We start from the raw sequence: 57,671 nt of genomic DNA, 5'->3' as shown, positions 1-57,671 counted from the left end.
GTTTCCGGCCTGCCGGTCCCGAGCGGTACGCTGCCGGGACCGGACACGCAGACAACAGGCGAATCAGACGTAGTCCTTGTACTTGTCGAGCAGGCGCACCGGCTTGGCGAGCGCGTCGCGGCGGAATGGGTCGCCGAGTTCGCGGGTGCACATGATCTCGATGATGGTGGTCTTGCCCTGGTTCATCTGCAGGTCGATGGCGCGTTTGAGCGCCGGGCCCACGTCTTCGAGATTGTCCACGACAATGCCCTCGGCTCCCATCGCGCGCGCGATTCCCGCAAAGCTCTGGTTTTCCAGCTCGCCGGCGACGAAGCGGCGGTTGTAGAAATCCACCTGGTTTTTCTTTTCGGCGCCCCACTGGCGGTTATGGAACACGACGGCGGTGACGGGAATGTTGTGACGCACGCAGGTCATGGTCTCCATCAGGCTCATGCCCCATGCACCGTCGCCGGCGTAGGACACGGCCGGCCGGTGCGGCGCCGCGACCTTGGCGCCGATGATGGTCGGGAATGCATATCCGCAGTTGCCCCAGCTCATCGCCGCGAAGAAGCTGCGCGGCTTGTTAAAGCGCAGGTAGCTGTTGGCCACGGAGTTGATGTTGCCGATGTCGGTGGAGACCATCACGTCTTCGGGCATGGCCTTTTCGAGCTCGCGCAGCACCTGGCGAGGGTGCAGATAATGGCCGCCGCCGGGGGTGCGTTCGTGGCTCTGCTCCTCGATCATGTCGAGACTGTACGGGTCGCGTTCGTGCGTCCACTCGTCGAGCTCTTTTTCCCAGGCGGCCTTTTCCGCGGCGATCTGAGCCGCGCGGCCCTCGCGCGAGGCGTCACAGGCCAACGTGCGGCCGGCGAGGCGCTCCGAGATGGCCACGGCGGCGGCCTTCGCGTCGCCGCAAATGCCAACCGAGATTTTCTTCACCAGACCGAGCATCTTGTGATCGGCATCGATCTGGATGATCTTTGCGTTCTGCGGCCAGTAGTCCATGCCGTGCTGGGGCAGCGTGCCGAACGGCCCGAGCCGCGAGCCGAGGGCAACGACCACGTCGGCGCGCGAGATCAGCTTCATGGCGGCCTTCGAGCCCTGGTAGCCGAGCGGGCCACACCACAGCGGATGGTTGGCGGGGAACGAGTCGTTATGCAGGTAGCTGTTCACGACCGGGGCGCCGAGGCGCTCGGCGAGCGCCTTGCATTCCTCGACTGCATCGCCCATGACCACGCCGCCGCCCGAAATGATGACGGGGAATTTCGCCTGCGCGAGCAGTTCGGCAGCTTCGTTCAGACGCTGATCGCCGCCGGGACCGCGGTCCAGACGCTGCGGCTGCGGAATCTCCGCCTTGATCTGGCCGTAGAAGTAGTCGCGCGGAATATTGAGCTGCGTCGGCCCCATTTCGGCCTGAGCACGGTCGAAGCACCGGCCTGTGAACTCGGCCATGCGCGCGGGATGAGTGACGTGGCCCTGATACTTGGTGAACTCCTGGAACATGGGCAGCTGCTTCGCTTCCTGGAACCCGCCGAGGCCGATGCCCATGGTGCCCGCCTCGGGCGTGATGATGACCACGGGACTATGCGCCCAGTAGGCCGCCGCAATGGCGGTCACGCAATTGCTGATGCCCGGGCCGTTCTGGCCGATGACGACGCCATGGCGGCCGGACACGCGAGCGTAGCCGTCGGCCATGTGGCCGGCTCCCTGTTCGTGCACCACGGGGATAAGACGGATGCCCGCCGGGGCGAAGATGTCCATGGCGTCCATGAAGGCCGAGCCCATGATGCCGAACATGTCGGTCACGCCGTTGGCGGCAAGGGTTTCGACGAACGCTTCCGAGGGTGTCATGGCCTGCGGGCCGCTGGTAGGGGTGTAATCGCTCATGAGGGCTGTCTCCGGTTTCTAATGAAAATGGAACAAAACGTTCCGAAGAATGTTAGATGCGTAAAATGTAGAGCAGGCGGTCAGTCCGGGTCAAGCATTAACTCGAAAAACGGGACATGCCGTACAGGAAAGCCTGCCATGACGACGAGGTTTCCGCGATGTGGCTCATGGTGACTCCAGCGATAAACCGACAACTGAAGTATTTCCGACGGACCATGCAAACGCGTAGTGCCAGGTTGTATCAATCGCTGAGTCCACGGTGCGGCAGGGCGCTGAATGGCGGCAAAGCTTGCGGCGAGCTTGAGCGCCGCAGGTCACATAGGGACGAGAATCCCTTCAGCGGATAGGCACCGAACAAGTGTTTCAAATGCGCGTGATTCGGGTGATGCAGGTAGATGCGCCCTGATTGGCTGCCCGGTTTCCCTGCTGGCGTAGGCGAGGAGAGTGCGAGCGATACCGCTGCGGCGATAGGCGGGTTCCACGCGGACATTCAGCAACGTTGCAGCAGCGTTCAAAGGATCGTCGTGAATGTCGATGCGCAGTTCGCCGACAGGGGCATCGTGATGGTAGGCCACCGCGTGTGTGTAATCGTCGTCAAACACCATCTGAATGACGCGGTCACATCGGTCCTTGAACACCACCACCTGCATGGCTTTCTGCTCCCGATGACAGCGGCGATATCGACCGAAGGCTCTCCGCGATTAAACTTTGCCTTTCCATGGGACGAGCACTCGCTCGAGGTGGCGCATCAACAGGTCAAAACATAGAGCAAAGAAGCCGATCACGATAATCCCCATGATCACTACATCGCTTGCAAGGAACTCCGCAGCATTGAGCACCATGAAGCCGAGGCCGCTCGTGGAAGCCACCATTTCCGCAGCCACGAGTGTCGTCCAGCCGACGCCGATCCCGATGCGCATACCAGTGAAAATCTCCGGCAACGCCGACTTCAGGATCACATACAGGACGACCTGCGTACGCGAAGCGCCCATCGAATAAGCCGCATGTATCTGCTCGATCGACACGGAGCGCACACCGGATCGCGCAGCAATGGCCAGTGGTGCGAAGATCGCCAGGTAAATCAGAAATACTTTCGAAAATTCGCCGATGCCGAACCAGATAATGATGAGCGGCAAATAGGCGAGTGGCGGCAGTGGCCGATAGAACTCGATCGGCGGGTCGAACACGCCGCGCGCAAAACGCGACACGCCCATCATGATCCCGACCGGAATCGCAGTCACACAGGCGAGCAGGAAGGCGCCGAACACACGCAGCAAACTGATCCCGGTATGCTGGGCGAGCGTCGAGTTGGCGAAACCGTCGGTGGCGACCAGGATGAACTTCGCATACACCGCTTGTGGCGACGGCAGAAAGAGCGGCTTGATCCAGTGAAGGTTGGTCGCGGCAAACCACAGCGCGAGGAACGCGGCGACTGTGATGAGGCTCGTGACAATGCTGCTGCCCTGGCCGGGCACGCCGAACGTATCGCCTGGCTTGACCGGCTTTTTCGCAAGAACCCGTGGACGGCGGCCCGGAGTTCGCGGTGGGCGAATTGAGGTGTCCGAATCGAGCGGCCCGTGATGGCCATCTGCGAGCGCATGAGCGCGTTTCGAGTTAAACATGTGTCACCTCGGCGTTGGCGGCGCGCATTTTCTCGTCGCCGTAAATGATGCTGAGCACCCGCTCGCGCATTTCGATGAAATCAGGCATCGACTTGATCGCGCGCGCGTCGCGTGTTTCGAGAAACCGTCGATTGAAATCCAGCTCATACGTGTGCGTGATGCGGCCAGGGCGGGGCGACATCACGACCAGGTGGCTGGCGAGGAAAAGCGCTTCCTCTACGCTGTGCGTGATGAAGAAGAACATCTTGTTGGTCTTCGTCCAGACGTCGAGCAGCAATTCCTGAATCGTTTCGCGGGTCAAGGCGTCGAGCGCGGCCATCGGTTCGTCCATCAGCAGCATGGCCGGATTGCAGGTGAGCGCGCGCGCGATGCCTACACGCTGCTGCATTCCACCCGAGAGTTGATAGATCATGTGCTTGTGGAAGTCCTGCAAGCCCACCAGCGCCAGGTTGCGCACCGCTATTTCGCGCCGCTCGGCTTTCGGCACGCCCTGTAGCTTCAGGCCAAACTCGGCGTTGTCGATTACGTTGAGCCACGGCAGCAGCGCGTGCTTCTGGAACACTACGCCACGATCGGCGCCGGGTCCTGCGATCGGCGTGCCGCCCAGCAGCAATTCCCCCGTGGTCGGCGCGATAAAGCCCGCCATGAGCGACAGCAGCGTCGTCTTGCCGCATCCCGATGCCCCCAATGCGACGACGAAGTCCCCCGAATTGATCGTCAGGTTGATGTTATCGAGCGCGTGCACCGTCTGGCCCGCGCTGCGGCCGGGAAAGACCACGCTCACATTCTTCACCCTCATGCTTTCCATACTGCCTCCTGATTCGACGGACTCGCCTGCATCATTTGAGATTCATCGCGGCCTCGGCATAAGCCGGGGTCACAAATTTCGAATAATCCGGCAGCACCGTGTTGATCTGCTTCTGTTCCTTCAGGAACGTGGCCGTGTCCTTCAGCGCGAACGCTGCGCGGCTCGAAGTGCCGCCGCCGAGCCATTGCGCGGAGGCCTGTTCCTGAATCGTCGGGTACGCATAAAGCGACAGAGACTCGGGAACGTCGGCCGCCGAGCCGCCGATCATTTTGGCGATGGCCGCCGCCTGCGGCGACTTCGCGTTCCATTGCGCCGGGTTCTTCCGGTATTGCTCGTCCGCGCCTGAGATGGCTTTCACCAGTTTCGCCATGAAATCCTTATGAGCCTCCCCCCATTTGCGATCGACTGCAATCCCGTCAAACGTGGGCTTGCCGAGCTTCGACAGATCGCCGGACGTAATCAGCACCTTGCCGCTTTTCTTCAACTCCGCGAGTGCCGGGTCCCACACGTAGGCGGCATCGATATCGCCGCGTGCCCACGCTGCGACGACCTGGTTGGGCTGCATGTTCAGGATCTTTACTTCGGACGGATTGATGCCCCAATGCTGCAAGGCGAACATGGTGTGGTAGTGCGTCGTCGAGACGAACGGCACGCCGATCGTCTTGCCCTTCAGGTCCGCTGGCTTGTTGATGCCGGACCCGTTGCGCACGACCATCGCCTCGGCCTGGTTGATGTTGTCGAGAATCCAGAAGAGTTGCAGATCGACGCCCTGGCTCACGGCCGCCGCGAGCGGGCTCGAGCCGATCACGCCGACCTTCACGTCGCCGGACGCCATCGCGGTGGCGACCTTTGCACCGGATTCGAATTGCCGCCAGTTGATCTTGTAGCCGGTCTCTTTTTCGATGGAGCCGTTGGCAATCGCAACGACCCATGGGTCGACAATCTGCTGATAGGCTATCGTGACCTCCTTGTCCTGCGCGTAGCCGGGTGGCGCCGCGAGACATGCAAGCGCGGCGAGCGCAGCGCTCGTGACGCAGCGCGTCACGCGGCTCAACCATTGCGGCAACTTCGGGTATTGAACGCTTTTCATCGTAGGTCTCCGAGATAGCCTTGCGCGATACACGCGAATCTCACGCGCGCCGACGGGGGCTTGTCCCAATCGCAGCGAAAGGGTTGATGCGAGTATCGTCATTAAAAAATATAGCCGGTTAGGGCCAGACGGGGTTGATCGTTGAGTCCACAGCGTCCGGTCTGAAACGTACCGGTCAGATGCATCGCACAATTGTTGTTCCGCTACGGGGAAACCCGCCCAGCCGCGTGTCCGCCATGCGTTGCTGGCGCTGGCACCGTGGGATCCGGCGTCAAAATTCAGGAGAAAGCATGTCCAGTCGTACCTCGGTGGCCTTGTGGACCCAACAGTTCCAGCGTTCGCCCGAGTCGAACATGAGCCTGCAGGGCCAGATTCGCCAGATGCTGGTAGCGGCGATTCTCGACGGCCAGTTGCCGCCGGAACACGCTTTGCCATCCAGCCGGGAACTGTCCGACCAGTTGGGCGTGGCTCGCAACACCGTGGTGCTCGCATATCAGCAACTCGTGGAAGAGGGGTATCTGATCTCGCGGGAGCGCAGCGGACACTTCGTCAACCCGGCCATCCTCGAGGGGCGCCACGGGTTTTCCCCGCTGCAGACGGTCCCGGGCCAGTCGGCCAGCGAAGTGGCTGCGCGGCCGGAATGGACCCAGCGCCTGCACAGACGGCCCTCCGCGCAGCGCAACATCGTCAAGCCTGGCAACTGGCTAAGCTATGAGTATCCGTTCGTCTACGGGCAGTTCGATCAGTCGCTGTTTCCGACCAGCGACTGGCGCGAGTGCTGTATGAAGGCGCTGTCGGTGATGGAGATCCGTAGCTGGGCGCCGGACCTCATCGAGCGTGACGACGATACGTTGATCCAGCAGATCCGCACGCGTGTGCTGCCGCGGCGTGGCGTCTTTGCGATGCCTGATGAGATTGTCGTCACGATTGGCTGCCAGCAGGCGCTGTATCTCATTGCCGACCTGCTGGCAAGCGAGCGGACCACGATCGGCTTCGAAAATCCCGGGTATCCGGATGCCCGCAACATCTTCGAGAACCGCAATGCGCGGCTACAGCCCCTGCCGGTCGATGGCGGCGGTGTTCGTCCAGTCGAGGACGCCGATCTGCTCGCGCGGTGCGACTACGTGTACGTCACGCCGAGCCATCAATGTCCCACCACGGCGACCATGCCCATCGAGCGCCGTCATGCGCTTCTCGAACTCGCGCAGCAACACGACTTCGTCCTGATCGAAGACGACTATGAAAGCGAGAACAACTTCTCAGGCGCGCCACACCCCGCATTGAAGAGCCTCGATACGGCGGATCGTGTGATCTATATAGGCAGCCTCTCGAAGACCTTTGCGCCTGGCTTGCGGCTCGGTTATATCGTCGGACCGCGCGAGCTCGTACGCGAGCTGCGCGCATTGCGGCGCCTGATGGTGCGCCACCCGGCGGCGTACATTCAGCGCGCCTTTGCTACTTTCCTCGCGCTTGGCCATCACGACGCGCTATTGCGGCGGCTCGCCTATGCGTATCGCGAGCGGGCGCAGGCACTGATGAAAGCGCTGGATACTCATCTGCCCGAGGTGCGCTATGTGCCGATTGGCGGTGGCGCATCGTGCTGGGTCGAGGGGCCGCCCTGGCTCGACGCGACCATGCTCGCGGACGAGGCGCAAGCTCATGGCATCCTGATCGAATTGGGCGACGTTTTTTTCATGACCGGAGCCGAACAGAAGCATTGTTTCCGGATGGGCTTTTCGGCCATCAAGCTCGAAAAAATCGACGCCGGTGTGCGCCTGCTCGCCGAACTCGTGCGCGCGCAGCGGCCGAAGACATAAGCGGCTAGAACGTTTTAGCGAGTTCCCGCGCTGCTTCCTGCAGGCGTGGAACGAATTGCAGGGCGCGCGAAAGCGGCGCGCGTGAAACCGGCGCATGAACCGCGATCGCTGCAACGCAGGTGTTGTTCTCGCTCATTACCGGCGCTGCCACGCACGCAATGCCGGCGACAAACTCCTCGTTGTCGATCGCAATGCGCTTGTGCGCGGTGCGGTCAAGCTCTGCTTCGAGCAGTTCGGGATCGGTGATGGTGTTCGGCGTAAAGCGCTCGAGCTTCAGGGTGCGCACGATCGCGCTGCGTTGCTCGCGCGGCAGCATCGCCAGCAGCAGCTTGCCGCTCGCGCTGCAATGCGCGGGGACGTGCGAACCTGGCTTGAGATCGAGCCGCAACGGCCACGGGGCTTCCATCCGGTCGAGATAGAGCACCTCGGTGTTGTGAAGCATCGTGAGATTGCAGGTCTCGCCAAGATCGGCGACGAGATGCGAGAGGATCGCGTGACGCAGCCGGCGGGCACCCGAATGCATCATGACGCCAAGACCGAGCTGCGCAAGGCGCGGCCCGATCGCATAGGCGTTCTTCTGGCCCGGCTCGCGAATCACGAGGCCGCCGGCCTCCAGCGAAGCCAGCATTCGGTGCAGCGAAGCTTTCGGCAGATCGACGTCGTGTGCAATGTCGGCGAGCGACACTGGGCCTTCCGCGTTGACGAGATGCTCGAGCAGCGCGAAAGCTCGCAGGGTAGGGGTATCCGCTCCAGTCATGTCTGGCGTTCCGGAAAATGGATCGCCACCATTGTATCAGCCGGCTTTGTGCGCCCGGCTGTGCGCCGGTTTTTCAGCCTCTGGTGCTGCCCGGCACCGACCGGCCGTTCCGTTTTCCGGAACGGCGCAAACACCGGGCGACGCTCGAAGGCGCGTCGGCGGGTCGAGCAGAATCACATCCGGAAAGTCCTTGCGGTTTCCTCTGCAGCGTGCCGCAAATCGGGCACGAAGGCGAGCAGATCGTCTAGCACGACGCGCCCGACGGGCGCCTGAACGGCAATCGCCGCGCAGGCACGGTTGCGGTCCAGCATGACCGGTACTGCGATCGCAATCAGCCCTTGCAGATGCTCCTGGTTGTTGATCGCGAGCTGGCGTCGCCGCGTCATCACCAGTTCCTTGCGCAGCGCCTCGCGGTCGGTAATGGTCCGATCCGAATAGGCGCGCAGCGGCAACGTTTCAATGAGCCGTTCGCGCCGGTCCTTCGGCAGAAAGCTGAGCAGCAGTTTGCCGCTTGCCGAGCAATGAAGAGGAACGTGCGAGCCCGGTTGAAGGTGCATACGCAGCGGCCACTCGGTTTCCACCCGGTCGACGTAGACCACGTCGTTACCGGAAAGCATGGTCAGGTTGCACGTCTCGCCGATTTTCGCCACCAGTTGTTCGAGCAGGACATGGCGTGCGGCCGCCGGGCCCGCATGCATCAGTACATTGACGGCGAGCATGCGCACGCGCGGCGAGCATTCATACAGCCGGTCGCCCGCGCTGCGCGTAACCAGCCACGCGTCCATCAATTGCACGAGGATGCGATGCACCGTCTGCTTGGGCAACTCCAGTGCATGCACGATTTCCGTCATGGAAAGCGGAGCGCCTGCTTCCGCCAACAGTTCGAGAACGCGAAAGGCGCGCACGGCCGCTGCGTTTGATTGATTCGAAGTCGGCACTTCTCGTCTCCTCCCCGCGGGGTATCTCAGATCCGATTGTGCATCGACATGATCGGTTTTCGGGACTCGGGTAAGTCCCGAAATTTGCAGTTTCCGATTCACGCGAATGTCGCGCCCCGATAGTTCAAAAAAACGGGACTCCGAAGCAGACAACGCTGGCTAGATTGTCCCTACTGCCAACCCTTTCCATCCGGAGTGGACCTTATGAACGTCAGGGCAATGGACGCCGATGCAGCGCGCGAACGCGCGGACAGCAGAGTGGAGCACAGCGTCGGCGCACTCGTCTCGCGTGCGCGCGCCGCGCAGCGCGAATTCGAGTTCGCGGGACAGCACGTGCTCGATACGGCAGCCGATGCCGCCGCGTGGGCCATCATGGAGCCGGCGCGGAACCGGCGGCTTGCCGAACTGGCGGTGCACAGCACCGGCCTCGGTAACGTGGACGACAAGTTTCGCAAGAACTATCGCAAGACGCTCGGGTTGCTGCGCGATCTGCGTGGACAGAAGACTACCGGCGTGATTGCGCGCGACGCGGCCAGCGGCATTGTCGAGATTGCCCGAGCCGTCGGTGTCGTCGCGGCGATCACACCATCCACCAATCCCGCGGCGACGCCGGTCAACAAGATCATCAACGCTCTCAAATGCGGCAACGCCGTGATCGTTGCCCCTTCTCCAAAGGGCTATTCGTCCTGCGCACTACTGATCGAATTCATTCATGCGCAGTTCGCGAAAGCGGGATTGTCCGCGGACCTCGTCCAGATGCTGCCGGCGCCGATCAGCAAGGCAGCCACGGCAGAATTGATGCGCGAGGCGGATCTCGTGGTGGCGACCGGATCGCAGGCGAATGTGCGGATGGCCTATGCAAGCGGGACGCCTGCGTTCGGCGTCGGGGCGGGGAACGTTGCTTCGATCGTGACGGCGTCGGCCGATCTTCGCGACGCGGCGCACAAGATCGCGAGTTCCAAGACCTTCGATAACGCGACGAGCTGTTCGTCCGAGAACAGCATTGTTATCGAGGACGCCGTGTACGTGCCCACGTTGCGCGAACTGGCCGCGTGCGGCGGCGTGCTGCTGAACGACGCGCAAAAGGCGCGGCTGCAGGCCGCCATGTGGGTGGATGGCAAGCTCTCCGGGCAATGCACCGCACGATCCGCTGCGGCAATCGCACGCGTGGCGGGCCTGGATGACATTGCAGCACGGCAGCCCGCCTTCCTGATGGTCGAAGAAACCGGTGCCGGCGCGGACTACCCGTTCTCCGGTGAGAAGCTGGCTCCCGTTCTCACCGTTTATCGCGCTGACACGTTTAACGCCGCTTCCGACATCGTGCGCCGCATTTACGCCTACATGGGCGCGGGACATTCAGTGGGCCTGCATTCAAGCGATCCCGAACAGGCGGTGCTGCTGGGTTCCAGTTTGCCTGTGGCTCGCGTGATCGTGAATCAGGCGCATTGCTTTGCAACCGGCGGCAACTTCGACAACGGCTTGCCATTCTCGCTGTCTATGGGCTGCGGCACGTGGGGCCGCAACAATTTCTCGGAGAACCTTAATTTCCGCCATTACCTGAACATCACGCGCGTCGCCTATCCGATCGAAGAGCGCATACCGGAGACAGAAAATCTGCTCGGTGATTTCTTCAGGAGGTACGGTCGATGAATCAGCCTCTGACGATCCGCGCGCTGATCGACGCACGTGCGGCGCAGTTTCCAGATAAGCCGTTTCTGCTGGCGGCTGCCGAAGGCGAGGAAAGCCGTGCGGCCAACGACGCCACGGCTCTTCGCGCGAGCACACTGACGTTCGGCCAATTGCGCGACGACTGCCGCGCGCTCGAAGCCCATTTTCACGACGCCGGCCTGCGGCCAGGCGATGTCGTCTCACTGTTCATGGGCAATGGGATTCAGACTGCGCGGCTGCTGCTCGCCACGATGTACAGCGGGCTTGTGGCCAATCCGCTCAACCTGCTGTGCCAGCCTTCGCAGCTTCGCTACATCGTCGAGCATTCGGATACGCGCATGATTTTCGCCGGGCGCGAGACTCACGGCGCTATCGCAGGGGCCCTCGCCGGTTTGCACGATCAGGCGCTTGCTGAAAGGATCGTGCTAGTGCAAACGGAACCTGATGCGCAAGAGTTGCCGGCGGCGCTGGAACCCCAAGCGGCTCTCGCGGAGGCAACGGCAGGGGCCGTCGCGCAGCCGCCATCGACACCGCGCGCGATCACGCCCGAGCGGCATGCAATCCGTTCGCGCGGGCCACGGCCGGAAGCCGACGACATAGCGTTGCTCATGTACACGTCCGGCACAACAGGCGCGCCGAAGGGCGTCTTGCTGACGCAGCGAAACCTGCTTGCCAATGCGCAGAACATCACGGCCGAGCACCGCCTCGGCGCCGACGACCGTGTTCTCGCCGCGTTGCCGTTGTATCACATCAATGGCCTTGTCGTGACGCTGATCGCGCCGCTCTTTCATGGCGGCTCGGTGGTCATGACCTCGCGTTTCTCCGCACGCAGCTTCTGGTGCGACGTCGCGCGCTACGGCTGCACCTGGATCAACGTAGTGCCGACGATCGTCGCCTATCTGCTCAACAACGACGAAGCTTGCGCCTTCGACCTCTCTGCGGTGAAGTTTTGCCGCAGTGCGTCGGCGGCCCTGCCGGCCGATCATCACCGTGCGTTCGAGGCGCGCTTTGGCATCGGCATCATCGAAACGATGGGCATGACCGAAACGGCCGCACCGGTATTCAGTAATCCGTATGATGCGGCGCAGCGGAGGATCGGCAGTATCGGCCGGCCTTCGGGCAGCGAAGCCAGGGTGATTGGACGGGACGGACACGAGTGCGCCCCTCGCGAGTGCGGCGAACTCGTGCTGCGCGGCGCGCAGGTCATGGCCGGTTATTACAAGCGGCCCGGGGAAACGCGTGCCGCTTTCACGCACGACGGCTGGCTGCGCACCGGCGATCTGGGTTATCGCGATGAGGACGGCTACTTCTACATCAACGGCCGGGCGAAGGAACTGATCATCAAGGGCGGCGAGAACATCGCCCCCCGCGAGATCGACGAAGCGTTGCTCAGGCACCCTGGCGTGCTGGATGCCGCGGCAGTCGGCGTGCCCGACACCGCGTACGGCCAGGAGATCGTGGCTTTCGTCGTGCCGCGCGCTGGCGAGGGGCAGGGCGCGCTCGATGTCACGGATCTGCAGGCGCACTGTCTACGTGAGCTTGGCCGCTACAAGACGCCCAAGGCGTTCTACTTCGTCGCGGATCTACCGCGCGGGCCATCCGGCAAGGTTCAACGGCTGAAGCTGGTGCCTCCCTGACTGCTACTCGGTGCACGCGGGCGGGCCGCGATTGCGGGCGCGCCTGCTGGCACGACGGGAGCTATTACAGCGAGAGCGGAGACAGTCCGCCGTAACGATCAAACGAGCCGACGCGCCGCAGGTGAACGCCGTCACGTCAACGGCGTCGCGTCCGGCATGGGCATCACATAAGAGAAACAGGAGACAGCATGGAAACGCAGAAGCGGCGTGTAAAAACACGCCACATCATCCTGGCCGTCATGTGCCTGATGTACTTCATCTCGTACATCGACCGGGTGAATATTGCCGTGGCCGGCCCGCTGATTCGCCACGAAATGGGGCTGACGACGGTTCAGCTCGGACTGGTGTTTTCCGCATTTGCCTATCCGTATGCATTCATGCAGATCGTCGGCGGCTGGCTGTCGGACAAGTACGGGCCGAAACTCGTGCTGACGATTCTGTCGTTGATCTGGGGCGTCGCCACGCTCGCCACCGGATTCGCCGGCAGTGTGATGACGCTCGTCGCGCTGAGGTTCGCGCTCGGCGTCGGCGAGGGCGGTGCGTTTCCGAGCGCCACGCGAGCATTTACCTACTGGATGCCGGTTGCGGAACGCGGCTTCGCCCAGGGCATCACACACAGTTTTGCGCGTCTGGGCGGCGCCGTGACGCCGCCGCTCGTGCTCGCGATCGTCGTGGCGGGCGGCTGGCGTGATGCCTTCGTCCTGCTCGGCGTGGCGAGCCTCGCGTGGACGGTGCTGTACCTGTGCGTCTTCACGAACTCCCCGGAGCAGAACCGGCGTATCACGCCTGAGGAAACTGCCGAGATCGGCTATCGCGCCGGCGATTGCGACCGCGCCAAACATGCGCCTACGCCGTGGCGCAAGCTCATCCGCCGGATGTGGCTCGTCACTTTCGTGGACTTCTGTTATGGCTGGCTGCTCTGGGTTTACCTGACCTGGCTGCCTTCGTATCTGAAGGAGTCGCGCGGCTTCGATCTCAAGCACCTCGCGCTTTTCACCGCGCTGCCGCTGCTCGCGGGTGTGATTGGCGACACGCTGGGCGGCGTGGTGTCCGACCGGCTCTACAAGCTGACGGGTCGCTTGCGCTTTGCCCGTTGCGCTGTGCTGGTGACAGGCATGGGTGGTTCGCTGATTTTTCTGCTGCCGATGATATCCGCGACGAATCCGCTGATGGCTGTGCTGTTTCTCTCCGCGTCGTTCTTTTTCCTCGAGATCACGAATCCGGTGTTGTGGACCTTGCCGCTCGACATCGCCGGCAAATATGCGGGTACTGCGGGCGGGATGATGAACACCGGCTTCGGAGTGGCGGGCATGGTCTCGCCGGTCGCATTCGGTTACCTGATTGAGACGACCGGCAGCTACAACGTCCCGTTCACGCTTTCGGCGTGTCTGCTTGCCGTGGGCATCGTGGCGGCGCTTTTCATCGATACGGGCAAGACGGTCGAGGCCGACGAAGAGCGCGAGCGGCGCGAGGGACTCGAACTGGCCGGCATGCCCGCGTTTTTCCACGCGGGCTCCGCAGTGCGGCTTGAGCGGCATCACCTGCGCCGTCCGTTGCGCTGGCGCAAGTGAGAGGCCGGCAGGACGGGTTCGGCAGTTGTAGGAAAAGACGCCTGCCAGTGCTCAGCCCTCGGGCCTGAGCTTGCGCAGGCGCCAAATGAGGCTGGATGTGTCGTAGCGCGTGCCGCCCAATGCCTGCACGTCGCCATAGAACTGGTCGACAAGGGCGGTGACGGGCAGGGACGCGCCGTTCCGTTTCGCTTCGTCGAGGCAGAAACCGAGGTCTTTTCGCATCCAGTCGACTGCGAAGCCATAGTCGAACTTGCCTTCGATCATCGTGAGTCCACGGTTTTCCATCTGCCAGCTGGCGGCCGCGCCCTTGCCGATCACATCGAGCACCAGACGCATGTCGAGGCCAGCGCGCTCGCCGAAATTGATGGCTTCGGACAGGCCCTGCACCATGCCGGCGATACAGATCTGGTTGACCATTTTCGCCAGTTGCCCCGCGCCCACAGGGCCAATAAGCGTGACGGCGGCCGCATAGTGGTCCAGCGTTGCCGAGGCGCGCTCGAAAGCGCGGGCGTCGCCGCCGCACATGATAGTCAGCGTGCCGTTCTGCGCGCCGGCCTGGCCGCCGGAAACCGGGGCGTCGATGAAATGCAGCTCCTGCTTGCCGGCGATCTCCGCGAGTTCGCGCGCGACGTTGGCCGATGCCGTGGTGTGGTCCACGAATACAGTACCCTGGCTCATGCCGGCGAATGCGCCCTCGTCACCGAGCGTGACGCTGCGCAGGTCGTCGTCGTTTCCGACGCACGCGAGTACGAGATCGGCGCCGTCGACGGCTTCGCGGGATGTGCGCGCCGCGCGTCCGCCGTATTCGGAGACCCATTGCTCTGCTTTCGTCCAGGTACGGTTGTACACCGTCACATCGAGGCCGGCTTTCGCCAGATGTCCGGCCATCGGATGGCCCATGACGCCGAGGCCGAGAAAGGCGACGCGACGGATTGGGTCGCCGGGAGAGAGGGCGGCTGGATTGTTCACTCGGGCTCCTTCAGAACGGGGGGGAGAGCGGCCATTATCTCAGCGATGCGGACCACACGCGATTTGCGCAGCACCGGCGCAAGCGAGCGCAGTTCCACCACGCCGCGACAACTACTATCGGCCGAGGCGATGAGTGAGATACGAAATAGCGATTTTTGTTTTGTATCCATCGGTCGTACGCTGACGTCAGCGATTGTCGAAGTCCGACTCCGCGGGGCTGGCGATTTTTGACGGAGGCACACATGCAACATCACGCGCGCACGCAGAATGAAAAGCTCGAGGTGAAAACGACGACGTGTTACATGTGCGCGTGCCGGTGCGGCATTCGCGTGCATCTGCGCGACGGTGAAGTGCGCTATATCGACGGGAACCCCGAGCATCCGCTGAATCAAGGGGTGATCTGCGCGAAGGGTTCGTCCGGCATCATGAAGCAGTATTCGCCGGCGCGCCTGACACAACCGCTGATGCGCAAGGCCGGCGCGGAGCGAGGCAGCGCGCAGTTCGAGCCCGTGTCGTGGGACGTCGCATTCGCCGTGCTCGAAGAGCGCCTCGCCCATCTGCGCGCCACCGATCCGAAGAAATTCGCGCTTTTCACCGGACGCGACCAGATGCAGGCGTTGACAGGGCTGTTCGCCAAGCAGTTCGGTACCCCTAACTATGCGGCGCACGGCGGATTCTGTTCCGCCAACATGGCAGCCGGCATGATCTACACGATGGGCGGTTCGTTCTGGGAGTTCGGCGGCCCGGACCTCGACAACGCAAAGCTGTTCTTCATGATTGGTACAGCTGAAGATCATCATTCGAATCCGCTGAAAATCGCGCTGTCCAAGTTCAAGCGCGCCGGCGGCCGGTTCATTGCGATCAATCCGATCCGCACCGGCTACGCCGCGATCGCCGACGAGTGGGTGCCGATACGCGCCGGCACAGATGGCGCGCTGTTCATGGCGTTGATCCGCGAACTGATCGAGAGCGAGGCTTACGACCATGAGTTCGTCTCGCGCTATACGAATGCTGGCGAACTGCTCGACATGAACGGCGAGGCCGACACCTTTGGCCTGTTCGTACGCGACGCCGACGCGCCCGAAGGCAATCCGCTATTTCCGCAAGATCACCTGTGGTGGGACCTGAACACCCAGCGCGCGGTGCTGCATCACACGCCCGGCGCGGTACCAGCTATGTCGGGAACCTACACGCTCGACGACGGCACGCCGGTCACGCCATCGTTTGCATTGCTGCGCGAGCGCGTGGCCGATTGCACGCCTGAATGGGCCGCAAAAATCACCGGCATTCCCGCCGACACGATTCGGCGGCTGGCACGCGAAATGGCGGAAGTCGCGCGCGATCACAAGATCACGCTGCCGGTGCAATGGACCGATGCATGGGGCCAATCGCACGATACAGTCTCCGGAAGCCCGATTGCTTTTCACGCCATGCGCGGCCTCGCGGCGCATTCCAACGGCTTTCAATCGATCCGCGCACTTGCAGTGCTGATGTCGCTGATGGGCACCATCGACACATCTGGTGGCTTTCGGCACAAGGCGCCGTATCCGCGTGCGGTGCCTCCGTCAGCCAAACCACCAAACAGTTCCGACGCAGTGCAGCCGAATACGCCGCTGGCCACAGGGCCGCTCGGCTGGCCTGCCGCGCCCGAGGATCTGTTCGTCGACGCCGCGGGTGAACCGGCGCGCATCGACAAGGCCTTTTCGTGGGAATATCCGCTCGCCGTGCACGGCCTGATGCACAGCGTGATCACCAACGCGTGGCGAGGCGATCCTTACCCGATCGATACCTTGCTGATTTTCATGGCCAACATGGCGTGGAATTCGTCGATGAACACGATGGAAGTCCGCAAGATGCTGGCGGATAAGCACGAGAACGGCGATTACAAGATTCCGTTTCTGGTGGTCTGCGATGCGTTCCAGTCGGAGATGACCGCGTTCGCCGACCTGATCCTGCCCGACACGACCTACCTCGAGCGGCATGACGCGATGTCGGTGCTCGACCGGCCAATCTCCGAGTTTGACGGCCCGGTGGATTCCGTGCGCGTCCCCGTTGTGCCTCCTACAGGCGAATGCAAGCCGTTTCAGGAAGTGCTGATCGAACTGGCCAGCCGTTTGAAATTGCCCGCCTTCACAACGAAGGACGGGACGCGCAAGTTCCACGACTATCCGGACTTCATCGTCAATTTCCAGACGGCGCCGGATTCGGGCGTGGGCTTCCTGATCGGCTGGCGCGGCAAGGACGGCGACAAGGCGCTGGTGGGCGAGCCGAACCCGAATCAGTGGGAGCAGTACGCGAAGAACAATTGCGTGTTTCATTACACGCTGCCGGAGACGCTGCAGTACATGCGCGGTGTCAACGGGCCTTATCTGAAGTGGGCCGTGGAACATGGCTTTCGCAAGTTCGATACACCGATCCTGATTCAGCTTTACTCGGACGTGATGCAGAAGTTCCGCCTCGCGGCGCAGGGCAAAACCACGGGACGGCAGCCACCCGACCGCCTGCGCTCACGTGTGGAGCGGTACTTCGATCCGCTGCCGTTCTGGTACGAACCGCTCGAACTCGCGGCCACCGATCTGGAGCGCTATCCGCTTGCCGCCGTCACGCAGCGGCCCATGGCCATGTATCACTCGTGGGATTCACAGAATGCGTGGCTGCGGCAGATTCATGGGGAGAACTATCTATTCATGAATCCATTGACGGCCCGCACGAACGGGATCGAGGACGGCGGATGGATTTACGTCGAATCGCAGTGGGGCAAAGTGCGTTGCATGGCCCGCTATAGCGAGGCAGTCGAACCCGGCACGGTATGGACATGGAACGCGATCGGCAAGGCGGCGGGCGCCTGGAATCTTGGCCCCGCCGCGAATGAATCGCAACGTGGCTTCCTGCTGAATCACCTGATTACGGACGAACTGCCTGGCACCGCGCAACACGCGGCATCGACCTCGAATTCCGATCCCATCACGGGCCAGGCAGCCTGGTACGACGTGCGGGTGCGGATCTACCCGGCCGAGCCCGACGCCGATCACACGTTGCCACAATTCGCGCCGATGCAGGCGCTGCCCGGCTCGACCGGCGTGATTCAACGCGTCGTTCAGACGTATTTCGCCGGAAGCGGCGAGTTTGCCGCGCGTCTGCGAGGCACCCTGAAGCGCAACGGATGAGGAGCATCTCATGACCCAGATGGCACTGGTTATCGATCTGAACGTCTGCGTGGGATGCCATGCGTGCGTGACCAGCTGCAAGGAGTGGAATACGTCCGGCGAGGCAGGCAGTCTCGCCGACGTTCGTCCTTATGACGCCGATCCATCAGGCACGTTCTTCAACCGCGTGCAGACTTTCGAGGCCGGCGAGTTTCCGCTCACCGACACTATTCACTTTCCGAAATCGTGTCTGCACTGCGAAGATCCGCCGTGCGTGCCGGTATGTCCGACGGGCGCGAGCTTCAAGCGCAAGGAAGACGGCCTCGTGCTCGTCGATTTCGACAAATGCATTGGCTGTAAATACTGCGCGTGGGCATGTCCGTACGGTGCCCGCGAGCTCGACGAAGAGCGCAAGGAAATGACCAAGTGCACGCTGTGCGCGGACCGCATCCATAACGAAGCGCTGCCCGAACGTGACCGCAAGCCTGCCTGCGTGCTGGCCTGCCCGACCTCCGCGCGGCTCTTCGGCGATATTCATGATCCTGACTCCGAAGTGTCGCAGGCGATTCGCGAGCGCGGCGGATATCAACTGATGCCTGAGTGGGACACGAAGCCGGCCAATCACTATTTGCCGCGTCAGAAGACCGGCTCTTGCGGCGGCGAGTCCTGTTCGTGCAAGGGTGGCAGTGCAGAAACTGTGTCCTTGCTGGAACTGAGCCAGCGGCCTGACGACGCGATGCGCGCCACGGCGACCCTCGACACCGCACCGGAAGATAACCGGGAACGGGAACCAGCCTATGCTGACGAGCGGCATTCAGCGCCGGGGATGGTGGGACGCGTCTTCAATATTCTCGGTCTGCGGAGGCAAGCATGAAGCCTGCATTTTCGGTCGTGTTTCTGACCACGCTGAGTGGCGCAGCGCAGGGCTTGTTGATCGCGCTGTTCGGTGTGGAACTGTTCGGGCGCCTCGGGCTGGTTGCGGCAAATTCGGGGTCGCCACGAATGTTCTTTGTGCTGGGTGCAGCGGTGGCTGTTGTCCTTGGCGGGCTGGGCCTCTTGGCGTCGTTCTTTCATCTGGGGCATCCAGAGCGCGCCTGGCGCGCGATTGCGATGTGGCGCACGTCCTGGCTTTCGCGCGAATGTCTGGCGCTTCCCGCGTTCCTTGCCTGCGCGTTTGCGTACGGCATCGCGCATTGGTTCGGGTCGCCGTGGTCGCTGGCAATCGGAGCATTGGGCGTGCTTGCGAGCGTCGCGCTGTACGTGTGCACCGCGATGATTTACGCGTGTCTGCGCTTTCTGCAGGAATGGGCTACGCCGCTCACAATGGTGAACTTCGTGCTGCTCGGCTGCGCATCGGGTTTTACGCTGGCTGCCACGTGCGCGGCGTGGCTCGCGCCTTCGTTGGTGGCCGCGCTCGCGGTTTGTGCGTGCGTGCTGACGCTTTGCGGGTGTGTGACGCGTGTCGCGTCGCTGGCGCGCAATGCACGGTTGCGGCCGAAATCGACGGTGCAAAGCGCGACCGGCATCAAGTCTGCGAAGCTCGAGCAGAAGTCGAGGGGCTTCACGGCAGGCGCATTCAACCTGCGGGAATTTTTTCACGGACAGACGCAGGCAACGCTGCGGCACGTCAAGTGGGCGTTCCTTGTCGCCGCTTTCGCGGTGCCGTTCGTGCTGCTTGCGTTGAGTGGCGTCACGTCTTCGTTCGCCGCTTCAGTGTGGCTGTTGTGTGCCGCTTGTGCAGTACAGTATGTGGGGCTAGTCGCGGAACGCTGGTTCTTTTTCGCGGAGGCCCGGCACCCGCAGAACCTGTACTACCGGCAGGTTTCCTGAGAGACAAATTGGTACGGACCACGAACAGATTATTTTCCAGGCGCCTGTCATCTGAAATGTCTAACGGCGCTTCCGCTTCAGTGATGCACGACTGCCGCGCCGTCTATTGGGCGATCTGCTGACGTTGATACTCGTCGTGCTTCATTTCTATGTAATCAGCGCGGGTGACCTCGTGCAATTGCCGCGGATACTGCTCCGTTGCGTCGAACCAGTCGGTAAGACGTTTTTCGAGGCGAGCGTTGGGCGGGCTGGAAAGCGAACCCAGATACGCGTCGATGGCGAGGTAGTAGCGCATCGTATTGCGTTCCACCAGGCCGCGCACACCGCCGATGTAATGCGTTTTGCCCGTCGATGGATCGGGCGCTGAGGAAAAGCCAACCTTGTCGCTACCGATCGTCGCCAGGTAGCTCTTCATTGCGAGCCGTCCGGCCATTCCGTAACCGTAGGCGTAGGTCAGATGGATAAAGGTGCGGCTGTCGCCCACGGGAATCGCCTCCAGCACGATACGGTAGTCTTTCGTGCTCAGCGGACCCTCGGCAGCGGAGAGCTCCACGCGAAGATAGTCCGCGCTGCTCACTGCCGGCCGATAGTTGAATTGGACGCGGTAGGAGGAGGAAAGCGATTCCTCGGTTTTCTTGCCGATGTTTACTGCGAGGACCGTACCGCCGTTGCTCGTCGATGCATGACAGTACTTGGTGTTCAGGTGCAGGATGAGTACGTCACACCAGTTTGCCGGGCCCTGAGTCGGGTCATTGAGCGTGCCGTTGACCGCTGCGAACGGATAGTTGAGCACACCGTAGATGTCGCCTTTGAGTGCCGAGGGCAACTCGTGCGATTCAAGGTACAGCGGTCGGTGGAACTGATTGCGCGCAAGCTGCGGCGTCAAACTCTGGTATTTGTCGCGCAGGCTCGCGGCGTTGTCGGCCGCTTGCGCGAACGCGCTCCCGCACAGGCAGCATGACACGGCCAGTATCGTGGCGATCAGCCACTGTCGCACCGTCCTCCGGCCCATTGGCGATCTGGCATGCCTGCCCATGAACGTCCTCCTGCTTGTGGCTCAGGTTGTGGGGCGCGGTGCGTGCATCGGACCACGGCGCGCCGGCCGCTATCGGAAATCTTCTCATAGGGCCGGCCACTTGCTGCCTTCATACCCGCTCGTGAAATTCAACGACAGGGTCGACGGTCAGCTGGCAACTGAAGGGTGTACCGGCCGGCATGAGTGAAGATACCGGCTAATACTGCCCGTACGGCGGTGTTGACGTCAAGCCTGTCACTCCGGCGCCACCTGCCGTTCAGGCAAGGCGAGATCGTCGCGAGAATGTACACGCGTACATCCTTGAGCGCGGCACGAAAGTGGTTTTTTTTCCGGCCCGTTGAACCTTCGCGATCAAACGCGCCTTGCAGGGCTTCGCGTTCTGCCGGCAACAGCCATTTCGCATCTGCGGGCCGGTCCGCGAGCATTCTGAGGACGAGAAAGCCGACTACGCACGCAGGCAGTTCTTCGATGATGAACATCCAGCGCCAACCCGCCACCCCAGGCACGCCATCCAGTCGCAGCAGCCAGGTCGAAAGCGGCCCGCCGATCAGCGAGGAAAGATGCTGACTGCGCCGGCCGCTTTCAATGCGCGGCTTCGAGCCGGAACACGGCCACTGTCTCGCGCAGGTGCGCCGCCTGTTCGTCGAGCGACGCGGCCGCGGCTGCGGCTTGCTCGACGAGCGCTGCATTTTGCTGGGTGACTTCATCCATCTGCGAGACCGCGCGGTTCACCTGCTCGATGCCGGTGCTCTGCTCGATCGATGCCGCCGCGATCTCGCCCATGATGTCGCTGACGCGCCGGATCGACTGCACGATTTCGCGCATCCGCTCGCCGGCCGTTGCCACCTGCGCGGTGCCGCCGTCGACGCGCGATACCGACGAGCTGATCAGTTCCTTGATGTCCTTCGCCGCCGTCGCGCTGCGCTGCGCGAGCGAGCGCACTTCACCGGCGACCACCGCGAAGCCGCGGCCTTCTTCACCGGCGCGCGCCGCTTCGACCGCTGCGTTCAGCGCGAGGATGTTGGTCTGAAACGCGATCCCCTCGATCACGCTGATGATCTGACCGATCTTGTTCGACTCGTCGGCGATGCCCTGCATCGTCCCGATCACCTGATCCACCGCTTCGCCGCCGCGCTCGGTCGCATCCGAAGCAAGTACCGCGAGTTGGCTCGCCTGACGTGCGTTCTCGGCGTTCTGTTTGACGGTCGCGGTGAGCTGCTCCATGCTTGCCGCCGTTTCCTGCAGCGACGCGGCTTGCTCTTCGGTGCGTTGCGACAGGTCGGTGTTGCCTTGCGCGATCTCGCCGCTGCCGGTGGCGATCGATTCGCTCGATTGCTGAATCCCGCGCACCAGTTCACGCAGCTTGAGCCGCATTTCGTTCAGTGCATGCATCAGGCTCGACCGATCGCCGGGTGCGAGCATGATCTCGGTAGCGAGATTGCCCGACGCGATCTGAGCGGCGACCGCGCTCGCCTGCGCTGGTTCGCCACCGAGCGTCCGGCGGATGCTGCGCGCCATCACGAACGCCATCGCAAAGACCGCCGCGGAGATCACAGCCGCCACCGCGAGCAGCGTACGCGCGAGCCGCCAGAACACCGCGTCGATGTCGTCGTAGAAGAAGCCTGTGCCCATCCACCACTGCCATTGCGGAATCGCGACGACGCCCTGCAATTTCGCTTCTAGCGGGCCGTTCAGCGTGCGCTTGATCATTACATCAACCAGTGCGATATGCGCGTCTGCAAGGCCCTTGGCATATGCTTGCGTGTCGTTCATATCGCCCTGTCGGGTCCGGTTACCGGTCGCCATCGTGCCGATCAGACTCGGGTTCGGATGCACCAGGTTGATGCCCTCGACGGTCCTGATGAAGTAATAGCTCTTTGAATTAGCGTTGAGTTGCCCGATCGCGGTCTTCGCGGCGGCCTGCGCGTCGGCGCGGCTCAGCTTGCCGCTCGCTTCGAGCGACTGGTAATACTGCACCAGATGTTCGGCTTTATTCAGCATCTCGGTGATCTGCGCCTTGCGGCTGTCGATCAACGCATGGTCGAGTTGCGTCAGCGCAATCGCGCCGATGCAGACGACGCCGGCGAGCGCCGCACCTACCAGTGAAATCAGTTTGGTCGAGACTTTCATGTTTCGTTGTGCGTTTTGCCCCATCGAGGGCTCGAGGGCTTGCCCTTATATCGGCCTCCAGGCTCGGCACTTGAGGGAAAGTTTCACGAAAGCAAGCCCTTGCGAATTCAGCGTTCAGGAACACGGCGCACGCGCCTCGCCTGGCTCACTCAGGAATTGATCGACAGTGCGCGGGCGCGCTCGTCCTGATCGATGCGGCGTTTGTCGATGTCGCGACAGGAAGGGCAGTGATGCACGCAGCCGATGGCCGTCACGGCGAACCGCTGTGGCTAAAACAAACCGAAGTCCTCATTGCTGTCGGGAATCGCGCCAAGCAGATCGCGAAGCGCGCGCCAGCCGAACCATCCCGCCAGAGTCAGCGCGATCGCCAGCACGCTGCTGACGTGCACACGCTTCTGCTTCGCCTGGTACCGTAGAACACTGCTCGACATCACCATTCTCCTCATTCAGGCGCTGCTGCCTGGGCCACTTGCTACGCTTGCGCCGCGCACGCCGCGCGGCACAATCATCGCTAACGCCTGCACCAGTGTCGTCGGACCAGAACGCCGTTCGCTCACGCCCGCTTCCACGTCGATGCGGCCGGCGTTATGCGCGTCGTACAGATCGATGATGAGGCGCGCGTGCCCGTCGCCGAGACCGGCCCCTTCGAGCATGGCGGCCCACTGTTCGCGCGGCACCGCGTGCGCCGTGACCTCACGGCCCGTCAATTCGCCGATGGTGCGCGCGACGTCGATGACGCTCACCCGTTTTTCGCTTTCAATGCTCACCATACGCGGCGAATGCAGTGGCAACTTCTCGTCCATCAGCAAATGAGCCGCCAATGCGCCGACGTCCTGCGCCGCAACAGTAGGGAAGCGCTTCTCGAGCGGATGATGCAGACTGGGCAATACACCTTTGGACAAAACAACCGGCAACACACGCGCCCAGTTGTGCATATGCTCGGCTGCACGAAGAAATGTCAGGCGGGTGTCCAGCGTGCGGAGCCGCGTCTCCAGATAGTGGAATAGCGTGGTGATGCCGGTGCCGCTCGCATGCTCAGCGCCGTAATCCGACAGCGCGAGCACATGTTGCGGCAGGTTCGCGCGCAACGCGTCGACGCTCGCGTCGATCATGCCGCGCATCTCGCGCGCCGGGTCGTCGTGAGCGCGCGGCACCGGACACAGTATCTGCACTGCGTGCGCGCCGTCGAGAGCGCGGGTCATGGCCGCGCGATCATGCAGATCGGCGATCGCTACATCGCAGCCCATCTCCGCAAGCGGCGCGGCCTGCGCGGCACTGCGAACCACGGCACGCACTTCGTGGCCGGCGCGCCGCACTTCGGCTGCGCTTACTTTGCCCACATTGCCGGCTGCTCCAAAAATCACGAACACGTGAGGCTCCTTGTCGAATCGTCATGGCCCGATCATAGAGATGCGCGCTGCGCAAAACGCACACGCGAAGATGCGGATGAGCAGATTCGGATGATCGCGCTCGCGCTGCCGCTGTTTTCTGCCGGACGCAAAACGCGAGCCGGGCGCGAGCGACCGCGCAGCGGGCACAGAGTCAACGGAGGGCACGGAGCCCGAAGCACCCGAAGCACCCGAAGCACCCGAAGCACCCGAAGCGCAGCCGCCGAAAACGCGGCACAATGCGCGCAGACCGACCGCCATCCGCGAGGGCAACCATGAGCGCCGTCACACCCGCCGTCACACCGATCCGCACGCAAATCCCACCCGCGCACAGCGGCTCCCGCATCGCTTTGCGCTCCAGCAAAACGCTCGGCTGGCGAGGCTTCGGCGCCGAGCTCGTCAATGTGTCGGCTGGCTTGCACCGGATACCGGCGTTCAAGCATCATCGCGTGGGCGTGCACGTGGGTAGCCCGGTCAGAGCGCGCTGTTTCTGCAACGAGAAACCGCACTCGCGCATTCAGGCGCACGGCGACGCTGATGTGATACCCGCAGGCCTCGACGGACAATGGAGCGACGAATCCGCCTGCACCATTTTCAGCGTGTGGATCGGCGAGGAGTTCGCCTGCAGGACGGTGGAACAACTGGCATTGAAGACAGGCGACGCGCAGATTCGCCCGCAATTTCAGCTGCGCGATCCGCGCTTTCAGCACCTTGCGTGGGCATTGCGCGCAGAGCTGGAGGCAGATGACGCGTCCGATCCGCTCTATGCGGAGAGCCTGTGCACGGCAATGGTCGTGCGTCTGATAGGCGGCGCACCGTCGCTCGACGACAAGCGGCGCACGCTCGCTCCCCGAACGGCGGCACGCGTGACCGAGTTCATCGAAGCGCATCTCGACCGCCGCCTCACGCTGAGCGAACTGGCCGTGCTTGCCGACCTGAGCGTGCCGCATTTCAAGGTGCTGTTTCGCGCGACGCTCGGCATGCCGGTGCATCAGTACGTGGTGCAGCGGCGCGTCGAACGGGCGCGCACGCTATTGCTGCAAGGCCGGCTCTCCGCGAGCCAGGTCGCGCTCGACGCCGGTTTCGCGCACCAGAGCCACATGGCGCATTGGATGGGGCGGCTCCTCGGCATGACGCCGCGCGAACTGATGAAGTCGGGCGCGCGCTGACGCGCCCGACTCATGGTGGACGTCAACCCGGCGGCGCCGCGCCGGTCAGTTGCGCGTACACGTCATGCGAGAGCTGCAGCAACTGCTTGCGGTCGATACCGCCTGACACCGCATAACCGAAATCGCCGTCGACCCAATAGAACACATTGACGGGTCCGTCCTGATACAGCTTGAACGCCGTGGTGTTTGCATTCACCTGACGGCGTGAGATGCACAGCGTCACGCGTTCGCCATTCGGCCCGCGATACATGAATTGAGCCGTCTGGCCGTCCGGACCCGGCAGCAGGCGTCCGCCTGAGAGGGCGAAGCCTTGCTTCGACAGCATCGGCGGATGCACGTTGGTGCCGAGGCGGTTCGCGAGCCACTGCACGAAATCCTGCTCGTGATCGACGCTCATGTCGGTGGGCCGGTCGACGGCCGGCATATACACCACATGTGCAACCGCGGCCTGACGCGCGAACACTTCCGAGCTGTCCGCGCTGACCGGGCGTGTATTTGCCGAACCGGCCACTGGCGCCATTGCGTCCTGCCCCATGTGCGTGCCGAATCCGATGCCGATGCCCAGCACCAGCGCCGCCGCCATGCCCGCGAATTGCGGCCAGTTGGCGGCAATGCGCGAGCGGCGCGGAGCGGCCGGCTGCAAGCGCCTCGGCACCGGTTCGTTCAACACGCGGTCGTAGCGCTCATGGAACAGGCTGTTCAGCGAGAAATAATCGCTGATGCGCGCTGCCAGCTCGGGACTCTGCTCGAGCGCGCGCTCGACTTCGGCGCGCCGTTCCTCGGACAGCGTGCCATCCACATAAGCGTGCAGCTCTTCTTCAGTGATCGGCATATGTTGGTCGCTCATCGCACTACCTGTAGTTTCGCACCGGGCTGGCTGCCCGCCATCAATGCCCGCAGCCGTTCGCGCCCGCGCGAAAGCCGCGACATGACCGTGCCGATGGGTACGTTCAGCGCGAGCGCGACGTCGGCGTAGCTCATTTCCTCGAGTCCGACCAGCAGCACGACTTCGCGCTGCTCCAGCGGCAGACGCTGCAATGCGTAGTCCAGATCGCGCATTTCCAGCGAGCGCGCCTGTTGCGCCGGCACGGCGAATTCGCTTTCGTGGACGCTTTCGTCGTCGACCGCCACATGGACCGCGCGCGAGGATGCCTTGCGCGCCTGATTGGCGAACACGTTGTGCATGATCGTAAACAGCCACGCGCGCAAATCGGTGCCGGGCACGAACATGCCGGTGCGGCCGAGCGCGCGTTCCAGCGTGTCCTGCACCAGATCGTCCGCGAGGTCGCGATTGTTGATCAGCGCCCGCGCGTAGCGCCGCAGACGCGGCACGTGCTCCATTAACTCGTCACGAACATCCATTCTTCATCCCGGTCATGGGGCCTCTCGTGAGCAGGAAGCGGCGGCGCTCTGTCAAAAGCGTCGCTCGCGTTGCTAGTGCAAACACGCTCGAGCGGATTCTATTCCACGCGTGCGGCACGGCACGCCGCGCCCATGCGTGGCTGGCGCGCGTCATTGCATCGTCATGACGTCGGCGGCGCGCATCAGGCCGTGCGTGCGCGCGTTGCCGGCCACCACGAAGCGCTGGCGCTGGGCGGTCCATGTCAGCAGGCGCACGTCGCCGATGCGGCGCGCGGACCATTGCGGCTGCGCCGGCGCGAGCAGGGCGAGCGCCGACAGCACGACCACAGGCTGGTTGTCGGCGTTCAGATAGACGAATCCGGTCGCGCGCTGCAAAAGGCCCAGCGACAGCACGCGCTCATCGACGAGCCGCAACCCGATCGCCTCCAGGTCGGGCGCCGACGGCTCCCTGCGAGTCGGCGTTGCGGCGGGAAAAGGCGCGGCGGCGGTTTCGGCCAGCACCATCACAGCGGCATTGTTGAGCGCCTGCTGCGTGACCTGCATGGCCGCTAGCCAGCCGGCCAGCGCAAAGCACGCAATGACGAGCACAAGCAGCGCCCGCCATGTCTTGCGCAAGCGCGGCTTCGCCACGGCCTTGCCCCGGCGGCTCGGCGCGTTGCGCCCGCCGTTCAGGGCGACAGCGGCGGGTTCGTCGGCGGTCTGAAAGGAACGCTGAATCTGCTCGTTGAGCTTGCCGTAAAAGGCCACGCGGCGGGCTTCGGCCGGATCGCGAATCAGGTAGTCGCGCAAGAACGCGGCGCGTGCCGGCGACAACGTGCCGTCGGCGTAGGCCTGAATGTCGGCTTCGGAAAGCGGCGAATCGGCGGGGGCGTCGGTTGGTTTCATGATGAAAGCTCTCCGGTCGGAATCCGGCTATGAGGTGCAAACACGGTCGCGGGCCCGCTTATTCCGCTCGCTCGACGGCGCGCACCGAACGCTTTCACCGCGTTTCACCATGCAATCGACGCACTGCGCGAAGGCGAGCGAACGCCCTCGCAGGGCGCTTTATTCCGTGGTCCGGAAATGTTTTTCGCATGAGCCTCGCACAGGAATAAAAGCCGGAAAAGCGTGGTTCTCCCTGATGCAAACCCGCACATCACTCACTGGAGTCCATCATGAAGAAGTTCGCTTTGGCCGCATTGTCTGTCGCCGTCCTGGCTGCATCGTCGAATGTTTTTGCGCAAGGGAAGACTCGCGCCGAGGTCTACCAGGAACTGATCGAGGCGCAACAGAACGGCCTTGATTACGTGACCGACGCGTCGTATCCGGATGTCAGCCCTGTGTTCGCGCATCAGGTCGAGCAGCATAAGCAGGCGCTGGCCGCCGAGGCGGCTGCGAGCCGCATGGCAAGCGAAAGCGCGTCGGCTGACAAGATGAACTGAGCATACTGGAAAGCAGGCGCGCCGTGGGCGGTGCGCCTGCGCAAACCCAAACTCAAACTGCAAACCGCGCCCTCATCAAACCGCGCCGCCCCCTCAAACCGCGCCGCCCCACGAGCGCCACCTCACACAGCCGAATCCCGTCAACGCGTAAAATGACCGGTTATCACTGGCGAACGATGCCTCGGGGCGAACCTAGGCGGTGGACAGCGCGCCGTCCGCCGGACCGATCCCCGTGTGTCGCTTGCCTTCGCCGGCTTGAAAGGGGATGCCCGCTGATGTCGTCAGTTTTCTTCGATCGGGAACGGATTGCAGACTGGCTCGGTGACAACACCGTGGCCAAGGCGCGCGCGGTCGGCCCCGTCAGCAACGTGCAGTGGCATGGAGCCACGCTGACGGGCGACGTGCAGGGCAGCCAGCCGCAGCCCTACAGGACACGCGTGCGCTTTCGTACGGACGGCGGCACGCCTTGGGCGCAGAGCGACTGCAGCTGTCCCGTCGGCCGCAATTGCAAGCATGTGGCCGCGCTGCTGCTCGCCGAACTCGAGTATCACGACGAGATGGACCACATCGTTCGCATGGACGACGCTGAGCGCGACGACAGCGCCCCCATGGTGGCAAGACCGCCCATGACGGAGCGCTTCGGCCCGCAGCAGGGCGTGCGCCCCGAACTCGTCAGTTGGCTGGAGCGCTTTCGCGCCCGCGCGGAGGCCGCCGACGCTGCCGCCCAGAAGGCGACGGCCGCGCGCACCGAGACGCTCGCTTACCGGCTCAACTGGTCCGACTTCCACATGCGTCACGAGGTCGTGCTGTACCGCGCGCGCTGCGACGCCGACGGCAAGATCGTCGAAGTCGGCGAGACGTGGGGCAATGTCGAGTCGGCGCTGCTCAAGCAACCGAGGTTCGTGTCCGACGAAGATCTGTCCATTCTGCGCGGGCTGTGGCTTGGCCGTGCGCGCGAAGACTTCGGGCAATTCATCCTGCGCGGCACGAGCGGCGCGGAGATGCTGCAAAAGCTGATCGCCACCGGGCGCCTCTTTTTCGACTTCACGGTCGCGCCTCATGACGATGCGCCAACGCCGCTCGTGCGTGCCGCCGACCGGCCCGGGCGCATCGAATGGGAGCCGCTCGCCGACCAGCGGCTGCGTCCCGTTCTATGCACTGAGCCGCGCGCCACCATGGTGCTGCCGACCGAGCCCGTCTGGTACGTAGATGGCGCGGCGAGAGAGGCGGGCATCGTGCGTTCGTCGCTGCCGTTCCAGCAATTGCCCGATTATCTGGCCATGCCGCCCATCTCGCTCGCCGAAGCGCCGCTCGTCGCGTCGGTGCTGCGCGAGGTCGCGCCGGACTTGCCGTTGCCGCCCACCAACGAAGCGTCGGCGATCCGCGTGATCGACGTGGAACCCGTGCCTGTGCTCACGCTCAACAGCCACGCGCTGCCTTCTGTGGCCACGGCAGCCAGGGCGGCGAAGGGGCAGGCGGTGGAGCTGGCCGGCGTGAGCTTCGACTACGACGGCGTCAGCATCAACGTGGACAGCAGCGTGACGCTTGTGCCGGTGCCGGGCGGCGAAGTCATTCATATTCGCCGCCGCTACGAGGTCGAGAAAAAGCGCCTGCTCGAACTGCGCAAGACCGGGCTGCAGAAAGTGCCGACGAGCCGCGTGTTCGCGTCGCGTCTGTTGCCCGATACGATGCTCGGTTTGCCCGATGCCGAGGCGTGGTCCGTGTTCGTCAACGAGGCCGTGCCGGATCTCGTCAGCAAGGGCTGGCGTGTGACGATGGCGCCGGAGTTCCGCTACAACGTCATCGAAATCGATGCGATCGACGGCACTGCCCATCAGGCGGGCGACGGCTGGTTCGATCTGGAAATGGGCATCCGCATCGGCGAGCGCAATGTGCGGCTCGAACCGCTGCTCGCCGATCTGTTTCGCCGCGACCGGCGCTGGCTTGGCGGCGCGCTGGACGCGATTCCCGACGACGAGCCGATCGAGCTGAAAACCGAGGAGAACAAGCGTCTGCGGCTGCGCGCGGATCGGCTGAAGCCGGTGGTGCGCGTGCTCGTCGACCTGTTCGACTCGCTCGGCGGGGCGCTGGCCGAAGGCGCGCCGCTGCGCGTGCCGTCCGTCGACGCGGGCCGTCTCGAGGCGCTGAACGACACCGGGCGCTGGCAGTTTCGCGGCGACGATTCGATCCGCCAGCTCGCTGAGCGCCTGCAAGCCGGTCCGCGCCTGCGGGACGTGCCGGTGCCCGCGGCCCTGCGCGCGGAATTGCGCGGGTATCAGCAGCAGGGTTTGAACTGGATGCAGTATCTGCGCGAACAGGGTCTCGCCGGCGTGCTCGCCGACGACATGGGCCTCGGCAAGACCGTGCAGACGCTCGCGCATATTCTCGCCGAGCGGGAGGCGGGGCGGCTCGACAAGCCCGCGCTGATCGTCGTGCCGACCACGCTCGTGCACAACTGGCGCGAGGAGGCGCGGCGCTTCGCGCCCGAGCTGAAGGTGCTGGTGCTCAACGGCCCACAGCGCAAGGAGCGCTTCGAGCAGATCGGCGAACACGAACTGATCCTGACCACCTACGCGTTGTTGTGGCGCGATCAGAAGGTGCTGGCCGGACACGAGTACCACCTGCTCATTCTCGACGAAGCGCAGTACGTGAAGAACGCCACGACGAAGGCCGCACAGGCGATCCGCGGTTTGACCGCGCGCCACCGCTTGTGTCTGACCGGCACGCCGCTCGAGAATCACCTCGGCGAACTGTGGTCGCAGTTCGACTTTCTGCTGCCGGGCTTTCTCGGTACGCAGAAGGACTTCACCCGCCGCTGGCGCAACCCGATCGAAAAGAATAACGACGGGGTGCGCCGCTCGTTGCTCGCACGCCGCATCCGGCCATTCATGCTGCGGCGTCGCAAGGACGAAGTCGCGAAAGAGCTGCCGGCCAAGACGACGATTGTGTGTTCCGTCGATCTGGAAGGCGCGCAGCGCGATCTGTATGAAACCGTGCGCACGGCGATGCAGGAGCGGGTACGCGCCGCGGTGAGCGCGCAGGGCCTCGCGCGCAGTCACATCATCGTGCTTGATGCGCTGCTCAAGTTGCGACAGGTGTGTTGCGATCCGCGCCTCGTGCGCACGCTGCGAGGCGCCGACGCTGGCGGCGAAGCTCACGAGGACTCGCAAGGCAAGCCCGCGCGAGCTTCCGACAAGCCGGAGAAGGCCGCCCGAATCACGCGTTCGGCCAAGCTCGATCTGCTGCTTTCCATGCTGCCCGAACTGATAGAAGAAGGACGCCGCGTGCTGCTGTTCTCGCAGTTCACAGGCATGTTGTCGCTGATCGCCCAAGCGCTCGATGAAGCCGCGATCCCGTACGTGATTCTGACCGGCGATACGACGGACCGGATCACGCCTGTGCAACGCTTCCAGCAGGGCGAGGTGCCGTTGTTCCTCATCAGCCTGAAAGCGGGCGGCGTGGGCCTGAACCTGACCGCCGCCGACACCGTGATTCACTACGATCCGTGGTGGAATCCGGCCGCCGAGAACCAGGCCACCGACCGCGCGCATCGCCTCGGTCAGGACAAGCCGGTGTTTGTCTACAAGCTGATCGCGGCGGGCAGCATCGAGGAAAAGATTGTGGAACTGCAGGAAGAGAAGGCCGGGCTCGCGGACAGCATTCTCTCCGAAGACGCCGCCGGCGCCGCCAAATTCTCCGACGACGACATCGACGCATTGTTCGCGCCGATGCCCGAACTGGAAGGCGGAAAGTGACGCGCGCGGCCGCCAGGGCCGCGCCTGCCGACGCCAGGCGATGCCATTTCGCCGCACTCAAATCTCACCACATTTGACCTGCGATTGTTCAAAGGCGTCACAAATCGTCAAGGAATGCTGAGTTTCGCCTGATGGCGTCAACGGTTTCTTTTCGTACTCGTTGAACACGCGACCATTCACCGGTCAGTCAATGCATACGTTAAGGAACATACCGTAATGAACAAGCAACTTCTCGCCGCCGCCGTCGCCGGCCTGTTCTCCATCGCAGCGTTCGCGCAGAGTTCCGCGCCCGCAGCGGCTTCCGCGCCGCAAGCCGCAACGCTGCACGCAGCGCCGGCGGCTGTTGCTGCAAGCTCTGCCGCTGCCAATGAAGCAAAGCCGGCGGCCACGCACCATCACGCGAAGAAGCATAAGCACGCACACAAGCATGCGCACAAGCATGCAGCGTCGGCCGCCCATGGCGACGACAACGCTGCACCCGTCGCCGACGACGCAGCACCCGCCAAGCCGTAAGTTTCGCGCCGCTTATCGAAGCTGTTGGCGGGCCTGCTAGCGAGCCTGCTGGCAAGCCTGCTCGCAACCCTGTAGCGAGCCCGCGAAAGAGCGGATCGATGCCCGGCATCGATCCGCTTGCACCGATCCAGGCCGCAGCGGCGCTAACGCGCCGTGACGCCCATTGCATCTGCTTCCACAGAAGAAGCACGAGCGCGCTGCCGCCGCTCGTCAAGAACACGATCTCTTTCTAGTCCTAATGAAAATCAGTTTGTCCCGATGTGCCCAACCGCTCGTCACGATGCTGCTTGCGTTGTCATTGTCCAGCCCGCTGAGCGCCTGTTCCCTGCGCTCGCCGGGCGCGCCGTTGAGCGATGCGCCGGCCGGCGAGCAGATGGATCCGATCGCGGCGATCGCGACCGGCAGTGCACTGGCGGCGCAGGGCGAAACGGCGGTGCCCTCGGGGTTTTATCGAGTGAATCCGGGCGATACCTTGACGGCGATTGCGCGAGACTTTGGCCGCGACGTCTCGGCGGTTGCGCGGTGGAATCGTCTTCCCGCCGATGCCGGGTTGCGAACCGGACAGATACTGCGGGTCGCGCCGCCGCCCTCGAGCGCTTCGGGCAACCCGGCCGCAACGAATGCGCGTACGCCGGCGAGCGCGGATAAGCGTGCGGACAAGCGCGAGGACACAGCGTCCGGCACCGCGCGCGATGCCAAAGCAAGGCTTATGTGGCCGGTCAGCGGCGCGGTGGAACAGCCGTTCGTTGCCGGCAGGACCAAAGGCGTGACACTCGCCGCGTTCGCGGACGAGCAGGTGAAGGCTGCGGCGAACGGCAAGGTCGTGTATGCGGGCGGCGGCATTCCGGGCTACGGCCGGCTGGTCATCGTCAAGCATGACCCGCACTTGTTGACCGCGTACGGCAATAACCGCGCGCTGCTCGTCAAGGAAGGCGCGCTCGTCAAGAAAGGCCAGGCGATTGGGCAAGCCGCGACGGACGCGAGCGGCGACGCATCGATGCGTTTCGAAGTGCGCCAGGACGGCAAGGCTGTCGATCCGCTCCTCTACCTCCCCAGGCGCCGTTAGCGGGGGCTTGGTCCCGCTTGTTGCCGCTTGTTGCCGCTGCTTCTTCCCGTTATCCCCGAACCAAACCAAACCAAACCGGACGCGACACGCCGTGCTGTCCATGCAGCATGACGCGTGCGACGACGCTCATGACACTTGACTCTTGCAACCGTTCCCAACGCCGTCTTTCATTGACGCTCGCTTTGCTAGCTGCCGCGCTCGCGCTTGCCGGCTGCGCACAACCCGGCGTCGACGCAGGTCCGCAAGGGGCTGAGCCCACGGCCATGCACATGTTGGAAGGCGCGCCACGGCATGCGTTCCAGCACGACGATGGTGCGGTTCCAGACAGCGCTGCGCAGCCACTGCATTCATCGGCTACGCAGCCCGGCACGGACGCGCAGTCCACGAACGACGATTCGCCCATCGTGCCGGCCTGTGCTTGCAGCAAAGGCTTTCGGCAGACCGGCGTCGCTTCATGGTACGGCAAGCTCTTTCACGGCCGCCGCACCGCGAGCGGCGAACGCTACGACATGCATGCATTGACGGCCGCGCATCGCACGTTGCCGTTAGGCGCATGTGTGCGTGTCACGTTGCTCGCGCGCATGCGTTCGGTCGTAGTGCGTATCAACGACCGTGGCCCGTTCGTGCGCGGACGGATCATCGATCTTTCGTATGCTGCCGCCGAAGCGCTCGGCGTTCGCGCGGCGGGCGGCGCGCAGGTCAGGCTCGAGCACATCGCGCCCGTGCGCGGCGCGGACGGCGCACGCCGCTGTATGGATCTGCCGGCCTGACGTTGCCCTTTACCCATCGATGCACGCCGGTTTCATCCGGCTTACGCGCAGGTGACAAGGGCCAACGGTTTGTCACCACGGCACCGCGCGGACTGTAACAAATCATCGCGTGTGTAAAACGGGCGGGTTTCGCAGCGTCTGGCCGTCGTTTTTTAAGGCCGCATGCAGCGCTGCCGGAGCGCGGGGCACGCTCGCATCGTGCGTAAAAAGTACCGCACGTCTCGTTACAAACGCAGTTATTTCATCTTGAGGAAGCTTTTCGTTGCAGTTATTTTTGGTCCACTCGTGTGGGCAGCCCCCGCGAGCGTGTGATGTTTTTGAAGCGGCGTCGTCCCGTCAAGGGAACGACGCCGTTCTTTTATGCAAGCGAGCCTGAGGCCTGGCAGGCCGGCCGCGGTCCGATTCGATCGCGACATGATCGACGGTATAAACGCGCGCGCCGCTTATCAGTTGAAGCCACGAAATCCACAATGCGCCCACGGTTGCGGGCGAGCCCGAACCGCTTCACACACGCGCGAAGCGCATCGGCAAGGAGCAGGGCAATGGACATTCGAACGAGGGCAACAACGGTTCATATCAGCGACGAAGGCAGCGGCGAACCGGCGCTGGTGTTTCTGCACTATTGGGGCGGATCGTCGCGCACGTGGGACGCGGTTGTGAGCGAACTGGCGGGCGCGTATAGGAGTGTGGCGGTCGATCATCGCGGATGGGGCTATTCGCACGCGCCGCAGCAAGGCTACGCAATCGCGGACCTGGCAGACGACGTGCAGGACGTCATCGAAGCACGGCGGCTTTCGCGCTACGTTCTGGTCGGTCACTCGATGGGCGGCAAGGTGGCGCAACTGGTCGCCTCACGCCGGCCGCAAGGACTGGAGGGTGTCGTGCTCGTGGCGCCGTCGCCGCCGTCGCCGACCATTCTTTCCGACGAACAGCGCGCCGCAATGGCCGCTGCTTACGACTCGCGCGAATCCATCGCGTGGGTGCTGGATAACGTGCTTACCGCCAATCCGCTCGACGCCCGGCTGCGCGAGCAGGTCATCGTCGACAGTCTGCGGGGTGCGCCGCAAGCGAAGGCGGCCTGGCCCAACGCTGCCATGCGCGAAGACATCAGGCAGGAGGTTGGCTTAATCGACGTTCCGGTGCTCGTGGTGGGCGGCGAACTCGATCAGGTCGACCCTATCGAGACGTTGCAAAAGGAAGTGCTGCCGCGCATTGCCGGCGCGCGCCTGGACGTGCTGCTGGGCACTGGACATCTGTCTCCGCTCGAAGCGCCGTCGGCGCTCGCGGCTATCATCCGGCAGTTTCTCGGCGAGTTGCAGGCTTGGCAACGTGCGAGCGGCGCACCCGCGCGGGCGGCGACTGTCTGAAGCGGTCCCACGGCGGCTCGTCGCCGAAAGCAGCGGCGAGGTAGTCGAGGAAGTGCCGCACTTTCAGCGGCAGATGTCGTGCGCTCGGATACACCGCCTGAATCGTCAGCTCGGATGCATGGTATTCAGGCAGCAGTTCGACGAGTTTTCCGCAGGCAATCTGCTCGCCGAATACGAAAGTCGGTCCATACACGATGCCCGCGCCGGCAAGCGCCGCGGCAAGCAGCATCTGGGTGTTGTTGGCTGCAAGGCGGGAAGGTCCGTCGATCACATGTGGGCGTTGTTCGTTGTCGAACAGTGTCCAGTCGCCGACCGAGACGGCTTCGCTGAACGTGAGCCGCGGCGCCCGCCGCAAGTCGTCGGGATTGCGCGGCATGCCATGGCGCTTCAGGTAGTCTGGCGACGCGCAGATCACCATCCGGCACGGCGCCAGCCGCCGCGCGACCAGCGCCGAATCGGGCAGGCGCCCGATGCGCACCGCCACGTCCACGCCGCTTTCCAGCAGGTCGACATAACGGTCGGAGAGCGACACTTCGACTCTCACCTGCGGACATTGCTCCATATACCGCGCGAGCACGTCGCCCAGGTGCATGGCCCCGAAGGTGACCGGCGCCGCCACTCTGAGCACGCCGCGCGCGGCGCCGTGCGCGTCGCTGGCTTCGCGGTTGGCCTCGTCGTAGGCTTCGAGAATCCGCTTGCATCGCTCGTAATACGCGTGGCCGACGTCCGTCAGGCTCAGGCGGCGCGTACTGCGTTGAAGCAGTCTCGCGCCCAACTGGGCTTCGATCGCGCTGACGTACTTGCCGGCCATGGCGGCGGACAGGCCAAAGCGGCGCGCAGCCGCCGCGAAACTGCCTTCGTCGACGGCGGCGACGAATACTGCCATGCCGGTCAAACGGTCCATTCGTTCCTCGATTCGATAGCGCGGCTATCCGCTGCGTGAGGGTGCAGAAGAGAGCGGAAAACCGCGATTATCGACCGAAACGAATGAGCGTTGCGTTGCCCGGCTCAGGCAGGCTCGGTCTCGCGCTCTAGAGCCGTGCGCGGCGCCGTTTGCGGCCGCTCGATCCGCCGATGCGCGGCCTCGGCAAGCACCCACGCGAGCGCGACCAGCGCTGCTGCCACGACGCTCAGATAGCGCCCGCCGATTGACTGCAGCACCGCGCCGCCGAGCACGCCGGAGCAGGCGAGGCCCATATACGTGGCCGTACTGTTGAGCGCCAGCAGCAGGGGCGCGACTTGCGGCGAGAGCTGCACGAGCCGGTGCTGCTGCGGAACGATGAGTCCCCAGCCGCAGATTCCCCACACCGTCAGCGCAATCGCCGCGCTCAAAGCGTGAGCCGACGTCCACGGCAGCGCGCAGAAGTTGACGGCGGCCACGCACAACATCGCGTTGATGATGTGGCGGCTCCTGAACCTGTCGACAAGCCGTCCCGCCCACAGATTGCCCGCCGTGGCGGCCACGCCCCACAACAGGAACATGCCCGCGAGAACGCGCTCGTCGCCATGCGTCACACGGTTCAGCACGACGCCCGCATACGTGTAGACCATCAGAAAGCCGCCGAATGCGAACAGCGAAGTGAGCAACGTGAGCGCGATGCGCAGGTCCCGAACCGGCGCGAGCCGCTCCCGCAACGTGATAGATCGAGGCTGCGTGACGGAGGGCAACATCGTCCATACGCCGATCATCGCGACCAGCCCGAGCAGCGTGACGAACCAGAGCGTGGTTCGCCAACTGCCGAATCCGCCGATAAACGTGCCGATGGGCGACCCGAGCGCAGTGGCGCCCGTCAGGCCCGCCGTGACCGTGGCGAGCGCGCGGCCGCGTCTTTCCGGCGCGGCGAGCGCGGAGGCCACGCCCAACGCAGTAGGAGAAAAGAGCGCCGCACCGAAGCCGGCCAGTGCCCGCGCGAAGAGAACCGGGTGCAGTTCGGTAGCCATCGCGCTGATCGCATTGCCGACCACGAAGATGCTCAACGCGGCGACCAGCAAAAGCTTGCGCGGCCATGCGCCGGCGACGGCCGCCATGACCGGCGCGGCCACCGCGTAGGTCAACGCATAAAACGTCACCATCAGGCCCGCCGCGCTGACGGAGCTATGCAGCGATGCCGCGACGTTCGGCAGTATGCCGGCGACGACGAAATTGTCGGTGCCCATGGCGAACATGCCCAGTGCGAGTATCAGTAATCGACGGTCCATGAGAAGGTTTCCACCCAGCCAGTTCAGTTCCGATGCAAGGCAGCCGCAGTTGCCGCGGCTGCCTCGGTCCTGCGCGCGTCCACGTGCCGACGCGAGGTATGGGCCAAGCATAGCGTCCGTTGACCGCGTCTCAAATGTCATATATACCTGCAATTCAGGACATGGCCGGAGTCGCGCATGCACAGAATCGGTTTCGTCGTATTTCCCAACTTTTATCTGATGGGCTTCGCGGCGGTCACCGCGTTCGAGGTGGCCAACGGCGTGCTCGAAGAGCCCGCGTACGAAGTGACGCTGCTCTCGGAGACGGGCGGGCTCGTGCTGTCGTCGGCGGGCATCCGGGTGGAGACGCAGCCTTTCGGCGACGCCACCTTCGACACGGTGATGTTCGGCTCGGGCGTCGACATCGACCTGAGGTCCGCGGCGCTCACCGAATTCGTCAGACGCTCGCTTGAGACATCGCGGCGGATCGCGGCGCCCTGCACGGGCGCGTTTGTCCTCGCCGAGGCGGGCGCGCTCGACGGCCGGCGCGCCACGACCCATTGGCGTTTCGCCAACGATCTGCAGCGCCGCTTCCCGAAGATCTCTGTGGAGGAGGACCAGATTTTCATCGTCGACGGGCCGATCTGGACGTCCGCGGGCATGACGGCCACCATCGACATGGCGCTCGCCATGATCGGGAAGGACCACGGCCAGGACGTGTCGCGCACGGTGGCGCGCAAGCTCGTCGTCTATCACCGGCGCGCGGGCGGACAGTCGCAGTTTTCGACCTTGCTCGACCTCGATCCCAAGTCGGACCGGATCCAGAAAGCGATCGACTATGCGAACGCCAATCTGCGCAATGCATTGACCGTCGAGGAACTCGCCGACGTCGCCGGCTTGAGCCCGCGCCAGTTCAGCCGGGCCTTCAGCGCCGAGACGGGGCAGTCGCCCGCGAAAGCCGTCGAGCATTTGCGGGTCGAAGCGGCGAGACTGATGCTGGAGAAAGGCCGCCTCTCGCTGGATGTAATCGCGGACCAGGTCGGCTTTGCCGACCGCGAGCGGATGAGGCGCGCGTTTTTGCGCACGACAGGGCAGCCGCCTCAGGCGGTGCGTCGTTTGAGCCGGGAAACGCACGGGGCGTCGGCGCAGCGTCAGGCGTGATTGCGCGCGACGGCAATCACATGCGCCTGGAAATTCCGGTATGCGACAGACGCGAGCGCGGACCCGTCGCGCAAGCTCATCCGTATAGAAGCGTGCTTTTCCAGCATGGCCAGGCGGATTTGACAAAGCTTAAACGATTTATTTTGAGACAGTTCCTATACTGACTCACGAAATGTCAAACCGCTGATTCCGAATCCTGGCGGCGGTTTGAAAAAGAAAGGCGGCGGGGCCAGCACCAGGCGAGAGAGACCACCGGATCCAAATAACGCCGGATAGGCAGACATACCCGGCAGCGGAACCTGAGAGATAAACCGAAAGGCGAACACAGAGGCGCCGCAGTGAGGGAGTCGCCACGAAGCGGCATGCAGGCGGCGTGCAGGCAACATGCAGCGGGCGAACAGGCGACATGCAGCCGACATGCAGTCGACATGCAGACAATATGCGCCCAGCATGAAAAGCAAACATGCCAGCAGCATGAAAGCGGCGCGCAATTGAAAGACGCCGCGCCGCGAGCCGTTTAATGGTATCCGGCGAAAACAGCCGTTTTTTCGATTATGATTATCGCCGGTTTGATAATCGCTGCTCCTGAATCAAAAAATGCGCGCTAATTTTGAGATGGGATGGCAAGAGTTTGTACGGGGCGCGAGGCGAAGGACCATTAGTCGAAAGAAAGTCGAAGAAACTTCGAACTGTAGATAAGTGGAACGCCGGATCGCCCGGTGCCTGGCGCACCGGCATCCCGGCCAGTGCGCCGGTTTCCCGGCAGCGCATCACGGCTGCCGGCGCGACCGGTCGGCCAGTTGGAAACGATAAAGTCGCGTTGCGGGGTTTTATGAGAATTGCTGTCCTGGATGACGATTCGGCGCAGGCCGATCTGGTTTGTCAGACGCTGTCGGCGGCCGGCCATGTCTGTCACGCATATGGAGAAGGCCGCGAACTGGTGCGGCAGTTGCGGCGCCAGACCTTTGATCTGCTGGTGCTCGACTGGAATGTGCCCGATATGTCGGGCGAAGAAGTCCTGCGCTGGGTGCGCCAAAGCCTGTCAGAACGCCTGCCGGTCTTGTTCATGACGAACCGCGGCCATGAAAGCGACATCACGTCGATTCTGAACACGGGCGCCGACGACTACGTCGTCAAGCCAGTCTCCGCTGCGGTGCTGCTGGCGCGCGTCGGTTCGTTGCTGCGGCGCGCCTATCATCTGAAGCCGCCGTCGGCGAAGGAAACATTCGGCGAGTTCGAGTTCGACCTGCATGCGAAGCACGTGGTGGTCCGCGGCACGAAGGTGGCGGTCACACAGAAGGAGTTCGAGCTCGCGCTGCTGCTGTTCCAGCATCTGAGCCGGCCGCTCTCGCGCGCGCATATCCTCGACGTCATCTGGAAGCAGGCGACCGACATCCCGTCGCGCACCATGGACACGCACGTCTCGATGCTGCGCAGCAAGCTCGGCCTGCGCCCCGAGCACGGCTACCGTCTGACGCCGATTTACGGCTACGGCTACCGGCTCGAGCGGCTGGAATCCGCCAGCGAGGCGCCGGCCATCGCCGGACGGCCGGAAGAGGGGCAGGCGTGACGTTTTCCGTCGATGTCGCTCCGGCGAGGCGGAGCAGCGGCGGTTCGGCGGCCCGGCGCGCGGGAGTACTGCTGACGGCGGCCGGCATGCTCGCGATGGTGTGCTTAGCGCCCACCGCCGCACACGCGCAGTCTGCGCGCGCGCCCAAACAGCGTGCGAAAGCGCCGCCGCCCGTCTACGTTTCCTACGTGACGCGCGAAGGCGACACGCTGTACGAAATCGCGAGCCGCTATCTGAGCAATGGCGACTGGGCCGCGCTCAGCCGCCTCAATCGCGTGCCCGCGCCGCGCCGCATGCATGCAGGCGTGGCGCTGCGTCTGCCTGCCGACAAGCTGAAACAGGACCCGGAGACGGCGCGCGTCATCGCAACCAGCGGCCCGGCCGAACATGCGTTCGGCAAGAGTCCGTACTTGCCGCTTGCGGCGGGGGCGACGCTCAGCGAAGGCGACCGCATCCGCACTGGACCGAACGGCTTCGTCACGCTCGAGCTGTCCGACGGCTCGCATGTGACGATGACCGAAGACGGCGTACTCGACATCGGCAAGCTGCGGCGTACCACGTTGACGGGCGCGGGCGACCGGCAATTGGCGTTGCAGCGCGGGCGGGTCGAAACCGAGGTCAGGCACGCGACGAAAAAAGACGACCGCTTCCAGATCCGCTCGCCGTCGGTGGTCGCGGGCGTGCGCGGGACGCATTTCCGGGTGACTTACGACGGCGACACACAAGCCACCGCAGTCGAGGTGCTGGACGGCGCAGTCGGTGTCGATCCGGCCGCGCCGCTCGTGCGCGCGCCCGCACCGGGCGTGCCGTTGCAGGCGTCGGCGCAACTGCTGGCGGCGCGCTTTGGCAGCATCACGCGAGCCGACGGCGCGCCGGGCGACGCAGTCCCGCTGCTTGACGCGCCCGCGCTCGCGCAACCGTCGCGCGTGCAGGACGGCAAAACGGTTGCCTTCGATCTGGTCCCGCAGCCTGCCGGCCCTGGCACCGACACGGTCAACGCGGCAAGCAAGGTCGCCGCCTACCGCGTGCAGATCTCGCGTGATGCCGACCAGCTCGACCTGATCCGCGAGTTGCGCGTGAGCGCGCCGCACGCCGATTTTGGCGATCTCGCGGACGGCACGTATTTCGTGCGCATCGCCGCCATCGACCCGAATGGGCTCGAAGGCCTGCCGCGCGTGTATGGCTTCGAGCGCCGGCAGTTCGGTCTTGCGGCGTCGGCCGCGCCGCGCCCCGGCAGCCACGAGTACGAGTTCCGCTGGTTCGTGAGCCGCGCGCCGGCTTCGGGGCAAACGCGCTTTCGCTTCGTCATGGCGACGACGGCCGATCTGCGTCATCCGATTGTCGACCGGACGGATCTGACAGGTGGCCAACTGGTGGTGAGCGATCTGCCGCCGGGCGTCTACTATTGGACCATCGTTGCCGAGCAGTTCGACAACGGCCGCTTCTACGAGACGAGCAGCGCGGTTCGCTCGTTTACGCTCGCGCGCTGACGCTGGTAGATTCACGAGGCCGCAGCCGATCCGCTTACGAACGCTCACGCTCGCACGCCCTACAGACCCCACGCGCACGCCTTGTCGAACACACCTACGCGCCTGAGCCTCGACCCGCGCGCCCGTCTTGGACGGCGCGCGGGTCGGCGTTTTCTGATCGAATGGGTGGCCATTGGCTGCCTCGGCATCATTGTGATCCTGCTCGGCTCGATGGGGCGGATGAGTGAGAGCGTCGATCATCTGATGTACGACCGCTTGCTGAGCTGGCGTACGCAGCCGGTACTGCCCGACATTATCGTGCTCGAAATCGACAATCAAAGCATCGCGCAGCTTGGACGCTGGCCGTGGCCGCGCAGCGTTCACGCGAGCCTGCTCGAGCAGCTCGCGAAAGCGGGGCCTGCGGCGGTCGTCTACGACGTGCTGTTCACAGAACCCAATCCCGACGATGCCGCGCTCGCGCGCGCCATCGCGCTCAGTCCGACCTATCTGCCGGTGCTGCTCACGAACGACGGGCGGGGCGCGCGGCATGTCGCCGTCGAACCGGTGGCGCCGCTCGCGCATGCCGCAGCCGGCCTCGGGCATATCAACCTCGAAGTGGACAGCGACGGTATCGTGCGCAGCGTCGCGCAATTCGAGGGCGACGCCGACGCACGCTGGCCGCAACTGATGGTGACGGTCGCGCGGGCGGCGCAGCGGGGCGCGCTTGCACTGAATTCGCGGCCGGCGAGGACGGAGGGCGCTGCGGGCGCTACGGGCGCCGGCAGCGGCGGCACGCCCGCTACGTCCCACGCGAACAGCGACGCCGCGAGCGACGGCCGTTTCCTGATCCCATTCAGCCGCAACTCGCAAAGCTATACGAAGCTCAGCTTTGCAAACGTGCTCGCCGGCGACGTCCCCGTCGAGAAGCTGCGCGGTCGCATCGTCGTGATCGGCGTAACCGCGTCGGGTCTCTACGACCGGTTTGCGACCCCCGTCTCAGGCGAGTTGGGGCCGCTGCCGGGCGTCTATATCCATGCGAACGTGCTCGATACGCTGCTGACCGGCCGCGCAGTAATGCCTGCCGCCCGGTGGTTGCTGTCCGCGGTGTCGCTGGTGCCGCTTGCCGCGCTGCTGGCGGGCTTTCTCGTGCTGTCGCCGCGCCGCTCGTTGCTGCTGACGGGCGCGCTCTGCCTGCTCGCCATGGCCGGCAGCGCGCTGCTGCTGTATGGCGCGCGGCTGTGGCTATCGCCGGTGCCCGCGATCATCGGCGTGGTCGTCGTCTATCCGGTCTGGAACTGGCGCCGCCTCGAAATGACGATGGCCTATCTGCGCAAGGAACTGCAGCGCCTCGCCAACGAGCCGCATTTGCTGCCGCAGACGCCGCAGCGCCGCCGCGAGTTCGGCGGCGACGTGCTCGAGCAGCACATGGCGCTGATGGCGCAAGCCGCGCAACGCGTGCAGGACATGAAGCGTTTCGTGTGGGACAGCCTGAACAGCGTGCCCGAGCCGATTCTGGTCAGCGACGTACGGGGCATCGTGCTGATCGCCAACCATGCCGCGAAGGCGCATTTCACGCGGCTTGGCGCGCCCATGCCGGAAGGACGCGCGATGCAGGCCGTGCTCGGCGGCCTGACGCTCGTGAAGGCGATCGACAGCGGCTCGGCGTCCGACGCCGACAACACGCTGTTCGCGCGCACTCACTGGCCGGCGCTGCTCGATCCCGCGCGCGGCGAATTCGCGGCGCTGATGGCGCAGGGCGTCGAAGTGCGCGACGCAAACGAGCGCGATCATTTGCTGCGTTACGCGAACTGCACCAATGCGCAGGGCGAGACGACCGGCTGGATCGCCGGTCTCGTCGACGTGTCCGCGCTGCATGCCGCCGAGCGTCAGCGCGAAGACGCGCTGCGGCTGCTGTCGCACGACATGCGTTCGCCGCAGGCGTCGATTCTCGCGCTGGTGGAAATGGAACGCGCCCGCGAGTTGCCGGCGCTCGCGCGCGGCGTGCTTGAGCGCATCGAACGTTATGCGCAACGCGCGCTGACACTCGCCGACGACTTCGTACAGCTTGCGCGCGCCGAATCGCAAACCTACATGCTTGAGCCGGTGAATCTCGCCGAGATCATGATCGACGCGAGCGACGAAGTCTGGCCGCAGGCGCACGCCAAGCGCATCGCGCTGGATATCGGAACCGGGAGCCACGGCGATCGTGACGACGCCAGCGGCGGCGCTCACTGGATCTGCGCGGACCGCTCGCTGATGACGCGCGCGCTCGTCAACATTCTGAACAACGCGGTGAAGTACAGCCCGCCGGATACGCGCATCACCTGCGAGCTGTCGTATGTGAAGCCGGCACGCGCAGCGGCCACAGCGGCGTCAGCGGCCACAGCGGTGGCAGCACCCACAGCGGCCTCAGCGGCCACAGTGCGCGCCGCGACGGGGCGCATATCGTGCACCATCCGCGACGAAGGCTATGGCATTCCCGAGGAGCAGCAGGCGGGTCTCTTCGAGCGCTTCAGGCGCTTCCACGAAACCGAGCGGCCCGAAGTGGGTGGAGCCGGGCTCGGCATGGCCTTCGTGAAGACCGTCGTGACCCGCCATGGCGGCGAAGTGAAAGTAACCAGCGCACCCGGACGCGGCACGGCGGTCACGATCTGCCTGCCGGTTCTCGACGACGAACAATCAGGCCAGCCTGCGAGCCCTCTTCATGACGCGTGAGCGCGCAACCAATCGAAGCGAGGAATGAACAGTGAGAGCTGTGAAAGCGGTGAAAGCGGTGAATGCGATCCTCATCTGCGCCGTGCTGGCAGCGGCGAGTCTGGCCGGCTGCACCGGCATGCATGCGGACGTACATACCGCCACGCCTGCAAGCGCTTTGCCGGGCGAGCGGACCTATAGCTTCGCGCGCATGCCGACGCAGGGGGCGGACAGCGCCCACGCGCATTTCGAAACCGCGCTGCGAGACGAACTGGCGAAGCAGGGTTTCGCGGATACGGCCGATCGTCCCGCGCATTACGTGCTGTCGGTCGGCTACGAAACGCGGCCGGCTGAAATTGGCGTGGACCGCAGCGACTGCACGGCAGGCGACTGCGGCAGGCAAAGCGGCGCGCCGTTCTCGCTATTCGGCGCACGCCTGTACCGGCATATGCTGACGCTGCGCTTTTTCGAGCGGGCAAGCGGACGCGAGGTCTACAAGGTCAGCGCGGCGAGCACGGACCGCGACGCCGATCCGCTGCGAGCGACGCCTGCGCTGATCAAAAGCGCGCTGGCCCAGTTTCCGTTCGGCGCACCGGCCGACTGGCGCGTCAAACTGCGCATGAATGAAGCGCGCGGTATACCGGACGTGGTCTCGGTCAAGCCGCTTGAAAAGTAACATTGCGACTGCGTTCAGAGCCCTTGCGGCCAGCGGTTTTCGAACACGCAATCGGCTAGCGGCATGCGCTCTGCCCAGCGCTCGCTTTGCAGCATCGGCTCGCCGTAGAACTGTTCGACGTGACCGAGGCACAGTATCGCGACCGGTCGCGCGCCTTTGGGCATCTGCAGGAGTTCGCGCACCGCATCCACGTCGAAGAGCGACACCCAGCCCATGCCGAGACCTTCCGCGCGCGCCGCGAGCCACATGTTCTGAATCGCGCAGGCCACTGACGCGAGATCCATCTCCGGCAATGTGCGGCGGCCGAAAATGTGCCGCTCGCGGCCGTCCATCAGCGCCATCACCAGCAGTTCGCCGCATTCCAGCATGCCTTCCACCTTCAGCTTCATGAACTCGTCGCGGCGTTTGCCGAGCGCGTCGGCAGTGGCAAGCCGTTCGCTTTCGACAATCTCATGCAGCGCCGCGCGCAACGCCGTATCCGTGATGCGCGCGATCCGCCACGGCTGCATGAAGCCGACGCTCGGCGCGTGATGCGCGGCGTCGAGGAGGCGCTGCAACACGGCGGCATCGACGGGATCGCGCACGAAGTGGCGCATGTCGCGGCGTTCATGAATCGCGCGATAGACCGCTTCGCGGTCCGCGTCGTTAAAAGGCTTCGCCATTGAAGAGAGCGGCCGCGAAGGCCGGGTTGGAGGGCCAGTAAGCATGCATGTAGGTCGCGACAATCGAGCCGACGCGATACAGCGCCTCGCCCGGTGCATCGCCTTGAGGCCGCGTGGCGGAGCAGAGCGGCACCAGAGCGGTGCTGACCTTCGAGTAGTGGAACGTATGGCCGGTCATCCGGCCATGCAGGCTGTCGATCTGCTGCATGCCAAGCGCGGTGAAGCGCGTTTGCATGGCCGCGTGGCCGGGTACGAGGCCGAGCATCGGCGTGCTCACGCCTTGGGTGTCGGTGAGCTGATCGAGCAGGTACAGCATGCCGCCGCATTCGGCGACGAGCGGCTTGCCGGCCGCCGCGTGGGCGCGCACCGCGGCGGCGCTGCGGGCGTTGCCGGCAAGCGCCGCTGCGTGCAGTTCCGGATAGCCGCCGGGCAGATAGAGCGCGTCGGTGTCGGCTGGCAAGCTCTCATCGGCAAGCGGCGAGAAGTAGTGCACATGTGCGCCGAGCGCTTCGAGCAGCGCGACGTTGGCGGGATAGATGAACGAGAACGCGGCGTCACGCGCAATGGCGATCTTCCTGCCTTGCAGAAGACGCGGCAGCGCCGGCGGCGTGGGCGCGCCGAATTCCACGGCCGGCGGCAATCCGGCCAGATCTGTGTGAGCGAGCGCATCGGCGGCGCGCTCGAGGCGTGTGTCCAGATCGTCGATTTCCTCGGCCTGATGCAGACCGAGGTGGCGGTCAGGCAGTTCGATTTCTCTGTCCGCAACAATGTGTCCGCACCAGCGCAGCCCCGGCGGCAACGCCTCCTGCAGCATCTGCGCGTGACGCGCCGAGCCGACGCGGTTGGCGAGCACGCCATGAAACGGCACCTGCTGCCTGAAATGCGCGAGCCCAAAGGCCACCGCGCCGAAGGTCTGCGCCATCGCCTTCGCGGAGATCACGGCGAGCACCGGCACGCCGAAAGCGGTCGCGAGGTCCGCGCTGCTCGGTGTGCCGTCGAAGAGACCCATGACGCCTTCGATCAGGATCAGATCGGCTTCAGCCGCCGCTTCGGCGAGCAGATTACGGCAGGCGTCCTGCCCGACCATCCACAGATCGAGCGACAGCACGGGCGCGCCGCTCGCGCGCGCGAGAATCATCGGATCGAGAAAATCAGGGCCGGTCTTGAAGACACGCACACGCCGCCCGAGCCGCCGATGGTAGCGCGCGAGGCCCGCGGTGATCGTGGTCTTGCCCTGACCCGACGCGGGAGCGCTGATGAAAAGCGCGGGGCACGCGGACACGTTCAGAACTCCACGCCGCGCTGCGCTTTCACGCCTTGCTCGCGGTACGGATGCTTGACGATGCGCATTTCTGTGACGAGGTCGGCGGCTTCGATCAGCGCATCCGGCGCGTGGCGGCCGGTCACGACCACATGCAGCATCTCGGGACGCGCGTTGATGACGGCGAGCACTTCATCAAGCGGCAGGTACCCGTATTTGAGCACGGTGTTCAGCTCGTCGAGTATCACCATCTGATAGTCGCCGCTTTCGATCATTCGGCGCGCTTCGTCCCAGCCCTTGCGCGCGGTGGCCATGTCGGCCTCGCGGTTTTGCGTATTCCAGGTGTAGCCGTCGCCCATCGTGACGAAGTCGCAGTTGGCAATCGCGCCGAGAAAACCGCGCTCGGACGTGTGCAACGCGCCCTTGATGAACTGCACCACGCCGAGGCGCATGCCATGGCCGAGCACGCGCACAGCCATGCCGAAGGCGGCGGTGGTCTTGCCTTTGCCGGTGCCGGTGTTGACGATCAAAAGACCTTTTTCGACGGTCGCGTTGGCCTGCTTTTTTTCGTGGCCTTCACGCCGGCGTTCGGTCATGCGTTGATGCGATTCGGGGTCCGTCTTCATGGAAGGTCCTGTTGAGTGTGGGTAGCGCTGTCTGCTTTCGTGCGTCGCGCCGATGCAATCGCCACGGTCACGCCGGCGCAAACGGTCTTGCCGACGATGAGCTGCGCGGCGCTTTCTGCGGTTGCTGCTGATGGTTCGTGGGCGATGCATTCAGCGAGTGCGGGTGATGGTTCCTGTGCGGAGGTGCCGGCGCGGGAATTCTGCAACGCCAGATGCAATGCCCCGAGCAGCGCGCACGGTTCGCTGACGCCGCCAACGCCGAGATGTTCGCGTGCGGCCTTCGACGGTTCCATCACACGCATCGCGGCAATCCGTTCGCGCGAGAACAGTTGCAGCGGAAACCCATGGCGCGCGCAGAACTCGAGCAAGCCCGCTTCGTCAGCTTTGGTTTCGATGGAAGCCACGGTCACTATGTCTTCGAATGCATGCGAGCCGAGCGCGGCACGCACAGCGTTTTCGATGTCGTCCGCCGACGTATGCAGGCGGCAGCCGATGCCCACGCTAAGCGTTTTCATTATGCATCCGGCAACGATGGCGCCGGTGGCGAACCAACGGCGCAGGCACGTTCAAGCGCGAGCGAGGCCACGCCGCCGATCACCACGATTGCGGGCGAGCCCAGTCCCGCGCGCGCGACGGCATCGGCGAATTTCTCCAGTGTTGCGAGCGCATGCCGCTGTTCCGGACGCGTTGCGGATTCAATCGCCGCGCATGGGGTGTCGGCGCCCATGCCTGCCGCGAGCAATGCGGCGACGATATCGTTCAGCCGCCGCATGCCCATGTAGATGACGAGCGTCATGCGCGTGGCGGCGAGCGCGGCCCAATCCGGCTCACTCGTGCCCGCACCGTGTCCCGTCACGAACACCACGCCTTGTGCATGATCGCGGTGCGTCACCGGAATGCCGATCGCCGCCGGCGCCGCGATTCCCGCAGTAATCCCGCTGATGATTTCCACTTCGATACCGGCGGCATGCAGCGCCTGCTGCTCTTCGCCGCCTCTGCCAAACACGAACGGATCCCCGCCCTTGAGCCGTGCCACGCTGCGTCCGGCGTTCAGGTGTTCGAGCATTTGCGCGACGATGCCTTCTTGCGGCGTCGACGGATGGCCGCCGCGTTTGCCGACATACAGGATGGATGCATCGGCGCGTGCGAATTGCAGCACCTCGGGGTTCACCAGATCGTCCACGAGTATCACGTCGGCTTGTGCCAGCGCGCGAGTGGCCTTCAGCGTCATCAGTTCGACGTCGCCGGGACCTGCGCCGATCAGCCACGCGCGCGTCATCACGGCTCGCGAACCGTGCGCAGCACGGACGGCACGCGTGCCGGCGACGCGCCCGAAGCGGTGCGCTGGCGTGCGAATGGACGCAATGGATTGGAGATCGAAGTCATTCAAAGCTGTGCATGCACGCACGTTGGCGAACGGAGCTTGTGCGCTCATTCACACATCGTGCTTCTGCGCCTTCACATCCGTCCCTCGCGGATTCCGGCGGCCGGCGGCGTGTGCTCAAAAACAGCACGGCCGCCTCCACGTCTGGCCGGTATCCGGGCTGACGGCCTCACGCGTTTTGCCTTCCCGCCCGCATTCGTTCGAATGTATCGGACAGTGGCGTCGAAAACGCATGTGCGGCGGAATGAAAAATTGCGCCGCTGGTCGCTTACCGTTGCGGGGACAGCACAGGTTGGGCGCAAGCGCGCTGCCTGTTTCCCGTTTAACTGCACACGCGAACGCATGTGCGGGCACCAAACGCGCGCATACGATAGCACACGGAAAGCTCGTCCGGCACGCGCGCCCAGCTTGCGTTTTCTTGACGTGACAGGGCGCTGCGCCTACACTCGCACGCACTTCTGGTGCTCGTGTGCGCGCTCGTGCGCATGCAGTTAAACGGGAAACAGGGCGCCCGCCTGTCATGGATCGGGCCAACCTGTGCTGCCCCCGCAACGGTAAGCGAAAGCGGCGTCATGCTGGTTTGCATGATGCCGCGGAGCCGGCTTCGATGTTCACGCGCAAGGCCGCGTGGGCATATCACCACTGGGCGAGAAATCACTCGTCCGGGAAGGGGAAGCGGCGCTTTCGCCAGCCCGGATACCGGCCGGAACACGAAGGGCGAAGGCCGCGGGGATGCGGCGCAGCGCTCATGACCTCATACCTGTTTTCTGCGTGTTTCCTGTTGTAGCGGCAAGGCCGTCGTTCGTCCCCGCGTTTCGCGATGTAACGTCGTGCGCAACGGCGCGCGATCATGCCGGCCAGCATGCAACTCTCACGGATGGACCTCACGATGCAAACTCAGATGCGCAAGATTCCCGTCACCATCGTCACGGGCTTTCTCGGCAGCGGCAAGACCACGCTGCTGCGGCACATTCTTCAGCATGCGGGCGGCAAGCGCATCGCGGTGATCGTCAACGAGTTCGGCGAACTTGGCATTGACGGTGAAATCCTCAAGGGTTGCGGCATCGGCTGCGACGAAAATGACGTCGAGACCGAAGGGCAATTGTATGAACTGGCCAACGGTTGCCTGTGCTGCACGGTCCAGGAAGAATTCTTTCCGGTGATGGAAAAGCTCGTCGAGCGTCGCGAGCAGATCGAGCACGTGCTGATCGAAACCTCGGGGCTCGCGTTGCCCAAGCCTCTCGTGCAGGCGTTCAACTGGCCGCAGATCAAAAGCAGTTTCACCGTGGACGCAGTGATTACCGTCGTCGACGGCCCGGCAGCCGCAAGCGGCCAGTTCGCGGAAAATCCGCTTGCCGTGGACGCGCAACGCAAGGCGGATCCGAATCTCGACCACGAGTCGCCGCTCCACGAACTGTTCGAGGATCAGTTGTCCGCAGCCGATCTGGTGATCCTGAACAAAACCGATCTGCTCGACGAAGCGGGCCAAAATGCAGTTGAGGCCGTGATTCGCGAAGAAATCCCGCCGCAAGTGAAGATTGTGCGCGCGCATAACGGGCAGCTCGATCTGCATACGTTGTTCGGGCTCGAGGCGGCATCGGAAGAAACGATCCACTTGCGTCACGATCACCATGGTTCGGCGGACGACGCCGATCATCACCACGACGAATTCGATTCGGTGGTCGTGCGGGCGGGCGCGCCTTCGCGCGAAGCGGTGCTCGCCGCGCTGCAGGCACTGGTGGGAAACAACACGATCTACCGCGTAAAGGGCTTCGCGGCATTGCCTGGCGCGCCGATGCGGCTCGTCATTCAGGGCGTGGGGCGCCGCTTCGACAGCTATTTCGATCGACGCTGGCAAGAAGGCGAAGGTGGGGAAAGCCGCTTCGTGCTGATCGGCGAAGACCTCGACCAGGCCGCGTTGCAACGCGCATTCGACGCCGCGCTCGGCGTGGGCTCTGACGTAGCTGAGCAACAGGCGTAGACGCATATGCATCTGCTGCGCACCACGCCGGGCGGTTTCGTCGACGATACGCAAGGCGTGATCCGCATCGATCAGCGGCCCGCGGATATCGTCGTGCTCAGTTCCGCGGATACGACGCTGTCGCTGCTAGCAAGCGTGTTTCCCCTTCTCGGCGAGGGCTTTCCGAGCGTGCGCCTCGCCAATGTGACTTATCTGCGGCAGCCGGCCTCGGTGGACTTTTATGTAGAAGACGTCTTGCAGCATGCGCGCGTCGTCGTGGTCGATCATCTTGGCGGCGAGGCGTATTGGCCATATGGCATCGAGCAGGTGGTCGCGCTTGCCGAGCGCAAACGGCAGACGCTCGCGATGTTTTCCGGCGATCTGCAGGAAGACCCGAACCTGCTTGCGCGCAGCACTGCAGACGCGGACCTGTGCCATCAGTTGTGGCGCTATCTGCGCGAAGGCGGACCGCAAAATGCCGAGGCGTTCCTGCGTTGCATCGCGCATCGCACGCTGGGTTGGGGACGGGAACCGGCGCCGCCGCGCGCGCTGCCTGCCGCGTCGCTCTACCATCCCGAGCATGACACGCCGACCATCGCCGACTGGCAGGCGCGCTGGCGGCACGATGCGCCTGTTGCGGCAATCCTGTTCTACAAGGCACATCTTCAGGCAGCCAACACGGCGGTGTTCGACGCGCTGATCGAGGCGCTGGAATCCTGCGCTGTCAATCCGCTGCCGATTGCGATTACGTCGCTTAAAGATGCGATGAGCCGCGAAGTCGTGCAGTCGTTGTGCGCGCAACATCATGCGGCGCTGGTGCTCAATACGACTGCGTTCGCCGCATCCGCAATCGACGACCCCGAGCCGCTCGCGCTCGCGGGCGATGCGCCGGTGCTCCAGGTGATTCTGAGCGGCGGCAATCGCGACGATTGGCAGAAAGACAACCAGGGCCTGAATTCGCGCGACATTGCAATGCATATCGCGCTGCCCGAAGTGGACGGCCGCATCATCACGCGTGCCATAAGTTTCAAGGGGCTCGCCTATCGCTGTCCGCATACGGAAGTCGATGTGGTCCGCTATCAGCCGGATCTCGAGCGCGTAAGTTTTCTGGCTGAATTGAGCCGCCGCTGGTGCCGGCTGCGTTCGCTGGACAACGCGGATAAGAAGCTGGCGCTGATTCTCGCCAACTACCCAATGAGCGAAGGGCGCATTGGCAACGGCGTCGGGCTCGACACGCCGGCTTCGGTGGTCGGCATTCTGTCGATGCTGCGCGACGAAGGTTATCGGCTCACGGAACTACCGGTGCATGGCGACGCGCTGCTGAAAAAGCTCACCGAAGGCGTGACGAACGATCCTGTGGCGCGTGATTTGCGGCCCGCTTTGCAGAGCCTTGCACTCAGCGACTACCTTGCGCATTTCAACGCGCTGCCTGCACAAGCGCGCGATGCGTTGAACGCGCGTTGGGGCCCGCCGGAGCTCGACCCCACCGTGCGGCGCGGCCGTTTCATGATTGCCGGCTGGCGCTGCGGGCACGTGTTCGTCGGCATTCAGCCGTCGCGTTCGCGTGAACAGGGCGATTACGCGAGCTATCACGATGCCGAACTGGTGCCGCCGCATGCATATCTGGCGTTCTATTTCTGGTTGCGTCATCAGTGGGGCATCGACGCGGTCGTGCATGTCGGCAAGCATGGCAACCTCGAATGGCTGCCGGGCAAGAGCGTCGCGTTGAGCGATGCGTGCTGGCCCGATCTGATTCTCGGGCCCATGCCGCATCTGTATCCGTTCATCGTCAACGATCCGGGCGAGGGCAGTCAGGCGAAGCGCCGTGCGCAGGCAGTAATCGTCGATCACCTCATGCCGCCGCTCACGCGCGCGGAAAGCTATGGTCCGCTGCAGGATCTCGAGCGCCAGGTCGATGAATACTATGAAGCGCTAATGGTCGACCCGCGCCGCTCGAAGCTGTTGCGGCGCACGATCCTCGCGACCATTGTCGAGCACAGGCTGCATGAAGAACTGAGTCTGTCTGAACCAAAGGGCGAGGACGATGAAGACGTGCTGCTCACCCGCGTGGACGCCTGGCTCTGCGAGTTGAAAGAAGCGCAGATCCGCGACGGTTTGCACACGTTCGGTCAGTCGCCGCAAGGCGTGCAGCGATGCGATACATTGCTTGCGCTAGGGCGTTTTCCCGTCGGCGACGGACAAGGCGGCAAGGCGGGGCTGATCGATGCGTTGGCGCGCGATCTGCAAATCGATCATTTCTTCGATCCATTGTCTGTCGATTGGTCCGCGGCATGGACAGGGCCGCGTCCCGACGTTCTGCAACGCGTGAGCGACGCGCCCTGGCGTCATTGCGGCGATACGCGCGAACGTCTGGAACTGCTCGCCGCACAAATGCTGCGTGGAGTATGTGGCGAACAAGGCGACGCTTCAGAGGCCTTCGCCGAAGCGAAAGTGAGCCTGCCGCAAGCAGAGCGCGTGCTCGAGCGTTTGCGCGACGACGTGCTGCCGCGGCTCGACGCATGCGGCACCCAGGAAATGCTGCATCTGAAGCGCGGGCTCGAAGGCCGTTTCGTGCGACCTGGGCCGAGCGGTTCGCCATCGCGTGGGCGGCCCGATGTGCTGCCTACGGGCCGCAATTTCTATTCGGTCGACACGCGCGCGATTCCTACCCAGGCGGCCTGGTCGCTTGGTCTGAAGTCAGCTCAGCAATTGATCGAGCGGCATTTGCAGGAACACGGCGATTATCCTCGGGCGATCGGCCTTTCCGTATGGGGCACCGCGACGATGCGCACCGGCGGCGACGACATTGCGCAAGCACTCGCGTTGCTCGGTGTGCGGCCGAAGTGGGCACCGGGCAGCCATCGCGTAACCGACTTCGAGATCATGCCGATCGAAGCGTTCGACAGGCCGCGTATTGACGTGACGTTGCGCGTGTCCGGTTTTTTCCGCGACGCTTTTGCAAACGTGATGCATCTGTTCGATGCAGCGGTGCAGGCGGTTGCCGAACTCGACGAACCCGCTGAGCTCAATCCGATTCGCGCGCGCGTGATGCACGAACGCGATGCATTGATCGCGCGCGGCATGGAGCCCACCGAAGCGCGCAGGCACGCGGGCTGGCGCGTTTTCAGCGCGCGGCCCGGCGCATACGGCGCCGGCTTGCAGGACATGATCGACTCGAAGCAATGGCAGACAGACGCGGACCTCGCGGATGCGTATCAGGCGTGGGGCGGTTATGCGTACACGCAGAAAAACGCGGGCGAAGAGGCGCGTCAGGCGTTCGGCACACGGCTCGCCGCAATGGACGTCGTCTTGCAGAATCAGGACAACCGCGAACACGATCTGCTGGATTCGAACGACTACTACCAGTTTCAGGGCGGCATGGTCGCGGCCGTGCGGCATCTGGCGGGCAATCAGCCAAGCGTTTATCACGCCGATCACAGCAATCCGGCCGCGCCGCGCGTTCGCACGCTTCATGAAGAAATCGCGCGTGTGGTCCGCTCGCGCGTGGTCAATCCGAAGTGGATCGACGGCGTAAAACGCCATGGTTATAAAGGCGCCGCTGAAATCGCGGCCACCGTCGACTATTTGTACGGCTACGACGCCACTGCGCGCGTGGTTGCCGATCATCAATACGCGCTTGTTGCCGATGCTTATCTGAACGATCCCCATACGCGCGAATTCCTGCAACAGCACAATCCCCATGCGCTGCATTCGATTTGCGAGCGTCTGCTCGAAGCCATGCAGCGCGGTTTGTGGCAGGCACCAGGCGAGTATCGCGCGCAGGTCGAACAGCATCTGCTCGCGAGCGAACAGCAGATTGAAGGAATGCAAACATGAATGCAGCCACGAATGCCCGCTCAGGCGCGGCGCAAAGACCCGCCTTTCCGTTTGCCGCGTTGATCGGGCAAACGGCGTTGCAGCAGGCGTTGCTGCTTGCGGCGATCGATCCGGGAATCGGCGGCGTGCTGGTGAGCGGGCCGCGCGGCACGGCGAAATCCACGGCGGCACGGGCGCTCGCGGAGTTGTTGCCGGAAGGGCAACTCGTGAATCTGCCGCTTGGCGCTAGCGAGGATCGTTTGATCGGCACTTTGGATATTGAAACGGTGCTACGCGACCGCTCGGTGCGATTCTCGCCTGGGCTGCTCGCGAAAGCACATCGCGGCGTGCTGTATGTGGACGAAGTGAATCTGTTACCCGATGCGCTCGTCGACGCGTTGCTCGATGCGGCAGCGAGCGGCGTGAACACTGTCGAACGCGATGGCGTATCCCATAGTCACGAGGCGAGCTTCGTGCTGATCGGTACGATGAATCCGGAAGAAGGCGAGTTGCGTCCGCAATTGATCGACCGCTTCGGATTGATGGTCCAGTTGCAGAACTGTTTCGAGCCGCGCGTGCGTGAGCAGATCGTAAAGGCGCGGCTCGCGTTCGATCTCGATCCTGCTGGTTTCCGCGCCGGTCATGCGCAGCAGCAGGCGCAGTATGTGCAGCGGATTCGCGCGGCCCGCGAGGCATTGCCGCAACTTTCTTTCGACGACGCGGTGCATGCGCATGTGAGCACGTTGTGCATCGACGCTGCCGTGGACGGCTTGCGTGCCGACCTCGTGATGCTTCGCGCCGCGCGAGCGCTGGCAGCGTGGGAGCTTGCGGACGCCGTGACGACGCAGCACGTCGATCGCGTTGCGGAGGCGGTGCTTGTGCATAGACGGCGTGAGCAGGGTGAATCGTCTACGAGTGGCAGTAGCGCGCCGGGTAGGCAGGCAGAGTCGCGTAATTTGCCGTCGGGTCCCGTTGAGCCTTCGCTGCAGAATGCGGGCAGCGGCGAAGGCGATTGGGGTTATCTGCCACCGCAAGCGGCTGCAACCACACGAGTTAAAGGCGTCATTCCGCTTGACGTAAAAAAACGCTGAGCCATCGGAAGGGCGCCGCCGCTGACTCGCACAGCGGTTTTCGATGGCGGCAACGGGCGCAAAAAGCCATGCACTTACGCGGCGATGCGCAGGCACGCGCACATGACAATGACGGCCGGCGTATTGAATGGCCGCGGACATTCGTCGCAATGGGCCAAAACGGCCGGTCCGCGCTGCGGGCGGAAGATCTGCGCTTTATGCGTGAGATGCCGCGCAAAGGCGTGCTGCATTGTTTCGTGCTGGACTGTTCCGGCTCGATGCTGGGCGGGGAGCGTCTCGCGCTCGCCAAGGGTTTGTTGATCGCGCTGTTCGACCGCGCAAGCGCGATGCGGGCGGAGGCTGCGCTGGTTTGCTTCGGCGGCGCGGGCGCGGACTTGCGTTTCGGCCCCGCCGTGCCGCGCTGGTGGAACGAGCGATGGCTCGAGCCGCTCGGCGGTGGCGGCGGTACGCCGTTCGCAGCGGGCATTCGATGCGCCGCGCAATTGCTCGAGCGCAGCGCACGGCGCAAGCCCGCACAAAAACGCTGGCTGTGGGTACTGACCGACGGCCGCACAGCGGATCAGGCGGCGCGCCCCTTTCACGCGGACGAGGTCGTATTCGTCGACTTCGAACCCGGCACGATACGGCTTGGCCGCTGCGAGAAAACGGCTCACGCCTGGGGAGCGCGCTGTTTTACGCCGGAAGAACTGATTAGTTGACCGGGTCACCGCCAATTGCTGCTGGGTTTCAACTGATCGAACTCGCGGCCAGCAGAAGAACTTTATTTGTCGTTTGAGCGGAGGAGGTTTCAACGCATGGATGACGCTCCGGCGCGTAGTAATTGCATCGGATGACTAACTATTAATTGGCGCTAGGCAACTGCTGCGCGGCCGCGCCGTTTTTCGATTCCTCTGGCTTTTCGAAAATAATTGCAGAGAAGGGGTTGACGCGCTGCGGACCGCATCGCATAATTCGCCTCCCGTTTGATGACGGACGCGAAGAAAGCAGAGCTTTCCTGGCGAATGATCTTTAAAAACTAACAGCCGATAAGTGTGGGCGCTTGATGCGCGACGCGAGCCGGGTTCTTCGGAACCGGGCGTAAAGCGAAAGTATCAAGTCTCACACAGTAATGAAAGGAAGGTTTTTCTGTCGGAAGATNGAGAGATCATTCGTCAGTACGTTGAGTGAGCGACCGGTCTCGGAAGAGACCGAAAACAGTAACAGGTTTGAACTGAAGAGTTTGATCCTGGCTCAGATTGAACGCTGGCGGCATGCCTTACACATGCAAGTCGGACGGCAGCGCGGGCTTCGGCCTGGCGGCGAGTGGCGAACGGGTGAGTAAGACATCGGAACGTGTCCTGTAGTGGGGGATAGCCCGGCGAAAGCCGGATTAATACCGCATACGCTCTGCGGAGGAAAGCGGGGGATCTTAGGACCTCGCGCTACAG

45 protein-coding genes, 1 rRNA gene, 1 pseudogene and 2 riboswitches are annotated in these 57,671 nt (G+C 63.9%); of the genes and pseudogenes, 24 read left to right on the top strand and 23 right to left on the bottom strand.

The window, feature by feature from the left end; all coding sequences use genetic code 11:
• Positions 1-63 precede the first annotated feature (63 nt).
• The 5 genes from xsc to tauA all read right to left on the bottom strand — a co-directional run bounded on the left by xsc (position 64) and on the right by tauA (position 5,386).
• Positions 64-1,866, bottom strand: coding sequence for a sulfoacetaldehyde acetyltransferase (gene xsc / locus A3AC_RS0118350; protein ID WP_025600662.1), 1,803 nt, complete (start codon positions 1,864-1,866; stop codon positions 64-66).
• 314 nt (positions 1,867-2,180) lie between these two features.
• Positions 2,181-2,516 (bottom strand): GNAT family N-acetyltransferase, encoded by a 336-nt coding sequence (locus A3AC_RS0118345; RefSeq protein WP_025600660.1) that lies wholly within the window; start codon positions 2,514-2,516, stop codon positions 2,181-2,183.
• 51 nt (positions 2,517-2,567) lie between these two features.
• Entirely contained in the window at positions 2,568-3,488 is a 921-nt protein-coding gene (locus tag A3AC_RS0118340) for an ABC transporter permease subunit (RefSeq protein WP_025600658.1), read from the bottom strand.
• Entirely contained in the window at positions 3,481-4,296 is an 816-nt protein-coding gene (locus tag A3AC_RS0118335; RefSeq protein ID WP_025600657.1) for a taurine ABC transporter ATP-binding protein, read from the bottom strand. Before A3AC_RS0118335 ends, A3AC_RS0118340 begins: the two co-directional genes overlap by 8 nt.
• Before the next feature lie 31 nt (positions 4,297-4,327).
• On the bottom strand, positions 4,328-5,386 hold the full coding sequence (tauA, locus tag A3AC_RS0118330; protein ID WP_025600653.1) for a taurine ABC transporter substrate-binding protein: 1,059 nt from the start codon (positions 5,384-5,386) through the stop codon (positions 4,328-4,330).
• Between the two features lie 290 nt (positions 5,387-5,676).
• Between tauA and pdxR the strand changes: the two genes are divergently transcribed.
• Positions 5,677-7,203 (top strand): MocR-like pyridoxine biosynthesis transcription factor PdxR, encoded by a 1,527-nt coding sequence (pdxR, locus tag A3AC_RS0118325; RefSeq protein WP_025600652.1) that lies wholly within the window; start codon positions 5,677-5,679, stop codon positions 7,201-7,203.
• A gap of 4 nt (positions 7,204-7,207) precedes the next feature.
• On the opposite strand, the gene A3AC_RS0118320 is transcribed toward pdxR, so the two are convergent.
• Positions 7,208-7,960, bottom strand: coding sequence for an IclR family transcriptional regulator (locus A3AC_RS0118320; RefSeq protein WP_025600651.1), 753 nt, complete (start codon positions 7,958-7,960; stop codon positions 7,208-7,210).
• Positions 7,961-8,133: 173 nt separating this feature from the next.
• Positions 8,134-8,898, bottom strand: coding sequence for an IclR family transcriptional regulator (locus A3AC_RS0118315; RefSeq protein WP_025600649.1), 765 nt, complete (start codon positions 8,896-8,898; stop codon positions 8,134-8,136).
• A gap of 219 nt (positions 8,899-9,117) precedes the next feature.
• Here A3AC_RS0118315 and sauS point away from each other — a divergent pair, with 219 nt between their 5' ends.
• From sauS to A3AC_RS0118300, 3 genes are all read left to right on the top strand, one after another.
• On the top strand, positions 9,118-10,548 hold the full coding sequence (sauS, locus tag A3AC_RS0118310; RefSeq protein WP_051361653.1) for an acylating sulfoacetaldehyde dehydrogenase: 1,431 nt from the start codon (positions 9,118-9,120) through the stop codon (positions 10,546-10,548).
• Entirely contained in the window at positions 10,545-12,203 is a 1,659-nt protein-coding gene (locus A3AC_RS0118305) for an AMP-binding protein (protein WP_025600646.1), read from the top strand. The genes sauS and A3AC_RS0118305 overlap by 4 nt, the downstream gene beginning before the upstream one ends.
• Before the next feature lie 188 nt (positions 12,204-12,391).
• Positions 12,392-13,774 carry an MFS transporter gene (locus A3AC_RS0118300; RefSeq protein WP_025600645.1) on the top strand — a complete coding sequence of 461 codons (1,383 nt, stop codon included), beginning with the start codon at positions 12,392-12,394 and terminating at the stop codon, positions 13,772-13,774.
• 51 nt (positions 13,775-13,825) lie between these two features.
• Here A3AC_RS0118300 and A3AC_RS0118295 read toward each other — a convergent pair whose 3' ends face one another.
• On the bottom strand, positions 13,826-14,743 hold the full coding sequence (locus A3AC_RS0118295; RefSeq protein ID WP_025600644.1) for an NAD(P)-dependent oxidoreductase: 918 nt from the start codon (positions 14,741-14,743) through the stop codon (positions 13,826-13,828).
• 242 nt (positions 14,744-14,985) lie between these two features.
• Here A3AC_RS0118295 and A3AC_RS0118285 point away from each other — a divergent pair, with 242 nt between their 5' ends.
• Genes A3AC_RS0118285 through A3AC_RS0118275 form a run of 3 tightly spaced genes read left to right on the top strand, consistent with a single transcriptional unit; the run spans position 14,986 to position 19,719 of the window.
• Complete coding sequence (locus tag A3AC_RS0118285; RefSeq protein ID WP_025600642.1) at positions 14,986-17,910, top strand: molybdopterin oxidoreductase family protein; 2,925 nt, start codon at positions 14,986-14,988, stop codon at positions 17,908-17,910.
• Positions 17,911-17,920: 10 nt separating this feature from the next.
• On the top strand, positions 17,921-18,763 hold the full coding sequence (locus A3AC_RS29310) for a 4Fe-4S dicluster domain-containing protein (protein WP_025600641.1): 843 nt from the start codon (positions 17,921-17,923) through the stop codon (positions 18,761-18,763).
• Positions 18,760-19,719 carry a dimethyl sulfoxide reductase anchor subunit family protein gene (locus A3AC_RS0118275; protein ID WP_025600640.1) on the top strand — a complete coding sequence of 320 codons (960 nt, stop codon included), beginning with the start codon at positions 18,760-18,762 and terminating at the stop codon, positions 19,717-19,719. Before A3AC_RS29310 ends, A3AC_RS0118275 begins: the two co-directional genes overlap by 4 nt.
• A 103-nt stretch (positions 19,720-19,822) precedes the next feature.
• Here A3AC_RS0118275 and A3AC_RS0118270 read toward each other — a convergent pair whose 3' ends face one another.
• The 5 genes and pseudogenes from A3AC_RS0118270 to A3AC_RS0118245 all read right to left on the bottom strand — a co-directional run bounded on the left by A3AC_RS0118270 (position 19,823) and on the right by A3AC_RS0118245 (position 24,255).
• Positions 19,823-20,755, bottom strand: a complete 933-nt coding sequence (locus tag A3AC_RS0118270) for a hypothetical protein (protein WP_025600638.1) — start codon at positions 20,753-20,755, stop codon at positions 19,823-19,825.
• A 266-nt stretch (positions 20,756-21,021) separates the two neighbouring features.
• Positions 21,022-21,324 (bottom strand): annotated as a pseudogene (locus tag A3AC_RS30100) (MFS transporter); the annotation flags it as partial.
• Between the two features lie 13 nt (positions 21,325-21,337).
• Positions 21,338-22,885: a methyl-accepting chemotaxis protein gene (locus A3AC_RS0118260; RefSeq protein ID WP_025600634.1), complete on the bottom strand. Its 1,548-nt coding sequence runs from the start codon at positions 22,883-22,885 to the stop codon at positions 21,338-21,340.
• 269 nt (positions 22,886-23,154) lie between these two features.
• Positions 23,155-23,316, bottom strand: a complete 162-nt coding sequence (locus A3AC_RS30725) for a hypothetical protein (RefSeq protein ID WP_198018009.1) — start codon at positions 23,314-23,316, stop codon at positions 23,155-23,157.
• A 15-nt stretch (positions 23,317-23,331) separates the two neighbouring features.
• Positions 23,332-24,255, bottom strand: a complete 924-nt coding sequence (locus A3AC_RS0118245; RefSeq protein WP_025600633.1) for an NmrA family NAD(P)-binding protein — start codon at positions 24,253-24,255, stop codon at positions 23,332-23,334.
• A 293-nt stretch (positions 24,256-24,548) separates the two neighbouring features.
• Between A3AC_RS0118245 and A3AC_RS0118235 the strand changes: the two genes are divergently transcribed.
• Positions 24,549-25,442, top strand: coding sequence for an AraC family transcriptional regulator (locus tag A3AC_RS0118235; RefSeq protein WP_025600630.1), 894 nt, complete (start codon positions 24,549-24,551; stop codon positions 25,440-25,442).
• A 22-nt stretch (positions 25,443-25,464) separates the two neighbouring features.
• On the opposite strand, the gene A3AC_RS0118230 is transcribed toward A3AC_RS0118235, so the two are convergent.
• The 3 genes from A3AC_RS0118230 to A3AC_RS0118220 all read right to left on the bottom strand — a co-directional run bounded on the left by A3AC_RS0118230 (position 25,465) and on the right by A3AC_RS0118220 (position 27,689).
• On the bottom strand, positions 25,465-26,289 hold the full coding sequence (locus A3AC_RS0118230) for an anti-sigma factor family protein (RefSeq protein ID WP_025600629.1): 825 nt from the start codon (positions 26,287-26,289) through the stop codon (positions 25,465-25,467).
• Positions 26,286-26,804, bottom strand: coding sequence for a sigma-70 family RNA polymerase sigma factor (locus A3AC_RS0118225; protein WP_025600628.1), 519 nt, complete (start codon positions 26,802-26,804; stop codon positions 26,286-26,288). The genes A3AC_RS0118230 and A3AC_RS0118225 overlap by 4 nt, the downstream gene beginning before the upstream one ends.
• A gap of 150 nt (positions 26,805-26,954) precedes the next feature.
• Positions 26,955-27,689 carry an anti-sigma factor family protein gene (locus tag A3AC_RS0118220; protein ID WP_025600626.1) on the bottom strand — a complete coding sequence of 245 codons (735 nt, stop codon included), beginning with the start codon at positions 27,687-27,689 and terminating at the stop codon, positions 26,955-26,957.
• 269 nt (positions 27,690-27,958) lie between these two features.
• Between A3AC_RS0118220 and A3AC_RS0118215 the strand changes: the two genes are divergently transcribed.
• From A3AC_RS0118215 to A3AC_RS0118190, 6 genes are all read left to right on the top strand, one after another.
• Positions 27,959-28,225 carry a DUF4148 domain-containing protein gene (locus A3AC_RS0118215; RefSeq protein ID WP_025600625.1) on the top strand — a complete coding sequence of 89 codons (267 nt, stop codon included), beginning with the start codon at positions 27,959-27,961 and terminating at the stop codon, positions 28,223-28,225.
• 275 nt (positions 28,226-28,500) lie between these two features.
• On the top strand, positions 28,501-31,980 hold the full coding sequence (locus A3AC_RS0118210) for a DEAD/DEAH box helicase (protein ID WP_025600624.1): 3,480 nt from the start codon (positions 28,501-28,503) through the stop codon (positions 31,978-31,980).
• A gap of 216 nt (positions 31,981-32,196) precedes the next feature.
• Positions 32,197-32,493, top strand: coding sequence for a hypothetical protein (locus A3AC_RS0118205; RefSeq protein WP_025600623.1), 297 nt, complete (start codon positions 32,197-32,199; stop codon positions 32,491-32,493).
• Between the two features lie 250 nt (positions 32,494-32,743).
• Positions 32,744-33,559 carry a peptidoglycan DD-metalloendopeptidase family protein gene (locus tag A3AC_RS0118200; RefSeq protein ID WP_332261482.1) on the top strand — a complete coding sequence of 272 codons (816 nt, stop codon included), beginning with the start codon at positions 32,744-32,746 and terminating at the stop codon, positions 33,557-33,559.
• A gap of 128 nt (positions 33,560-33,687) precedes the next feature.
• Positions 33,688-34,329 (top strand): septal ring lytic transglycosylase RlpA family protein, encoded by a 642-nt coding sequence (locus A3AC_RS0118195; protein ID WP_025600620.1) that lies wholly within the window; start codon positions 33,688-33,690, stop codon positions 34,327-34,329.
• Between the two features lie 542 nt (positions 34,330-34,871).
• Positions 34,872-35,696: an alpha/beta fold hydrolase gene (locus tag A3AC_RS0118190; RefSeq protein ID WP_025600619.1), complete on the top strand. Its 825-nt coding sequence runs from the start codon at positions 34,872-34,874 to the stop codon at positions 35,694-35,696.
• Here A3AC_RS0118190 and A3AC_RS0118185 read toward each other — a convergent pair.
• Positions 35,620-36,600, bottom strand: a complete 981-nt coding sequence (locus tag A3AC_RS0118185; protein WP_025600618.1) for a LysR family transcriptional regulator — start codon at positions 36,598-36,600, stop codon at positions 35,620-35,622. The two genes, A3AC_RS0118190 and A3AC_RS0118185, sit on opposite strands and share 77 nt — an antisense overlap.
• A gap of 104 nt (positions 36,601-36,704) precedes the next feature.
• Entirely contained in the window at positions 36,705-37,895 is a 1,191-nt protein-coding gene (locus tag A3AC_RS0118180; RefSeq protein WP_025600616.1) for an MFS transporter, read from the bottom strand.
• Positions 37,896-38,072: 177 nt separating this feature from the next.
• Between A3AC_RS0118180 and A3AC_RS0118175 the strand changes: the two genes are divergently transcribed.
• The 5 genes from A3AC_RS0118175 (at position 38,073) to A3AC_RS0118150 (ending at position 45,444) form a co-directional block, all read left to right on the top strand.
• Positions 38,073-39,035 carry a GlxA family transcriptional regulator gene (locus A3AC_RS0118175; RefSeq protein WP_025600615.1) on the top strand — a complete coding sequence of 321 codons (963 nt, stop codon included), beginning with the start codon at positions 38,073-38,075 and terminating at the stop codon, positions 39,033-39,035.
• An 832-nt stretch (positions 39,036-39,867) separates the two neighbouring features.
• A complete protein-coding gene (locus A3AC_RS0118165) occupies positions 39,868-40,605 on the top strand; it encodes a response regulator transcription factor (RefSeq protein ID WP_025600614.1) in 738 nt (245 codons plus the stop codon).
• Positions 40,602-42,095: a FecR domain-containing protein gene (locus tag A3AC_RS0118160; protein WP_025600613.1), complete on the top strand. Its 1,494-nt coding sequence runs from the start codon at positions 40,602-40,604 to the stop codon at positions 42,093-42,095. The genes A3AC_RS0118165 and A3AC_RS0118160 overlap by 4 nt, the downstream gene beginning before the upstream one ends.
• 81 nt (positions 42,096-42,176) lie before the next feature.
• On the top strand, positions 42,177-44,789 hold the full coding sequence (locus tag A3AC_RS0118155) for a CHASE2 domain-containing protein (protein WP_025600612.1): 2,613 nt from the start codon (positions 42,177-42,179) through the stop codon (positions 44,787-44,789).
• 31 nt (positions 44,790-44,820) lie between these two features.
• Positions 44,821-45,444 (top strand): DUF4136 domain-containing protein, encoded by a 624-nt coding sequence (locus A3AC_RS0118150; protein WP_025600611.1) that lies wholly within the window; start codon positions 44,821-44,823, stop codon positions 45,442-45,444.
• Between the two features lie 14 nt (positions 45,445-45,458).
• Here the strand turns inward: A3AC_RS0118150 and bluB are convergent, their stop codons facing one another.
• Genes bluB through cobA form a run of 5 tightly spaced genes read right to left on the bottom strand, consistent with a single transcriptional unit; the run spans position 45,459 to position 49,272 of the window.
• Entirely contained in the window at positions 45,459-46,106 is a 648-nt protein-coding gene (gene bluB / locus A3AC_RS0118145) for a 5,6-dimethylbenzimidazole synthase (protein WP_025600609.1), read from the bottom strand.
• On the bottom strand, positions 46,090-47,388 hold the full coding sequence (locus A3AC_RS0118140; protein WP_025600608.1) for a cobyrinate a,c-diamide synthase: 1,299 nt from the start codon (positions 47,386-47,388) through the stop codon (positions 46,090-46,092). The genes bluB and A3AC_RS0118140 overlap by 17 nt, the downstream gene beginning before the upstream one ends.
• Positions 47,389-47,390: 2 nt before the next feature.
• Positions 47,391-47,993 (bottom strand): cob(I)yrinic acid a,c-diamide adenosyltransferase, encoded by a 603-nt coding sequence (gene cobO, locus A3AC_RS0118135; RefSeq protein WP_025600607.1) that lies wholly within the window; start codon positions 47,991-47,993, stop codon positions 47,391-47,393.
• Positions 47,990-48,508 carry a cobalamin biosynthesis protein gene (locus A3AC_RS0118130; protein ID WP_025600605.1) on the bottom strand — a complete coding sequence of 173 codons (519 nt, stop codon included), beginning with the start codon at positions 48,506-48,508 and terminating at the stop codon, positions 47,990-47,992. The genes cobO and A3AC_RS0118130 overlap by 4 nt, the downstream gene beginning before the upstream one ends.
• A complete protein-coding gene (cobA, locus tag A3AC_RS0118125) occupies positions 48,508-49,272 on the bottom strand; it encodes a uroporphyrinogen-III C-methyltransferase (protein ID WP_025600604.1) in 765 nt (254 codons plus the stop codon). The genes A3AC_RS0118130 and cobA overlap by 1 nt, the downstream gene beginning before the upstream one ends.
• 234 nt (positions 49,273-49,506) lie before the next feature.
• A riboswitch (cobalamin riboswitch) is annotated at positions 49,507-49,750 on the bottom strand.
• A 69-nt stretch (positions 49,751-49,819) separates the two neighbouring features.
• A riboswitch (cobalamin riboswitch) is annotated at positions 49,820-50,099 on the top strand.
• 167 nt (positions 50,100-50,266) lie between these two features.
• Between cobA and cobW the strand changes: the two genes are divergently transcribed.
• The 5 genes from cobW to A3AC_RS29305 form a co-directional block, all read left to right on the top strand.
• Positions 50,267-51,358 carry a cobalamin biosynthesis protein CobW gene (gene cobW, locus A3AC_RS0118120; RefSeq protein WP_025600603.1) on the top strand — a complete coding sequence of 364 codons (1,092 nt, stop codon included), beginning with the start codon at positions 50,267-50,269 and terminating at the stop codon, positions 51,356-51,358.
• A 6-nt stretch (positions 51,359-51,364) separates the two neighbouring features.
• Complete coding sequence (cobN, locus tag A3AC_RS0118115) at positions 51,365-55,174, top strand: cobaltochelatase subunit CobN (RefSeq protein ID WP_025600602.1); 3,810 nt, start codon at positions 51,365-51,367, stop codon at positions 55,172-55,174.
• On the top strand, positions 55,171-56,244 hold the full coding sequence (locus A3AC_RS0118110; protein ID WP_025600600.1) for an ATP-binding protein: 1,074 nt from the start codon (positions 55,171-55,173) through the stop codon (positions 56,242-56,244). Before cobN ends, A3AC_RS0118110 begins: the two co-directional genes overlap by 4 nt.
• Positions 56,245-56,393: 149 nt before the next feature.
• A complete protein-coding gene (locus A3AC_RS0118105) occupies positions 56,394-56,942 on the top strand; it encodes a vWA domain-containing protein (RefSeq protein WP_025600599.1) in 549 nt (182 codons plus the stop codon).
• 509 nt (positions 56,943-57,451) lie between these two features.
• Positions 57,452-57,671, top strand: a 16S ribosomal RNA gene (locus tag A3AC_RS29305); the annotation flags it as partial.

The organism is Burkholderia sp. WSM2230, from assembly GCF_000472445.1.
GTDB lineage: Bacteria > Pseudomonadota > Gammaproteobacteria > Burkholderiales > Burkholderiaceae > Paraburkholderia.
Note: the sequence above shows the minus strand (reverse complement) of the source record. Positions and strands in the feature narration are given on the sequence as shown.

Bases quoted from the DNA above. Each gene is read 5' to 3' on its own strand.
- xsc (WP_025600662.1), bottom strand. From the start codon at position 1,866: ATGAGCGATTACACCCCTACCAGCGGCCCGCAGGCCATGACACCCTCG.
- A3AC_RS0118230 (WP_025600629.1), bottom strand. From the start codon at position 26,289: ATGAGCGACCAACATATGCCGATCACTGAAGAAGAGCTGCACGCTTAT.
- A3AC_RS0118285 (WP_025600642.1), top strand. From the start codon at position 14,986: ATGCAACATCACGCGCGCACGCAGAATGAAAAGCTCGAGGTGAAAACG.
- tauA (WP_025600653.1), bottom strand. From the start codon at position 5,386: ATGAAAAGCGTTCAATACCCGAAGTTGCCGCAATGGTTGAGCCGCGTG.
- A3AC_RS0118180 (WP_025600616.1), bottom strand. From the start codon at position 37,895: ATGGACCGTCGATTACTGATACTCGCACTGGGCATGTTCGCCATGGGC.
- bluB (WP_025600609.1), bottom strand. From the start codon at position 46,106: ATGGCGAAGCCTTTTAACGACGCGGACCGCGAAGCGGTCTATCGCGCG.
- A3AC_RS0118235 (WP_025600630.1), top strand. From the start codon at position 24,549: ATGAGCGCCGTCACACCCGCCGTCACACCGATCCGCACGCAAATCCCA.
- A3AC_RS0118320 (WP_025600651.1), bottom strand. From the start codon at position 7,960: ATGACTGGAGCGGATACCCCTACCCTGCGAGCTTTCGCGCTGCTCGAG.
- A3AC_RS0118190 (WP_025600619.1), top strand. From the start codon at position 34,872: ATGGACATTCGAACGAGGGCAACAACGGTTCATATCAGCGACGAAGGC.
- pdxR (WP_025600652.1), top strand. From the start codon at position 5,677: ATGTCCAGTCGTACCTCGGTGGCCTTGTGGACCCAACAGTTCCAGCGT.
- A3AC_RS0118185 (WP_025600618.1), bottom strand. From the start codon at position 36,600: ATGGACCGTTTGACCGGCATGGCAGTATTCGTCGCCGCCGTCGACGAA.
- A3AC_RS0118305 (WP_025600646.1), top strand. From the start codon at position 10,545: ATGAATCAGCCTCTGACGATCCGCGCGCTGATCGACGCACGTGCGGCG.
- cobA (WP_025600604.1), bottom strand. From the start codon at position 49,272: ATGACGCGCGCGTGGCTGATCGGCGCAGGTCCCGGCGACGTCGAACTG.
- A3AC_RS0118340 (WP_025600658.1), bottom strand. From the start codon at position 3,488: ATGTTTAACTCGAAACGCGCTCATGCGCTCGCAGATGGCCATCACGGG.
- A3AC_RS0118345 (WP_025600660.1), bottom strand. From the start codon at position 2,516: ATGCAGGTGGTGGTGTTCAAGGACCGATGTGACCGCGTCATTCAGATG.
- A3AC_RS0118335 (WP_025600657.1), bottom strand. From the start codon at position 4,296: ATGGAAAGCATGAGGGTGAAGAATGTGAGCGTGGTCTTTCCCGGCCGC.
- A3AC_RS29310 (WP_025600641.1), top strand. From the start codon at position 17,921: ATGACCCAGATGGCACTGGTTATCGATCTGAACGTCTGCGTGGGATGC.
- A3AC_RS0118105 (WP_025600599.1), top strand. From the start codon at position 56,394: ATGGGCCAAAACGGCCGGTCCGCGCTGCGGGCGGAAGATCTGCGCTTT.
- cobW (WP_025600603.1), top strand. From the start codon at position 50,267: ATGCAAACTCAGATGCGCAAGATTCCCGTCACCATCGTCACGGGCTTT.
- A3AC_RS0118215 (WP_025600625.1), top strand. From the start codon at position 27,959: ATGAAGAAGTTCGCTTTGGCCGCATTGTCTGTCGCCGTCCTGGCTGCA.
- A3AC_RS0118130 (WP_025600605.1), bottom strand. From the start codon at position 48,508: ATGAAAACGCTTAGCGTGGGCATCGGCTGCCGCCTGCATACGTCGGCG.
- A3AC_RS0118175 (WP_025600615.1), top strand. From the start codon at position 38,073: ATGCACAGAATCGGTTTCGTCGTATTTCCCAACTTTTATCTGATGGGC.
- A3AC_RS0118210 (WP_025600624.1), top strand. From the start codon at position 28,501: ATGTCGTCAGTTTTCTTCGATCGGGAACGGATTGCAGACTGGCTCGGT.
- A3AC_RS0118110 (WP_025600600.1), top strand. From the start codon at position 55,171: ATGAATGCAGCCACGAATGCCCGCTCAGGCGCGGCGCAAAGACCCGCC.
- A3AC_RS0118260 (WP_025600634.1), bottom strand. From the start codon at position 22,885: ATGAAAGTCTCGACCAAACTGATTTCACTGGTAGGTGCGGCGCTCGCC.
- A3AC_RS0118300 (WP_025600645.1), top strand. From the start codon at position 12,392: ATGGAAACGCAGAAGCGGCGTGTAAAAACACGCCACATCATCCTGGCC.
- cobO (WP_025600607.1), bottom strand. From the start codon at position 47,993: ATGAAGACGGACCCCGAATCGCATCAACGCATGACCGAACGCCGGCGT.
- A3AC_RS0118270 (WP_025600638.1), bottom strand. From the start codon at position 20,755: ATGGGCAGGCATGCCAGATCGCCAATGGGCCGGAGGACGGTGCGACAG.
- A3AC_RS0118220 (WP_025600626.1), bottom strand. From the start codon at position 27,689: ATGAAACCAACCGACGCCCCCGCCGATTCGCCGCTTTCCGAAGCCGAC.
- A3AC_RS30725 (WP_198018009.1), bottom strand. From the start codon at position 23,316: ATGTCGAGCAGTGTTCTACGGTACCAGGCGAAGCAGAAGCGTGTGCAC.
- A3AC_RS0118275 (WP_025600640.1), top strand. From the start codon at position 18,760: ATGAAGCCTGCATTTTCGGTCGTGTTTCTGACCACGCTGAGTGGCGCA.
- A3AC_RS0118205 (WP_025600623.1), top strand. From the start codon at position 32,197: ATGAACAAGCAACTTCTCGCCGCCGCCGTCGCCGGCCTGTTCTCCATC.
- A3AC_RS0118165 (WP_025600614.1), top strand. From the start codon at position 39,868: ATGAGAATTGCTGTCCTGGATGACGATTCGGCGCAGGCCGATCTGGTT.
- cobN (WP_025600602.1), top strand. From the start codon at position 51,365: ATGCATCTGCTGCGCACCACGCCGGGCGGTTTCGTCGACGATACGCAA.
- A3AC_RS0118195 (WP_025600620.1), top strand. From the start codon at position 33,688: ATGACACTTGACTCTTGCAACCGTTCCCAACGCCGTCTTTCATTGACG.
- sauS (WP_051361653.1), top strand. From the start codon at position 9,118: ATGGACGCCGATGCAGCGCGCGAACGCGCGGACAGCAGAGTGGAGCAC.
- A3AC_RS0118225 (WP_025600628.1), bottom strand. From the start codon at position 26,804: ATGGATGTTCGTGACGAGTTAATGGAGCACGTGCCGCGTCTGCGGCGC.